This is a genomic window from Rhodococcus sp. ACS1, from assembly GCF_002300155.1.
Classification (GTDB): Bacteria; Actinomycetota; Actinomycetes; order Mycobacteriales; family Mycobacteriaceae; genus Rhodococcus_F; species Rhodococcus_F koreensis.
The window spans coordinates 173,015-230,685 of the sequence record NZ_NSDZ01000013.1; the positions used below are offsets into that span (position 1 = coordinate 173,015).

The following is a 57,671-nucleotide window of genomic DNA, read 5'->3' on the forward strand; positions in this document are numbered from 1 at the left end:
GATGAACTTCTTAGGGTCGTCCGGCCTGCAGGTCTCGGCGCTCGGTTTCGGCACGATGATGTTCGGGGCAGCGATTCCTACTTCGGGAAATTCGGAGCACAGGGCGTGAAGGCAGCCACCGATCTCGTTCACAGAGCCCTCGACACCGGCGCCAATCTGTTTGACACTGCGGACTTCTACTCTGCTGGGTTGTCCGAGGAGATATCGGGAAAAGCGACCGGCGAAACGAAACACTCGTATCGACAAAACTCAGATACCCGATGGGCTCTGGACCCAACGACGGTGGTCTGTCGCGCCACCGTGTCATAGAGGCGTGTGAGGCACCCCGGTATCGCTTGGCAATCGACCACATCGACATCCTTCACCTCCACGAGATCGACCCGGCGAGGCCCCTGGAGGAAACGATATGCGCCCTGGACGGCGAAGGTCGCGCGGCTTCGGCAACACTGTGCCGGTGAACGATGAGGACTTGTTCCGGATCCTCGATGTGGTCACCGACATCGCGGACGACCGACGATGTTCGGTGTCTCAGGTCGCGATCAACTGGGTTGTGCCCCGACCCACGGTCCCTGCGATGCGAGACCAACGATCTCGCACAGCGGGCCGCTTTCCGGTCGACTGTTGAGCGACACATTGGCGGACCCACAGAAAGTCCCCATCCACTTATGTTTCAGCACATGTTCTTGCCGGGCCGAATGGTAGAACATCTTCGGTATGAACCAGATCACACCAGGATGGAGCCGGCGTCGATCGGCCGGGCATTCAAACGTCAACGTCGGCAGGAGATCTCGCAGGAAGCAGATCCTCGGGATCTTCTCGGTACTGCTCGCGTTGATGCTTCTCGTGGCGTGCGGATCGAGAAGCGCGGCCAACGAGAACGAATTGGTTGTCGGCCACCTTGCCCACCTGACCGGAGCTGACGCCGGACCGTACGGCCTCCCCTATCGCAACGGTCTCGACATGGGCGTCGAAGCCGTCAATGCCAGCGGCGTACTGGGTGACGTCGAACTGGTTGTGAACACGAAAGACGTCGGTTCCGAAGTCCCGTCTGCTGTAACACAATACAGTCAGTTCAGGAACGAAGACATATCAGTGTTCGTCAGCCCGAGTTCTACGCCCATCCGGATGGCGCTCCAGCCCTATGTCGAATCCGACGACGTCATGCTCTTCAGTTCGACAGTCGGCAGCAAGGACGCCGAAGCGGTCCGCGGGGTCTACGTTCTCAACGACGGCAGCACCCCCGATACCAATTTCGGCATGCGTCTCGGCGGTCAGCAGCAAACCAACCGTGCGGTCGTCGTCACTGATGGCGACAACCCCGCATTCAAGTCTCTCGCCACATCGTTCAAGACCGGTTACGAAGAAGCGGGCGGTCAGATCGCCGATCAAGTGTCGATCTCCGCTTCAGACAGCGACTTTGCGCCGGTTGTCACCAAGATCAGGGCGAGCCGGCCCAACTTGGTTCTCATCTCGTCTCTCTCGGAAACCGCCGGCAACCTGATCACCCAGATGGCCCAGTCAGGTGGCTTCGATGACGTTCTCTTCGCAGGGGTGACGTCCTGGCAGAAGCAGGTCTTCCAGACTGCGGGCCCTGCGGCAACCGGGTCGGAATACGCCGTCTACTGGGCCGCCGATCCCGAGGGAGACTTCGAGAAGAGCTTTACCGCAAAATATGGCGAAACCCCCAACTCTTTCGCAGCATCCGGGTACCAAGCCGCGTGGCTGATCGCCGCGGCTGCGTCACTGGCGACCGAGAACGGAGATCCCCTCGACGGCAAGACACTGTCCGAGTACATGCCCGAGGTGGCAAAAACCGACATCATCGCTCAACACGGTATCTATCCGGAGTGGCAACTACGCGAGAACGGCACGGCGAGCTTTGCAGGTGCAGCAGTGGAGTTCGCCAGCGATGGAACATCCGATGTGGTCAAGTGACGAACACTCATAGAACTGGGAACTGAGATGAGTTTTCTTCTACAGCAGATCATCAACGGACTTGCTCTCGGCGCGGTCTTCGCATTGTATGCACTGGGTTTCAGTATGGTTTTCGCCAACATGAAAGTTTTTCATGTTGCACATGCCGCCATCTTCACATGGGGAGCGGTGTTCGCCTGGGAGCTCACCGAGAGTTACGGGTGGCCCGTATTCATCGCGATGCCGGTAGTCGCCCTGTTCGGCGGCTTACTCAACACCCTGACGTACTACTTCGCCATTCGACATCTCCAAGGCCGTAAGAACGCGGACATGTACATCTTCGTCTCGAGCCTCGGGGCGGGCATCGTCCTGACCGAACTGGCGATCCTGTTCCTCGACAAGAAAGTGGTGCGCCTGCCCTTCGGCCTCGTCCCCACCTACAACCTGACCATCGGACCGCTCACGGTCTCGAGCATGCAAATGTTGATGCTGGGCACTGTCGCCGTCATGTTCTTCGCCCTCCGTTGGCTGCTGGGATCGACGCAGTTCGGTCGTGAAGTCAATGCAGTTGCGACAGATCGGGAAGCTGCGGGTGTACTCGGCACAAACGTAGAGCGAGTGAGCGTTTCCGTGTTCTTCCTGTCCGGAGCACTCGCGGGAATCGGCGCCACGTTGGTGGCGGCGGCGTTCAACATCGTCGACGCGAATCTCGGTCACAACTACCTCGTCATCGCAATGGCCATCTTGGTGATCGGTGGCATCGGGAGCGTCTCTGGGGCGTTGATCGGCGGCCTGATCGTCGGCCTGGTCTCCGCAATCACAACCGGTTACATCTCGTCGTCTTATCGCGACGTGGTGGTCTTCGGATTGATGCTGGTGTTTCTCGTCCTCAGGCCGGACGGAATATTTCAGTCAGCCAAAGTTGTCAATCGGGCATGAAGAACTGAAGGGTGATCATGAACTTTTTTTCGAACTTTGGTGCGTACGACTTCTTGATCCGCGATTCACTGGTGTTGATACTCGTGGGAGCGAGCATCTACATACTCTTCAATGCCGGATATTTCGCTGTGCCGCAAATCGGTTTCATGGCGATCGGCGCCTACACATCGGCTCTTGTCTCCAAGGACCTGGATTTTCCGCTACTGCTGTCTCTCATTTCAGCCGTGATCATGGGTGCTGTGTTCGGAGGGGTCCTGGGTGTGGTGCTGGCCAGATTGAACGGCGTGTATCTGGCGATCGCCACAGTGGGGTTCAGCGAGATGATCCGAGTCACTCTCCGGAATCTGGAATTCACCGGCGGGCCGACCGGAATCGTCGGGGTCGATCGGTCACTGACCGATCTACACATCATTGTGATCCTCGTGGCCGCATTCGGCATCCTGGCATTGGTGGCCAACACCCGCCACGGTAGAGCCATGACTGCCATCCGCGAGGACTCACTGATGGCGGCACATCAAGGGATCAGCACCGGCAAGTACCGGTTCGCCCTGTTCGTCGGGTCAGGTTCGCTCGCCGGTCTCGCGGGCGGGATGCAAGTGCACGTGACCGGATTCGTCGAACCCTCGGCATTCTCGTTCGATCTGCTCAGCGACATTCTCGCGGCAACGGTGGTCGGCGGAATCACGGTGGTAGCCGGCCCCATTGTCGGCGGCGCCCTCCTCTTCGGCCTGGCTGAAGGCCTGAGGGACCTGCAAGAGTATCGGCACCTCATCAACGGGGCGTTGATCGTCATCATCGTCGCATTTGTTCCATCGGGCCTGTATCTCCTTGTCAAAAACGGAGTAGTCGACATGGCCCGGCGGCTCGGTCTGGTGACAAGCCGCTGGTCCGATTCGGTCGATGATGAGGCCTTGGCGAGGTTCGAGACCCGATCACACCCTGAAATCCCCACGGTGTCGCCATCGGATCTGCCCACACCAGATTCCAAAGGTCCACCGATACTCAGTGTCTCAGGACTGGCCAAGAGCTTCGGAGGGGTCAAAGCGGTGCGCGGTGTCGACTTCGCCGTGAAGCGAGGCGAGATACTGGGAATAATTGGACCGAACGGTTCCGGCAAGACGACAGTGCTCAATCTGCTGTCGGGTGTCTACATACCCGACTCCGGACATGGAACGCTGCTGGCGGCGGATCTCGATGAGTTGTGGGGAAAGCCGAGTCTCGTCATGCGCGCGGGGCTGTCCCGTACATTCCAGAACATTCGCCTGATCGACGGCGCTTCGGTGGCGGCCAATGTTCGAATCGGTGCCTATCGGGGAGATGCCGACGGGGACCTGCTGACACGCCTCGGTCTGGGTGTATTGCGGCCGACTGTCGCGGCAAGCGGCAGGTCGGACGATGCCGTCGAACGGGCGATGGCCCGCGTGGGTATCACCGATGTCGCCGATCTCGACGTTAATTTTCTGCCCTACGGACTCAAGCGCAAGGTCGAGATCGCCCGGGCGTTGGTCGCGCAGCCTGAGGTCCTGCTCCTCGATGAACCAACGGCGGGAATGTCACCAACCGAACGCGATGAGATCTTCGACCTCGTTCAATCGATTCGCGCAGAGGGAACGAGTGTGGTTGTCGTGGAACACGACGTGGGTTCCATGACAAAGCACTGCGACCGGCTGGTTGTCCTCAATTTCGGTCAGGTCTTGGCAATCGGACCGGCCGCCGATGTTATCAAGGAGGAGGCAGTAATCGATGCATACATCGGACGCGTTACTCGCGCTTGACAATCTGTCCGTCACGTACGGACATGTCAGAGCTGTCGACGGTGTCAGCTTGACCGTTGGCCACGGTGAGGTGGTGGCCCTACTGGGAGCGAACGGGGCCGGCAAGTCGAGCTTGCTTCGCGCCATCAGCGGCACCGGCGGAGAGCGAAACGGATCAGTACTGCTTCAGGGCGAATCCCTTCTGGACGGAGCGCGGTATCGTGTCGCGCGCCGTGGGGTCGCACACGCCATGGAGGGGCGCCGAATCATCGGTCCGCTGACCGTGGCCGACAACCTGCTCCTGGCGGCGCACGCGTCACAACGGAACGAACGCCGCGCGGTGCCCGGCCGACTCGACGAGGTGTTTTCATACTTCCCCAAGCTCTATGAGCGACGCGCTCAACATGCAGGCCTGCTCAGCGGAGGGGAACAGCAGATGCTGGCGATCGGCCGGGCCATCGTGTCCCGACCCGATCTGTTGCTGCTCGACGAGCCGAGCATGGGACTGGCGCCGATTGTCATCGAGGAGATCTACGAGCTCCTGCGCAGCCGCGAAGGCACGCTGGCGTCCTGTGGAATCCTCCTGTCGGAGCAGAGCGCTGCGCTGGCACTCGGTGTCTCGGAGCGGGCGTACGTCCTGGCACGTGGTCGCATCGTGTTCGACGGACGTGCGGACGAGCTCGACAAAGAAAAAGTCGCTGCGGCCTATTTGAACAACTGACCGGTTATCCGACCCGACCCGGCGTCAGCGTTGTGATGTCCACCAACATCTCGGACGCAGATTGTGCCAACAGGCATACCTGGGCCGATGCCGCTACTCCTACAGTGGGGTGACGCACGTCTCACGAGAACTCGAGGTGTTGTTGCATACCCCTCGCCAGATCTCGAACAGCTCGAGCAACACATAGGGGAATCCACTTACGGACAACACTGCCGCGCGGGTGCCACGCACGGTTATTCGAATTGAGAGAAGGAACAGAAAACAATGAACAACGTCGCCGTAGACGTACCGACCGTCGATTTCGATTTCTATGATCCATCGTTCACCAATGACCCCTATCCGGTGATCGAGGCGATCCGGGGCACCGGGCGAATGGTCCGCCACGAGACCGCCGGCCACTTCATCCTCACCAGCTATCGCGACTGTGCGCGCGCAATGGGGCAGGGTGACCTGTTCGCCGCGGATGTCGCCAACATCGAGACGTTGTTCGGCGGACCGCCGTTCGCCGGTATGGAGGGCAAGCGCCACTCCGATTTCAAGAGCATCTGGGCGCGCGACCTGCGGCGTAAGACGGTGGCCGAGCACCAGGAGATGATCGGCCAGATCGTCGCCACCGCGACCGCCGACCTCATCGAGCGCGTCCGATCCGGCGAGGTCGTGGATGCGGTCGCGGCTTTCACGCGGAGCATCCCGACCATCGTGATCGCAACACTGATGAACTTGCCGAAGGAAAGGGTGCCCGAATTCATCGCGTGGACCGATCAGATGGGCGGGATCATGGAAGGCCGCGACGATCCGTCACCGCGCGCACGCGAGTTGGTGGCCACGGGACTCGAGGCCACCGGTGAGATGAACCGCTTCGTCGGGACCATCGTCGAAGATCGAAAGAAGCATCCCGGCGACGATCTCGTCAGCAGGATTGTTCATACCGAGGTCCCAGTCACCTTAGCAGAGACCATCTCCGCGAACACCCAGTTGGTCTTCGCCGGCAACGAAACGACATCCAAGCTCATGGGCCTGTCGCTCGTGGCCTTGGCGGCACACCCCGAGCAGCGCGACGAGTTGCGTAGAGATCGCAGTCTCATCCCTCAGGCCATCGAAGAGATCCACCGTTGGACCAGCGTCAAGACCTGGAGTATCCGATTCCTCAAGGCAGATGCCGAAATCGGTGGTGAAGTTCTCCCAAAAGGCACCACCCTCATGGCAATGCAGGGCGCGGCCAACCGGGACCCCGAACGGTGGGAAAACCCGGGCGTCCTGGATATCCACCGTGCGGCCAAAGCGCATCTGGGATTCGGAACCGGCCCGCACACCTGCATGGGCTTGAACTTGGCACGACTCGAGGTGGCAACCGTTCTCAACAGACTTCTCGATGAGATCCCGGAATGGGAAGTCAACAATGTGGACTACGGTCGCAATTCGATGATTCGTGGACCCGTCGAGATACCTGTATCACTGTCCTGAAACACCGCCATGACTGGATCAATCAGCCAAGCCACCCATCCAGTCGTTCATGAGATCAGCAAGGAAACAGGTGAATCATGTATGTTGCCGTAGAAATCGATAAATGCACCGCCTGCGGTGCCTGTGTCCTGGAAGCACCAGACGTCTTCGATCAAGATGACGAAGGAATTGTCATCGTACTCGACCGCAATCCCCCGGAAGACCTCCGGGAACAAACCGAAGACGCGGCAGACGCCTGCCCGTCGGCAGTCATCGAAGTCCGCGACTGATGACCTCCGTAGATCTTCCACACACGCCCCCCGAATCGGTGGTGGTGATCGGCGCATCCGCCGCCGGTCTGGCCACGGTGACGAAGCTGCGACGGGACGGTTACGAGGGCAAGGTGACGCTGCTCGGCGAGGAGGCGCATGCCCCATACGACCGTCCCCCGCTGTCCAAGAAATTTCTGACCGGCGCGTGGGAACCGGAGAAGCTCGCCCTGGCCAGCTCGGATCAGCTGACCGATCTGAACACCGATATACGGTTGTCGACCAGGGTGGCGGCTATGGACATCAAGCGCGGCCTGGTGGTGGACGACACCGGGCTGGAGTACCCCTACGAGGCGGCAGTGATCGCCACGGGGGTGCGGCCGCGGCCGTTACCGGCTGTTTCCACGGGGACACCCCACGTCCTCCGGACCATCTCCGACGCGCGCCGTCTCAAGGACTGCCTCCGAGCCGGCAAGCGCCTGCTCATAGTCGGTGCCGGGTTCCTCGGACTCGAAGCGGCCGGCACTGCCGTGAGATTGGGTGCGCACGTGACTGTCGTGGAGACGGCCCTGTTCCCCCTGTCGAGCCGCCTCGGCATAACGACTTCCAATCGCCTGCTCGCTTTACACGGCACCAACGGAATTGATTTGCGTCTCGGCGTGGCGGTCGAAGATGCCAGGATCGCAAATTCGAACGTCTGGACGGTGGACCTGAGCGACGGTGAGACCATCGAGGCAGACGAGGTCCTGGTCGCCATCGGGTCGATTCCGGTGACCGAATGGTTGGACGGTAGCGGCGTCGACATCGACAACGGTGTCGTGTGCGACTCCAGTTGCCAGGCGGTGCCTGGCGTCTGGGCGGCAGGCGATGTCGCCCGCTGGTGGGACGTTCGGCACGAGAAGCACATCCGAACAGAACATCGCACGAACGCGACAGAACAGGCCCAGTTCGTCGCGTCCGCGATCCTGGGTAAGAAGCGTTCTTACGTTCCTGTCCCGTTCTTCTGGACGGATCAGTACGACGTTCGCATCCAGGTGGCCGGGCACATACCCGAAGGAGCCGTCGAGGAGGTGTTGGAGTCCGGATCTCACGAGGATTCGACGATCAGCCTGTTCCACAAGGATGGGACCCTGACCGGAGTCCTCGGCTGGAACGCGCCCCGCGAAGTGAGTAAGTATCGCCGAGAATTACTGGCGCAGAACAAGGTTTGGGAGAGTTAGCTGTGTTCGAGGTGATCTGCCCGGCTTGCGGCGGCTTATCCGAGGGAAAGACGATCGAGTTGCTGTATCAGGCGGCACGCGCCCATACCGTCGACGATCATGGCTACGACGTCCCCCGGGACCATGTCGTCACCGATTCCTACGAAGTCCACAGCTGAACTGAGAGCCCGACGTTGCCCACCTGCGCACCCACCAGCGGCTTTCGCTGGTGGGTTTTCGTCGTCTCGCGGCCCCTGTTCGGCGGCGTCCACTTCGCCGCCGGCATGCCATGGTCGTGCGAGTGGAGCAGGTCACTGATGCTCGCACCTGTGATTGGCGTCTCGCACAGGTAAGGGTCTACGTTGTGGCAAAGTCGAACGTAATCGCACCAGGTTGTTGATTCCAACATGGATATCGGGAGAGGGCGACGGCATCATATTTTCATGAGTACATCGCCCTGGGGAATGTCTTTCGATCACGTGAGCGTATCTGTCGGCGATCCGGAGGCATCACGAAAGTTCTATTGCGACGTCTTGGGATTCAACCAAACCCCCCGCCCGGATTTCGGTTTCGACGGCGTCTGGTTGGAAATGTCAGGAACGCCGATACATCTCACGACCGGCGGTTCCACGCCCGGCGCCAGCCGCGCACTGCGACCGAACGAACCGCATTTCGCTGTGACCATTTCTGTCGAGCCCGCCGTTTTTCTGGAGCACCTCGAGAAAAACGGCGTTCAGGGATACGAACTGCAGGATTCACCGGCCGCCCGGTGGCAATACTTCGTGGCGGATCCGGACGGCAACATGATCGAATTCTGCATCTACAATTGACGAATGGATTAATATATCATGAATGAACCCGTGATCTCGGAACTGAACGATCTGTACGCGGTGCCCGAGGGCACCCTCGACCACCTGCGCACCCACAGCTGGGCACGACTGCCCGGACTGCTGTCGGCCGAGGCAGTCGAAACGATCCGCCAGCAGGTCGACAAGTACGCGGCTCCGGTACAACCGTCGGAAACCGAGAAGTGGATGACCTCGGACGAGTACGCCAAGGTTCTGCGCAGTCACGACGGCATGGCATGGACCGACGATTGGTTCCGGGACCTCGCCCTCATGCCTCGACTGTCCACCCTGGCCCTCCAGCTCCTGGATCGCCAGGAGGGTCTGTTCATCCACGACATGACGTTCACCAAGCCCGGAAATGAGGGCGGCCCGACGCCATTTCACCAGGACTACCCGTTTTGGCCGTTCGATCGGCAGGGAGCGTTCACGATCTGGATCGCACTCACCGACCTGACACCAGACATGGGCACTCTGCAGTTCATGCCTGGCTCGCATCACGAAGGTCCCCTTGGCAGGTTCAGTCGGGCTCCCGGCGATGACATCAGGAACACCTACACACATCTGGAAGAGAAGTACGGATTCGAAGGTGGAACAGCGCTCAACGCCGGCGACGCCACCGTGCACTACGACCTCACCGTGCACGGCGCCAGCCAGAACCTGACTCCTGGTCCTCGGGCTGCGTACACGCTGCGTTATATGCCAACTGATGTCGTGTACACCGGAGCACCGCACCGACATTTCGACGCCTTCAACCTCACACCAGGAGAACTGTTCGCGGATTCGCCGCATGTACCTCACATCAGCTACTCCAACTGACACACCACGAGGGACAACTATGACGATTCCACTGAAAGAAATCACCGGACAGAGTTTCACCTGTGCGCTCTCGATCACCTCTGGAAGCCCGATCGCGGTCGAGATCGCCTCGAGCATCGGTTTCGGCGCTCTGGTCGTAGACGCACAACATGGGCCGGTCAGCCCGTACTCGCACGAGATGGCCTCGATGATCCGGGCAGCTGGCGCAACGAGCACCCCGGTTTTCGTCCGCCTTCCCGAATCGACGCCCGGTTGCATCAACCGCGCACTGAACGACGGTGTGGCCGGGGTGATCGTTCCGCACATCTCGACTCCGGAAGACGCTCGAGCCGTGGCTGATGCGTCGCGCTACCCACCTGTCGGCGTTCGTGGCGCAGCGCCCGTCGTCAGGGCTGCCGGTTACGGCACGCGGGACTGGGACGAGTATCAACACGAATCGACCCACCAGCGCATGGTGCTGTGCCTGCTCAGCAGCAGGAGTGCGGTTCTCAACGCCGAAGCAATCGTGAAGACACCCGGCATCGATGGGATCGTCCTCGACATTGCCACTCTGGCCCGCGAGGCGGACGACGACTCGGCAACCCCATCGGTCATCCCGGATGCGGTCGCCGCAGCCGAGCTGGCCGGCCGCCACGGAGCGACGTGCGGTGCAGTGGTCCGAGACGAACGTGGCGCCAAGCAATGGAAGTCCGTCGGTTGCAATCTTGTTGTCGTGGAGAGTGATACAAGCGTTGCTCTCCAGGCGATGACAAACGCGCTCAATGTCTTGAAAGGTGCGGTTACAGTATGAACAACCTGCGCAGGAAGCTCAAGGCCGGAGAGGTCGTCTACTCGTGCTACGGGATGCTGGCCGAGCCCGTGTGGGTGGACCTCGTCGGTGCCGCCGGGTTCGACATGATGGTACTCGATTGCGAAGAGGTGGCCGGAGACAACTACGGCGCCGCCATCGAGAACATGGTCCGCGCGGCCGATGCGGCACAGATGTCGAGCTGCATTCGCGTGGTGGAGAACATCCCGGGTGCCATCAATCGCGCTCTCAACACGGGAACCGAGGGAATCTTCATTCCCCACGTTCGGTCCGCGGACGAGGCTCGCGCCGCAGTGGCAGCAGCGCGGTACGCACCCGTCGGTTGCCGCGGAGCGGCCCCTGTCGTCCGAGGTGCCGGATACGGTGTGCGGAAATGGGATGAATATTACGCGGCTGCCGAGGAAGCACTGGTCTTCATCATGGTCGAGGACAAAGAGGGCGTCTCGAACATCGAGGAGATAGTCAAGGTCCCCGGGATCGACGGCATCATGGTCGGAACATGGGATCTTGCTGTCGAACTCGGCCGGGCTCAGATCGGTCCCACACATCCAGAAGTGACCGCGCACGTGGATCACGTGATCGATGTGACCGTGGGTGCCGGACTTGTCATGGCTGCGCAGGCCTGGTCACCCGAAGCGACTGCGAAGTACGCGGCACGCGGCTGTCAGCTCCTGTTCGTCAGCCTGGATTCCTTGTTCTTGATCGACGGGATCACCAAGGTGCGGAACATCGCGAACGAACTCGAATCCGCCGAGGCTGACGCGTGAGTCCCGAAGACACCGGCCCCACGGAGCACAAAGCCAGTGTGCTCCGTGGGGCCCTCATCGGCTGTGGTTACATCTCTCCCCGACACATTCGAGCCTGGGAGGCGTCGACAAGCGCGGAACTGATCGCAGTGTGTGACACCAACACAGACCGGGTGAACGCCGCAGCGAGGGCGGCAAACGTGTCCCGCACGTTCACATCCGTCGATGATCTGCTGAACGACCTGGGCGACGAACTGGACTTCATCGACATCTGTGTTCCACCGGAGCTCCACCTCCAGTTGGTCGATCAGGTGAGCGCCAGGGGTATCAACATCCTCTGCCAGAAGCCACTGGCCGCCACCTTGGCGGACTCCCTGGCCATTGCCGAGATCGCGGAACAGCGGAAGATCGTTTTCGCGATCAACGAAATGTGGAAATGGATACCCGCCTACGCGTTGGTCTGGGACTACCTCAAACGCGGGGACCTGGGCGACATCCAGTTCGTGAAGTTTGCCGGTCACTCGAATCTGCTACTTCCCCGTCGTGATTCGGCGATCTTCGATGAGGTCGCCGACCGGCCCAGCAGCGCGAACCGTGACGCTTTGATGCCGCGGTTCTCTGCCATGCCGCAGCTGATCGTCCTCGAATACGGCGTGCACATCCTCGACATGTTCCGCGAGTGGTTCGGGGAGCCGAAAGAGCTACGGGCCACCGTTGGCCGGGTGAATCCGGATCTGGTCGGCGATGATTCGGCGTTCATCCAGCTGAAGTATGACTTTCCTGTCGAGATGTCCTTGGACTGGAGCGTGCCCGGTCCCGAGACCCCGGACAACATCGACGGCGAGTCCTTGGTGATTCGCGGCAGCTGCGGAGTGCTCACCGTTTTTGCGGGCAAGTGGGTCGAGTGGCATCCGACCGGCGAGGCTGTACAGCGTTTTCCATTCCCTCAGGACACCCGGGACGCAGGGTTTGCACAAAGCCACCAAGACTTCGCGAATGCTGTGGCGGCCGGCACCGAACCAGCATCTTCGGTGACGGGCAATCTCGCCACGCAAGGCCTCGTATTGTCCTGCTATGCAAGTGATTCAGCTGACGCCTGGATACCGGCGCCGGCAGCCGCCGTGTACGGCACCGCGACAAACTGACACCTGCTGCACGATCCGGGTGGAAGGTCCCACACATGGGACCTTCCACCCTCTTGCATATGCGCAGTCACCCGAATGGTCTCGATCACAACGGATGTGGTCCGGTGACCATTTCAGAAGGCACGCTCGCCGGCCTGCTCGCCGGCCTGTTCGCCGGCGTGCGGGCGATGAAGGCGGCGATCCCGGCCAGCAGTGCAAGCGCCGCAGCACACAGGAACGCGACGCGGCATCCGATCACGATCTCGGCGCCACCGACAGCCTGGGAAAGGGCGGCCAGGGTTCCGACGGCCATCCCTCCGCCGACTTGGCACCCGGCGTTGAACACCGACCCGATGAGACCGACCTCGTCGACGGATGCGCCCGCCAGCACCTCGACGTTCAACGCAACGAAAGCGGTTGACTGCCCTGCAACCACGACGCTCAGCAGTATGACTATCAACCATGGATGGCAGAGCGAAGGCAGCGCGAGGAGCCCCGTTGCAACGGCGCATACGAACGAACCGGACAATATGAGCCTCGCGGGGCGCGCGACCCGCGGCAGGAGCACTCCGGCAATCCGGGATCCAGCCGTGGCTCCGAGCGCCAACGGCGCCATGAAAAGGGCTGCGGCAGTGCCACTGAGACCCAGCACATCCTGCAGCAGCAGAGCCGCGAAATAGTAGGCACTGACCCAGGCGCCGTAGATGAGCGCCGTCGAGACTATGTTCAGCGCAAACCCGGGCCGGGTCCACAGCTCGAGGGGCATGATCGGGGACTGTGACCGTCCTTGGCTCCACAGGAAAAGGCCCAGAAAACACAGTCCGGTGCCCCCGGCGATGACCGTGGAGAGGTGCGCTCCCTGCCCGGACGAACCGACGGTCACTGCGTACGCGACCAGCATCAAACCTGCTGCGCTCGAAACGCTGGACCACAAACTCACCGGAAGCGCCTTGCGTTGGGTCCTTCTGACAGCGACGGTAGTAGAAACGGCGAGCACCGCGGACACCAGCCCGAGTGCGACGAACAGCCAGCGCCATCCGATCGTGTCCGCCGCGAGACCACCGCAGGCCAGACCCAGCCCGAAACCGACGGCTCCCGACGCCGCAAATGTCGCGAGAGCCCGCGATCGCCCTGACAACTCTTGGTGAGTGGTGGCAATGATGGCGAGCGCGGCCGGCACCGTGAGCGCCGCACCCAGTCCCTGGCCTATCCGAGCACCGATCAGGACGGTCGTCGTGGGTGAACACGCAGCCACAGCAGCCGACAGGGTTGCGACGTAGAAACCGAGTGTGACAATGCGTGCGCCACCGAAGACATCGGCCAAGCGGCCCCCGAGAAGGACGAAGCCCGCGAACGCGAGCGCGTAACCGGAGACGACCCAGGCCTGTTCGACTTGTCCAAACCCCAAGTCGGCAGAGAGGCGGGGAATCATCAAGGGGCCGATACCCATGTTGAGTGCACTCAGGAACTGGGCCGCGCACGCCAAGAACACGGCGAGTTTGCGCGGATCCAACTGTCCGCGTCGTAAACCGAACACGTCGGTGTTCCCCTTTCGCCGATGGTGTACGAGACGTGCGACCGTGTGCGCCGATGCAGATCGACAAACGGCTGCGAGGTGAACCAACTGGATGAACATCTCGGTTTGCTATTTGCACTCACAGCTGTTGCAATGCGCGATGATTGACTATTGAGTACAACTTCGCACCCGACCTTACTGCCACGTGGGTTGAAATGACACGCACCCGGTCCGCTACCACACGTCGGTGCCGGCCGGCGATCCTCGAGTACAACTCCGGCCGCCACAATTGTGCCCTCACACATGGAATTACCCGGCACCGTTGTGACACCGTTCACATACGACCGCTGGTTCCATGACCCCGGACGATTAGCGAGGATGAATATGACAACACAGATTCAGACGAAGTTCGACGTGCCGCACAACACAGAGCTGTACATCGGGGGGCGGTGGGAGACCTCCACGTCGACCTCGGTGGTCGATGTCGTCTCTCCGTACTCAGAAGAGGTTCTGTGCTCGCTTCCCGAGCCGTCGATCGAAGATGCTGATCTCGCTGTTCAGTGCGCACATACGGCTTTCGACAGCGGCCCCTGGACGTCCATGTCGCTCGATGAGCGCATCAAGCATGTTCTGTCGCTCCGTAGAGCGATCGAAGCCCGCCTTCCGGATTTAGCCCAGGCGTGGGCGTTGGAAGCCGCGATGCCGCTGGCAACCGGCACGGCCTTCGGCGAGGCCGCACTACCGTTCATCGACGACGCGATCGAGGTGGCGAGGTCAGTCAAGTTCACGGAGCGTCGAGCGACCACAGACGGCGGCGAGGTCGAAGTTCGTCGTGAGCCCGTGGGAACGATGCTGGCCATCCTGACCTACAACGGACCACTGACCGAGTTCACGTTCACGGTCATACCCGCTCTGTTGGTCGGGAATCCGGTCATCGTCAAGCTCCCTCCCGAGAATCGGATGCTGGGACATTTCCTGGCCAGCGCTGTGGAGGAAGCCGGGTTGCCCGACGGCCTGGTGAGCATTCTGACTGCCGGGACCGAAGTCAGCAAACACCTGGTAGCACACGAAGGAATCGACCTGGTCCACTTCACCGGTGGAACCGAGATCGGTATCGACGTCGCGACGGTCTGTGCTCAACGGCTGGCGAGAGCCACTCTCGAATTGGGTGGCAAGTCTGCTGCGATAGTGGCCGACGACATGCCGCTCGACGAAGTTGTTCCGTTGCTACTCGGGGGCATGACGACGTATCAGGGTCAGCAGTGCGTGGCACTGACTCGAATCCTCGTCTCGGATTCGCGTCATGACGAGTTGGTCGAACGATTGGTCGAACGACTCAAATCGCTGTCGATCGGCGATCCCCTCGACCGCGAGGTCGCATTCGGCCCCATGCCGAGTGCCCGAATCCGCGATCGTTCCGAGGCTTTCATCGAGCGGGCGGTCAAGGAGGGAGCGGCGATCGCCACCGGTGGGCGCCGACCAGAAGCATTCAACCGTGGCTTCTTCCTGGAGCCCACCCTGCTGACCAATGTCACGGAGACGATGGAGGTTGCACAAACCGAGATCTTCGGGCCGGTCTATTCGGTGATGCGTTACAAGGACATCGACGACGCCGTGCGAATCACGAACGGGACCCAGTACGGATTGCTCTCCGCGATCTACACCCACGACGATGCCCTGGCTTGGGATGTTGCCGGGCGCGCGAAAGTCGGTGCATTCGGAATCAACGGCAGCTTCCCCTGCCTCACTGCCCCTTACGGCGGTGTGAAGAAGTCCGGCTACGGCCGCGTCGCAGGAATCGAGGGGATGCTCGAGCTCACCAACGTCAAGCAGATCATCATTCCCAAGGGTCTGTGATCACGAACTGGTCACGCGGCTGAACCCCTCAGTGCGCACCTGAGCACCTGTCATCTGCTCGGAGCCAAGCGCGGCCAGACAAGATCCACGACAGTTCAGTGAGGTCACCTTTCCCACGGAGAAGGTGGCCTCACGCTGCTGCATGGCCTTACACGGCCGTCAGTCTCAAGTAATTCGTTATCGAAACCAGTCATCGCGATGGCGCCAGTCCCACCTTATCGAGGAGTACCACGTGAAGAGATCGTCCCCGAAGTCGCGCCGGCAGAACTTGCCGGCTCTGTTGAGGTTGTCGGGTTGTGCCGCAGTGCTTTCACTGGTTGTCGGCGCTTCGGGCTGCACCTCTGGCAGTAGCAGCTCATCGACCGATCACGCCGCCGACGGCCCGCAATCGGCCCAGGTCAAGACTGCGTGCGAGCGTGCCGCGGCCGGTACAGCTGAAGTCCAGTTCAAGGCGCCGGGCGGCCCGGTCGACGGTACGGCCCTCAAGGGCAAGTCGATCTACATCATCCCCATCATCAACACCGGAACAGTCTCCGAATATACCAAGCAGATGGAAGAGGCCGCCGGCCTGCTCGGTGCCTCGGTGGTCACGATCGACGCCAAAGGCAGCATTCCCAACGCGGTGTCCGCGTTCAATCAGGCGATCGCCCGAGGTGCCGATGTGATCGTGAACGTCGCGGTACAGCCCGAACTGGTCAAGGCACAGATGCTCAATGCACAGTCACAGGGCATCAAGGTCATCGACGTCATGAACGGTCAGCCGGACTCGGAAAAACCAGAGGGTGTCGACGGACGGGTCTCCTGGGACACCATGAAGGCCGGCAAATGGCGTATGGACCAAGCCATCTGCGATACCAACGGCACGCTGAAAGCGGGATTCATCTCGTCTGACGACCTTCCGATGACAAAGTTTCTGCGTGCGGGCATGCAAGCCGAATACGACGAACTGTGCACAGATGATTGCTCGCTGGTGACGACCAATGTGTCATCCTCCAACTGGGCAACCGGCCTGGCGCAGGCGACCACCAGCCTTGTGCAAAAGAACCCGGATCTGAACTACTTGCTACCGGCATGGGGCGGCATGGTCGTGCAGATTCTGCCAACCATGACTCGCATCGATCCCGGCAACAAGATCCAGCTCAGCTCCAACGACCTGGAGCCGGCGCTGCTCAAGCCTTTGGCGGCTGGGGACAACAAGGCAGACGTGGGTACCTCGGTAGGCGCTCTGGCCTGGCCGACGCTCGATCAGGCACTACGGCTCGTCAGCGGCCAGAAAGCCGTCATCGAAGAGGGCCCGGCGAGGATGGTGACGTCCGAGATGGCCGAATCGATGGGTCTCAGCTCCGACAAGAGCACACTCGACAATCAGACGCTCATCTTCGGTGATCTTGTGACCGGTGACGGGTACAAAGCGCTCTGGGGCCTCACCGACTCGTGAACAGCACGCGGCGCCGAGGCGGTTTCAAACCCCTCGGCGCCCGCATGGTGCCGCAACCGGCAGCGGAGGTCGGCCCGCTGCCGCTTGTCTCACCCGATCTCAGCTCTTGACCGAAGTCCTCTGAACGGTCTTGATGTTGGCGACCTCGAGCAGACCCTCGACACCCCCGACCCGACCGTAACCCGACTGCTTCATCCCGCCGTACGGCGCGAGAAGGCACACCGTGCTGGAATTGACCTGCAGCGATCCCACGGCGACGAACGACTTCATCGGCAACCTCATCGCTTGTGGTGAACACCGAACCGGCCAAACCGAAATCGGAATCGCTGCAATGACGATCGCCTCGTCGAAGGTGTCATACGGCATCACACCGGCCACAACCGGCTCGTGGCGGACCTCGACCTGACCGCCGAGGACATCCCGGACCTCGAACTCGGCGATCTTCTTCGAGGTGTTCACGACGTCGTCACCGACCATGTCCGCCCAGGCGCTGAACCCCTGCGCGGTGGTGATCACCATTCCAGCTTCGAGGGCCTGTACGCAGTCGATGTCATCCATCCGGGCTGCGAATGCCTTCAGGAACTTGGACACATGGTCACACCGTTCGGCGATCGTCAGCCGCGGCCAGATTCCCTCGTCGAATGCTTTGCGTGCTTTGGCCACCGCGAGGTCGGCACCTTACAGCTGGGGCAGTGAGTGTTGTCTACCGACATTTCATATCCTTTGTTGTAGTGATTCGGCACCATGATGAGGTGATCCCGCATGATCGAAAGGCCAAGGGGTGGCGCTTGCACATCGAGGAGGTTCGAAGCGCGGCCTCAGACCGGCGTGCGGTCAGTCCCGCATCGATCGGAACGCGGTGCGGACTTCGTCGACGAAGGTAGCCGGTTGCTCCAATGCGGCGAAATGACCGCCCTTCTCGACCACGGAATAGTGACGAAGATCTGGGAAGCGTGTCTTGGCCCATCGCTCGGACAGCGCAAATGAGTCCTTGGGGAACAACGTGTAACCGACGGGAACCTCGACGGCGGCGAAGTCGAGAAAAATCGCCTTCAGGCTCTCCCAGTACAGTCGGGCCGACGATGTGGCAGAGTTGGTTAACCAGTAAAGAGAAATGTTGTCCAACAGTACATCCCAACTCAGAACGTTCCGCGGATCGCCGTCGCAATCGGTCCAGTTGTGGAACTTTTCCAGGATCCACGCGGCTTGACCGCTCGGGGAATCCGCAAGGCCGTAGCCGAGCGTCTGTGGCTTGGTGGACTGCTGTGTGGAGTAGCCGGCTTCATTGTCCGCGTAATACTGGAAACGACCGAGATAGTCTTCTTCCTCGGGTGTCAGATCTCCCAGAGCGATCAGGACGTCCGGCGACCCGACGCCGAGGTTCAGGTGAATGCCGGCGACGCGCTCGGGTGCCACCTGCCCGAGTTTGATGGAGATGAAGGCGCCCCAGTCGCCACCCTGTGCCCCGAACCGTTCATAGCCGAGCCTGACCATCAACTCGACCCATGCATCGGCGATCTGTTCCACACCCCAGCCGGTGCCGGTGGGCCTCCCGCTGAATCCGTAACCCGGAAGCGACGGGCAGACCACGTGAAATGCATTGGCAGCATCCCCACCGAATGCGGTCGGGTTCGTCAGTGGTTCGATTACATCGAGGAACTCCACGATCGATCCCGGCCATCCGTGCGTCATGATCAGAGGCATCGCATCAGGATGCGGTGACCGCACGTGCAGCGCGTGGATATCGGTACCGTGGATGTTGGTGGTGATCTGCGCGAACCTGTTTAGCCGCTTGGTGACGCGCTCGAGATCGTAGTCGTTCGACCAGTATTCGCACAGCTCCTTCATATAGGGCAGGGGCACTCCCTGCGACCAGTCGGTGGCGGTGCCTTCATCGGGCCAGCGTATGCGCGTCAGCCGCGACAGGAGGTCGGACTTCGCGTCGTCGCCAAATGCCGCTTTGAATTCTGAGACCAGTGCAGCTTGTTCCGTCACTATGGCGTCTCCACTTTCATAAAGGCCGACATTCACCTGACGCCGGGTCCGACTGTGATCTGTAACGCATGTTATGCGTCCGGGTGACCCAGCTCCCGAGGAGAATTCCCAAGTTTTGGGCGATTGGGTATGGTCAGAACCAACGCGGCCTGCGGCGAACTCTCAACCATAGCGAGACCACGTGTTGAGAACCACCAGCGTTTTCGTACCGGTGACGCGTCCGTTGGTGCGCAGAAGGTTGACCACACGCTGCAGGTCGTGGATGTTCGCTGCTCTGATCCGGGCGATGGCGTCGGGATCGCCGGCCAGGGTCAACACCTCCGTGACCTCCGGGATTCCCTCGGCGAACGCGAGGATCATCTCGAGTTCCAGGTCGCCCGCCACCCGCAGCTGCACGACCGCCTCGAGCTCGCTGTCCACCTTGTTCGTATCAATTCGCGCCGTGTAACCACTGATGATCCCGGTTTCCTCGAGACGCTCGATACGTCGCTTCACCGGAGCGACCGTCAGGTCGACTCTCTTGGCGATGTCGCGCACAGTCCTGCGGCCGTCTTCGCGCAGGAGTTGCAGAATTTCCCTGTCTATCTCATCGGGCATACTTCAATAGTGACAGCAAATAGCACTGTTGCGCAACAATATTCGCACTGCGGTTCGAGCTACGATCTCCCGTGCGCGCGACCGCGATACCTCAACTGGCATACGCAGGACCCCATCGCCGGGGCACCCGGTGATCAGTGAACCGTCATCAGTGATCGTCGAGGATCATCTTGGCGGCGATATGCGCCATGGCCATCGTCGGCTGCCGTTGCAATTGCCGGACACCATCCGCGGGAAAACGGAGGCGTCGACAACCCGCAACCCGTCGACGCCACGCACCCTCAGCCGTGAGTAGATCACGTCTTCGACATCAGGACCGCGGCATCGAAGACAACAGCTTGTTGTATCCCAGACCCGGATTCAGCTTGGCCCGGAGCGTGATTCCGCGATGGTCCAGCATCTTCTCGCCGACGTTCGGACTCTCGACACGCATCTCGACACCGGCATTCGCCAACGCTTGCCGCTGCCGATGCCCGACCGCTCCAGCGCGGTCGGCATCTCGAGTTGCCCCCATGGCGAGGATGACTTCCTTGCCGGCACGGTACTCGACAACCGAATTGTTGCGCGTCCCTTTCACACCGAGCACACGATCTCCACTGAAGATCAGGTTGCCCACGATGGTCTTGGCGAGCACGGTGAGATTCTTACGATTCAGCACCGGCTTCAGAAAGGCGCGAGCAGCACTGACACGCAGGCCGTTCTTGATGGTGGAGGGGGTACGTAACCCATCCGCTCGTCGTCGCTCGAGTTGGTGTCCAGACTCCGCCCACCCGATCCGCCCACCCGAGGCCATCATCGCATCGCAGACCGGTTCTTTCTTTCTGGCGACCGAAACGCCCAGCGGACCACCAAGCCGCGGAACTCCGAGGCACCGAGCTGATGATCCTCGATGGTCTTGAACGCGTCCGGAAATGCCGCCCAGTTCCAGCCCGGTTGCCGGCTTCTTCGATCGCGTCGTAGCCCGGGGCCCAACCGCGGTTGTAGCTCATGCCGTTGATCGAACTCGATCCACCGATCTTCCGTACCCGGGCCCAGCTGTCCACCGCACCGGTCGGACCGAAGGGGCGTGTCTCGAAATGCTTTGCGACGCGACCGCTCTGCATGGTGAAGAAGAAACCCTTCGGGATGAGGACAAGCAGACTCCTGTCCGATCCTCCCGCATCGAGGAGCAGCACCTTGTTCTTGGGATCTTTGGAGAGTCGATCGGCCAGGACGCATCCCGCCGAACCCGCCCCCACGATGGGGTAGTCGCATTTCGTGCCACTCGAGCTTTCTGAACTAAAGCGTACCGTTAGCGTTGTTGCGATCCGCGCGTCAGCATGGTCGGGGGCGTCATATACGGTCCTCCGGGTGACGCAGATTACCTATCTGGTTAACGCTAGCCATGATCCCAGCCCGTCACATCGGAACGCACCACAAATACCGACACCTGAACGCGGTGCACCCACAATCAGGTCGCTCGCCGGTCGCGATCGCTCAGCATCTGCAGAAAACGCATCTCGGGCTCCTTTTCCAGCAGGTCCGGTAGTACGGAGAGGAGGACCTGGATGTTGTCCCGGGCCATGTGATGTTCGAACCCCTCGGCGCCCCGATAGGACTCGTAGAACACCAACACATCCGGCGCCGATCGGTCACGATGCAGGTGGTAGTCGACATTGGCCGGTTCTGCCCGTACGGCGTCTATCTGTTGGAGGAACAACTCCGTGACCTCGTCGACACGGCCCCTCTTGCAGGTGAGGACCACCACGAGAGCGTATGGCCCCACCTCCCCCGGCTCGGCCGGTGGCGGGCCGCTCACCGTCTCAGCCATTGATGCCCCAGAGCGCTTTGTACCCGTCGCCGGTCACCAGGTCACCGAAGATCAACGTCTGGTTCTCCACTGAACTGTTGTCGGCGTTCAGTCCGAGCGACTCGGCCATTTCGGACGTCACCATACGGACGGGACCTTCCTCGACGACTGCCGGTTGGCCGCTCACGAGCCGCAGCGCCTGATCGAGTGTGGGCCAGGTCAGTCCACCGACGGACGTTCCGAGGTCGGCCTTGATCTCGCCTGATTTGAGGGGTGCGAACAACGAAGACTCCAGGTCGAACGAACTCAGCTGGATCTTGTTGTTCGGATCGATGCGATTCATCGTGGGCAGGACCTGCACGACCATTGCACCGAATGCCGGCATCAGGTAATTCAGATCCGGGTTCTTCTGCACCATGTTGGTTGCAGCCGGGGCCGTACCGGTCGCCCAATTCGCAGACGAAACATTTGTTTGTACCATCGAGCAATCATCGGTGCAGAGCTCGCCGAACTCTGCCTGCAAGCCCTCCAGCAACAGCTTGCCGGCGGGGATGTCGTCCGACGAGATGTAGCCCAATTTCAGCTTGCCGTTGGTGTCACAGATCGCTTGATCCATCCTCCACTTGCCACCCTGGACATAGTCCCAGGAGACCCGCCCGTCGACACCCTCCGGCGCCTTCGCGTCCGGCTGTCCGTTCAGCAGGTCGATGACCTTGATGCCCTGCGACTGCGCCTTGAGCATCTGTGCCTTGACCAGTTCGGGCTGTACCGCGACGTTCACGATCACGTCGGCACCTCGGGCGATCGCCTGATTGAACGCGGACACCGCGTTGGGAATACTGCCTTTGGCGTCGATCGTGACCACCGAGGCACCGAGCAGGCCGGCGGCCTGCTCCATCTGCGCCGTGTACTCGGTGACCGAACCGGAGTTCAAGATGGGGATGATGTAGATCGACTTGCCCTTGAGGGCCGTACCGTCGACCGGGCCACCCGGCGCCTTGAACTGAACCTCCGCGGTACCGGCCGCGGCCCGCTCGCAGGCGGTCTTGACTTGAGCCGACTGCGGGCCGTCCGCAGCGTCATCGGTCGACGAACTATTACTGCCCGACGTGCAACCCGAGAAACCGACCACCAGTAAAAGTGCTGCGGCACAACCCGACAACTTCAATAGCGCGGGCGAAAACTTCTGTCGTGATCTAGATAGAACGATCTTCATTTCTTGCTCCTCGATAAGGATCGAACATGACTGGCGTCAGCCCTTATGGCGGCCATCTGATGCGACACTGTCGACGCTGCGATCGGTGGCGCTTCTCGCGCGCCTGTGTCAGGCGTGGGTCAGGTCGCCGGGTTCTGCCGCCACGACCGAATCGCGCAGGCACGCTTCGGCAATCCGATCTTCGGTCAGGTCGGCCCCATGTAGCTCGGCCGCCACCGCACCATTGCGAAACACGAGTACCCGGTGGCACAGAGCCGCAAGGTCGGCGCCATCCGCCGAGGCAAGCAGGACACCCGATCCTCGTTCAGCGTGATCGACGATGAGGTCGAACAACTGACGCCGCGAACCCACGTCGACACCTTGAGTCGGTTCGTGGAGCAACAACACCAACGGTGCCATCTCCAGCCACTTCGCCATCAGGAGTTTCTGCTGATTCCCACCGCTCAACACCGACAGCGGGCGCCCGGCCGGCCCGGCCGGGCGGACGTCGTACCTGACCAGCACCTCATTGGCAAACGCCCGCTCGCGGCGGCCGTCGATGAAGGGGCCTTGGCGACGCCCGTGCAGGTTCGGCAAAGTCAAGTTCTCGGTCAGGGAAGCGCTTGCCACACCCGCCTGGCCAATTCGTTCTGACGGGACCAGGGCCAGGCCGGCACTTACCGCATCGCTCGGTCGCCGCACCGCCAGTGGCGCGTCCTTCAGCAGCAGCTCGCCGGCAGACTCGGTGGCCCCGAAGATCCCGTACGGCAGATCTTCGAATCCGGCGCCGATAAGTCCTGTCACACCGACAATCTCGCCTTCGTGGACCACCATGTCGACGTTCTCCGCAGCCCCACAACTGTAGCCGCGCAACTCGAGAAGCGAGCGTCCTCTCGATTGCTTCACCACCGGGTACTGATTTCCGAGAGCTCGGCCGAGCAACAACTCGATCAGGGAGTCGTGATCCAACCCCTCTGCCATGCGTGTCTCGATCAACGCGCCGTCACGCAGGATCGTGACCCTGTCGGCGTATTCGAGCACCTCTTCGAGCCGGTGCGTCACGATCACGATCGCGACACCCCGACTTCGTGCGGCGTGTACCGCCTGCATCATCCGTTTGACGTCGGACATCGGAAGGTGCGCAGTCGGTTCGTCGAGGATCAGGACGCGTGTCGCCGCATCGTCGCCCGCGCGGTCCTTCATCGCCCGCGCGATCGCGAGCACGGCACGCTGAGCCGGATTCAGGTTCTCGACGCGAACATCCAAATCGACGTCGAGATCGAACGCGCGCAGCACTTCTCGCGCGTCGCGCCTCGCGGCCGACCAGCGCACCAGCCCCAGTCGGTTACGCGGATAACCGTCCACGAACAGGTTGTCCAGAACAGTCAAGTCCAGCGCGAGGCCCAGATCCTGATGCACGACCCGGACGCCGAGCTTCTCTGGCTGACCGGGAGTCAGCGGTAGTCCGACTTCCTGACCGTCGATCGTCAGCGTGGCGCCGTGATCCGGGTGATGGTAGGCCGCAAGAATTTTGATGATCGTACTCTTGCCTGAACCGTTCTGACCACACAGCGCATGAATCTCGCCGCCCAACAGGTCCAGATCGACGTTTCTCAGAGCAAGCGTTTCATCGAACGTCTTGGACATGTTCCGAACAGCCAATCGCACTGTCCCACTGAGCTCTTTCGCCCGTGGGTCGCCCGCGGTCATGTGTCCGACCCCGCGGTTGTGCGACCACTGCGAGTTGCGAGACGAGTGACGGCCACACCGACGATGAGCGCTCCACCGTTGAAGACGTCCTGAACCCACGACCCGGCACCAAGCAATTGCAGGCCGGTGATGCCCACGATGAGCGCGTAGAGGGCAATCACGGTGCCCCACGCATTGGGTCGCCCCGGCTTGATCGTGGTCGCGCCGAGGAACACACCGGCGAAGGCCGGCAGGAGGTACGAGCTGCCGATTGTGGGGTCCGACGCACCGAGCTGGCCGGCGAGCACCAGCCCGGCGAGGCCGGCGATGGTGCCTGACGCGATGAATGCTCCGGCGCGTAGCCGCTGGACTCGCACACCGGCGAGCCGGCCTGCCTCGCGTCCGGCACCGACGAACAGCATGCGACGTCCCGCCGGCATGTGTTCGTAGATCAGCCACAGTAGGACCGTCAGACCGAGTCCGTAATAGACAGGCAACGGGAGGCCGAGGAGTTGTGAAGTAGACGCAGTGACAAGTGGTTCCGGAAGACCGGGGATGACCGCAGAATCGCTGAGGAGGGTCGCCAGGCCCGTGAGAACCGTACCTGTACCGATGGTTGCGATGAACGAATTGATACCGAGACCCACGACGAGCAGGGCATTGATCGCACCGATGATCGTTCCGGCCAGGATGCAGACGATCAACGCCGTGATGAACGGCCACTCTTTCAGCACGGTCAGGTAACCGATGAGAACCGTCGTGAACCCGAGAGTATTGGCCACCGAGACGTCGAATTCGCCGGCCAGAACCGGTACCGTGAGCCCGAGCGTCACGATCATGAAGATCGCCTGCGAGCTCAGGATGTTCTGGAAGTTTGACACCGTCGGGAATGTGTCCGGCGCCAGCAGACTGAACACCACAAGCTCGATGACGAGCATTCCGAGGAGGCCGAACTTCGCCAAGAAGTTCCCTGTCGAAAACCGTGCTGTACGACCGTGATCGGATCCATCGACCCCGCCGCCGGCCTGATGGGTGCGCGCTTGAATAGATTGGCCAATCTTACCCGCCTGGGCCGTCGTCGACGCCATCTCAGTACTCCTTGCAGATCGCGTTTGCGGCCCCGTACGCCATGGCCATCGACAGGCCACGGCCGATGTTCGACCATAGCGCTTCCCCAATCGAAAGCATCTCCACCTCAGGTACCTTCAGTCGCGCGCCCGCGACGTACTCATTCCATGTGAGCCGCGGGGCCGCGGGTGTGATTACAGTCATATTGATACCTCCGTGTGACGCAAATTGCTTTGCGCTAAAGCTAGCTGCGTCCACGACTGCCTACATTAGGCACGTTCACAAATCCCGACGAAACAAGTGTGAGCACGCACATTCGTCAACCACGTTTTCCTCGGGCGTCTAGATAGGAGGGAGAGGTGAATTGATGAATTTCGTCGATCGTGTCATGTGCCCGCGGCCTTGGGCGGAAGCCATTCGAGCATCGCTTGAAATCCGCCAACGACCTCCGATTGCGCGTGTCGCCGCGAGCAGGTCGGCCAACCCCTCGGCCGAGAGCCGCTGCCCCCGGCGGCTCGCCGCGGTCGGTCCAGACCGGGGCACCGTCACCTCCTTCGAGATACACGGCTGCCCTCGAGCTGCCATTCCTTCTCTGCACCCCACAGCCCCGCGTTCACCGCCCGCAGCCGAGCCAGTCCGTCGGCAGAGGCTTCGCCGGCGTCGACCAGGCGTCCCGTAGCGCCGTGTTGGCGGGCGGTGCCCTTGCGAACCCATGTCCGCAGCGTCTCGCCACTAATGCCCAGGTCCGCGGCGACCGCCGCATAGGTGCGCTTGCCATCGGCCGCGCGGTACAGCGCGACCGCGTCTTTCCGGAATTCCTCCGGGTATGGAGACTGGCGTCCACTTCGATTTGCTCGCGGCGGATCGCGAAGTCGTCCACTAATCCCGACATCGGGATTACTCGACTTATCCCGACCACGGAATTATCCCGACATGGGTATCGGGGTGGTGACCGGATGTGTTGTTCGGGTGGGGTTCTGGGGTGTGTGGGCGTGACGTGTCGTCGGGATAATTACAGGCTTTCGAGGAATGCGAGCAGGTTGTCGGGTGGACGGTAGCGGCCCGGTTTGGAGGTGTGCGGGGTTGTTCGTGCCAGGGCGCGTTCCTTGATGCTCATGTCGGCATGGAGGTATGCGTTGGTGGAGCGGATGTCCGCGTGTCCCATCCAGAGGGCGATGACCGCGACATCGACGCCTGCCCGAAGCAGGGTCATGGCGCAGGTGTGACGGAGCACGTGGGGGGTGAGTCGTTTGGCCATCAGGGAGGGGCAACGCCGGGCGGCGGTGGTCTTGTGGAGGGCGAGACGCGCTTCGACCGCGTCGTCACTGAGCCGGCGACCGGTCCGAGTCGGAAAGGCGGGGTCCGTGCGGGTGCCGCCTCGCTCTCGGAGCCATGCTCGCAGGATCGCCGCCGTGGCGGAGGCCAGGGGGACACATCGTTGTTTACGTCCCTTGCCGGTGCACCGGACGTGCGGGTGACGATCGAGTTCGATGTCGCCGCGGGTCAGTGCGGTCAGCTCGGACAGTCGCAGGCCGGTCTGGACGGCCAGGGTCAGCAGGGCACGGTCGCGTCGGCCCTCCCACCGGTGCGGGTCGGGGGCGGTGAGCACGGCCTCGACCTCGTCGGGTTCGAGGAATGATACGTCGGCCTTGTCGTGACGTTTCTGGGGAATCGCCAGGACCCGGGCGATGAGCGCGGCGTGCTCGGGGTGGCGAAGAGCGGCGTAGCGGAACAGCGACCGTAGTGCGGCGAGTCGGGCGTTGCGGCTGCGGGCACTGTTGTGCCGGTCGGTTTCGAGGTGGTCCAAGAACGCGGAGATCACCTCGGTATCGAGATCGGCCCAGTCGAGCGTGGCGGGGGCCTTGCCGGTGCGGTCCTGCACGAAGGTCAGCAGGAGCCGGAAGGTGGTGCGGTAGGAGCGGATGGTGGCGGGGCTGGCCTGACGCTGCTTGATCATCCGTTCGGTGAAGAACCGTTGCATGGTGGGGGCCAACGCGGTCATCTGTTTGTCCCCCTTGCCTTCTCCATGCGGGTGGCCGCGAGGTCCAAGAGTTCGGGTGCCGCGGACAGATACCAGTAGGTGTAGGTCGGGGTGAGATGGCCGAGGTAGGTGGACAGTCTCGGCAGCAGGGCACCGACGTCCTCACCGGCCCGATACCAGCGCACCAGCGTCGCGACGGCGAACGAGTGCCGCAGATCGTGGATCCGCGGAGGCCGGGGTACGTCGGCGCCGACACCAGAACCGGCGATCAGTGCACGAAACGTGGCCCCGAAGTCCGTGTAGATGATCGGTGTCTTTTTGGCGGAGACGAAGAACGTCGAGCGACCGGGCGTGGGCACGTGCCGGTCGCGAATCTCCCGGTAGGTGGCCAGGGCATCGACGGTGGTGGGGTGCAGGGGCAGCTCCCGGGACTTGCCGAATTTGGTGTTGCGCACGATCAAAACTCCCTCGGCCCAGTCGATGTCGCCGCGTTCGAGGGCGATCACCTCGCCGATCCGCATGCCGGTGGCCGCCAGCAGTCCGATCATGGTGGCGAAGGTGGCGGCCCGCAGCGGTGTCGGGACGAGGCGGGGTACCTGCGCCATCAGCGCCTCGACGTCGTTGGCGGAGTAGATGAACGGGGGCCGCCGGTGCTGCCGGAAGACGATCAAACCCACCGGGGGGATCTCGGTGGCGGGGTCGATGCCGGACATGTGGCGGGCGAAGCCGCGCACCACGGTCATCCGCCGCGCCCACACCGAACTGCTGGGATCGGCATCGGGACGTTGCACCCACTGCAGGGCCACGTCGACGGTGATCGTCGTGACGCCGGCCGCGTCGAGGTAGGCGACGAAGCGGGGAAGCAGTCGGGCGGCCTCATCGAGCCGGTGTCCCAGGGCTCGGCGCAGCCGCAGGTACTGTTCGGCCTGCTCGGCGAGCGCGCTCATCGCCGTGTCCCGGGCCAGGGCTGGGCGACCGTGCGTAACACGGCCCGATCGATCTTGGCGTAGCCGGAGGTGGTCCCCAGATCCGACTGACGCAGCACCTGGGCGATCTCGATCAAATCGGCACCCTGGCGCAGCAGCTCGGTCGCCAGCGCGTGCCGGAGCCGGTGACCACCGACCCGTGCCAGGCCGGCTCGCCGACACGCACGGTAGACGATCCCGGTGATCGTGCTCGGGTGCATGGGCCGTGGAGGCGCGTAGATGGTGAGCAGCAACTGCGGACACCCGCACACCGGGCGCCCGTCGGTGAGGTAGTCGACGAGGGCCTGACCGACGTCGACGGGGAGCGGGAGACGATCGCGGCGGCGGGCCTTGCCCCGCACCACGATCTCCCCGACCCGCCAGTCGACGTCGCCGAGCCGGAGGGCGGCCACCTCCCCGGAGCGCAGACCCAGCCGCGCCAGCAGCATCAAGATGGCCCGGTCACGCCGTCCACTCGCGATGCTGCGATCGCATCCGGCCAACAGGTTGTCCACGTCGGCGGCGCTCATCGTCGCGGGCAATCGGGCACCGCGCCAGCTCGCCACCGGCGGCATGGCGCCACCCAGGTCCGTCTCGAGGATCCCGTCCAGATACAGAAAGCGCAGCAGCGCCCGCAGATCGGCGGCCTCTCGCTTGGCCGACTCGACCGTCAGCCGCGAACCGGCCTCGAGCATCCAGTCCGCGACCTCCGTGCCGGTCAGATTCCCGATACCGATCTCGTCTCCGGTGCGCGATGCCCGACCCGCCAGAAATCGGCGCGCGAACCGCTCGTAGCGTCGAATCGTGGTCGGGGCCAGTCCCCGCACAACAATCAGATGGTGGCGATAGCGGACCAACATCTCATCACGACTCGTCGGCGTCGCCAGCGTCTCGAGCGGTACCACCTGCAGCTCCCGCAGATACTCCAACAGGCGCGCCACGGTCGCCACCGTCGGCACCCGCCGACGACCACTCGCCCGCCGCGATGCCAAGAATCCTTCCACCAGAGCAATACTCAGGTCCTCGACCACAAGACCCTCGCCGGTCAGCCACCGATCGAGCTGTCCCATCAACACCAGGTGGTGCCGGATGGCGCCGGGTCGGTGCCCGAGTCTGCGCAACTCCTCCTCGAAGCCCTCCGCGAACGGCACCAGCGGTCCCGCACCACGCATCCAAGAAATCGTGCCCATCGGACACCTCCTCCGTCGGTGGAGCAACCTGCCCCACCGACAGAGCCTGGAACACGCGGGATTATCCCGACCCGAATTCATCCGGAGATGCTCCTCACCTGCATCAATCTCGCCGCTTCGATACCCGTATCGGGATAATTCCGGGGTCGGGATAAGTCGATGCCCAGGACTCGGGCGTCGCTAATCTTCGAGTCCGGTATCGCCCGCACAGCTCGGAGCAGGGCGTCAAGGTCGACGGGGATCCGCGAGGCGAGGCGGGCCCCGGCCCAGCCGGGCACGGCCAACCCGATCGCGGAGATCACCGCCTCCAGGACGGGAGTTCGTCGGTGGTATCGCAGAAGAATCGGCGGACCCGGATTTCGATCGTGACCGGGTGCCCACCGATCGCGGTATCCGACAGCCGCCGCCGGTAGCGGGAATGCACCCGGGCGGACACGCCGTCACAACGCGGGCACCGACCCCCTCGTCTGTCGGTTCCGCTGGGACACGGATGGTCGAACCCACCCTCCGAACGCCGGCAACGACGGCACCCGACCAGATGGGGTAACAATGCCCGCACACTGTCGAAATCACACGCCGATGATTTTCACCCGCCGCAGTTCAGCACACCGTGACGACACGCCCAGAATCTTCACGCAAAGTGCGCCAGATCCCTTTCTCATGGCCACGGACAACCGCCATCCAGGTGGCCGCTCTCGCCAGCCGCGACACGCCGAACAGCACCATCGCAGACACGCACACGGAGGGCACAGTTGCGGATCAAACTCAGGTCAGAGATCAACCGTCACGGGACCCTGAGCCCCAAGCAATGGGGGCGGCGATGGCGGCTAATCGCCATCGCCGCCCGTAGCTTCTACCCCTGCCAAAGCCTGACACGGATAGGGTCAGCTCACCTCGTATGCTGCATCATCAATATGCTCGCGTGACACATCATACGAATGTTCATCGAGGGTGTGTGCGCGCGCCTCCAGGTAAAGATCCTCTCCATCCTGCGCTTCGGAGATCGCACCGCACGCTGGACATATCACCTCAAGCAACTAACTCTCCTGTCACTACTGCGCCGGCGAGCTCACTGGCAGATGCACCGGTCCCCGAATCATCGCGTTCAGACCGTAGTCCACATCGCGTACTTCCCAGTCCGGCACTTCGTCCAGAAAACGATTCAGGACAGTCTCGATCTCCAGGCGTGCGAGGTTCATACCAAGACATGCATGAGGGCCGACTCCGAAGCCCAGATGTGACTGTGACGCCCGATGAATGTCGAATACCGACGGGTCATCCCAGCGTTCAGGATCGCGGTTACCCAGGCCCTGCAGCGCCATCACCGTCGCTCCCTGCGGAAGGACCACACCTGCAAGTTCTGCTTCCTCTGCCTTCACAAAGCGAATGTTCCAGAGCTTCACGCTTGTCCAGCGATGAACTTCCTCAATCGCCTGCGGAATCAGGCTCCGGTCCTTACGGATCTCCTCTTTTTGCTCTGGGTGAAGCGCGAGTGCCACGAGGCAGTGTCCCATTAGCTTGGAAGTGGTTTCGTTGCCGGCGAAGATCAGCTGCGTATTCGCCGCGACCCTTTCCGCTTCTGACATTTTCACCTCGGTCAGGACCATCTTGCTCACAAGATCGTCACCGGGGTTCCGTCGCCGCTCCTCGATGACGGTCGCAACGTACTCGTTCATCCTGGCGGTTGCCGCCATACCTGTCTCGATAAGTTCGCGACCTCGCGCCGTCGGGTCATCCCGCCCCTCCATGATCCCGCCCATGTCGTCGGTCCAAGTGATGAATTCCGGAACGTTCGCGCTAGGGACTGCCATCAACTCGGCGATGACACGAGTGGGGATGGGACGAGTGATCCGAGGAACTACATCGACGACCTCCCCCGCTTTCAGCTGCTCGAACACGGAGTCGGTTTGCGCGGTGACGATCTCCCTGATAAAGCCCTCATAGTCCGAAAGGCGCTTGCGCATGAAGTCGCGGGACCAGATACCCCTGAAGTCCGAGTGTTGCTTTCCTTCCATCGCGGTAAAGGGCGGACCGCCGAAAAGCTTGCCGATCTGCTCGTGGTCCGAAGCAAACAACCGGCCCTGCCCCATCGCGCGTGCACAGTCGCGGTAGCTGGTGATGAGATAGCTGCCGAGCCTTTCATGCCGAACGATTCGCCCGGCGTCCCGAACCTTCTCGAGAACCGGGTACGGATCCTTCACAAAGGCGGGATCATAAAAGTCGACGTCAATGGTCGGAAGGTCGTTCAACGTCATCATGCTAGTCATGGTTTCGAACCCCTACTCTAATCCGTTCCTGCCTGGCATCTAGCAAACGTCACATTTCGCTGTCAGCGGGTTGCCGTCTTTCCCGGCGAGCAGCATCGCGATTCTGCGACCACTACCACATCACTCTGGACGCGCATGACACCAAGCGCAATATACTTCCTCACAATTTCAACCCTCTTGCTCGTCGTCGACACAAGGATTTAGCTCTTCGGACCGAATCGGGATACCGATCGCGCACGTCGTGATGTTCCATCCAACCGGTTGGGACACCTCAGCCGGCCGCGCCGTGCGGTCCGGATAGGAATTCCCCTGCGCCGCAGCGGCCTCGCGAGGCACCCGCCAACGCTGGAGATTGGAACGGGGCATCAGCCGCCACCGAACGGTGTCATCTGACGACTCGTTCGCACAGGTGAAATACCAATCAATCTCGGGTTAGCTCAGGCTCATCATTTCTTGCGCGGAAGGTGCCTGTGGTCACGGCCTCCACTCCAATGGTGCGAGCGGCCCAGTATCGCGCGAGCACAGATCCGGTAAATACATGAATCGCTCCGGACACTGCACTTGGCAACACAGCGATCGGATCGAAATACGTTTGCGCCAGGACAATAGCGACACCACCGTTCTGCATGCCGGTTTCCAAAGTGATTGCACGAGTGGCTTTTTCAGTTCGGCGCGTGAATCGACTGATGAGGTACCCAAGAGTGAAGCCGCCTAGATTGTGCATTAGTACTGCTGCGATGATGATGAAGCCGCTCGACAAAAAGGCTGCGTGTCCAGCAGCGAAATTGGCACTACAGATGAAGACCAACGCAATACCAGAAACCGGCCCCACGAATGGGATGATGTACCCGCACACTTTAGGTAAGAATATCTTCATCAACAAACCGACAATTACGGGCGCCACAACCATCTTCGCGATATCGAGTGCCATTGACGGCGCGGAAATAGACACGAGCTTGCCGATGAGAATCTGTACAAGAAGCGGTGTCAACAGAATCGAAGCGAATGTCGACACCAGTCCCAGTGATACCGCGACTGGCAGGTCACCTTTTGCCAGGTAGACCATCACATTAGATGCCGATCCGCTTGCCACACACCCCAGAAGAACCAGGCCGGTTGTAAGCCCTGGCCCAAGATTCAACAGCCAGGCCACCCCGTACGCGAGTAGCGGCATCACGGTATAGTGACAGGCGGTTCCGATAAGAATTGAAACCGGCTTCTTGGCAATACCCGTGATATCTTTCGGCGTGAGGGTGATCCCCATCAGCAGCATCAGGAACATCACCACATAAAGGGAGTACGGCGAACCTCCAGCGAGGCTATCGGGTTTCCATAGTCCAATCCCTAGTCCCACCAGTATCCAAAACGGTAGATACTTGGTGATGATATTTCCTACTGATCCGACTGCGTTCATGGTCGTGTATCTCTTCCGGGATGCTGTTTCTCAAGAAAGCCGGCTCACGGGACGGTGCGCCTGCAAGGGAGGCATGATTTTCACTTTGCAATGGGAACTACGGGTTTAATCCGAATTATTGACGCGCTCGACGTTGTACGTTGTCGCATTTAGTCCGCCGTCGACCGGGAGGTCGATTCCCGTGATAAATCCGCTTTCGTCTGATATCAGCCACTTCACTGCTTGCCCAATGTCACGCGGCTTCCCCATATGGCCCATTGGTAGCCGGGCGACATATGCATCCCAATCCATTCCCGCAAAATCCGGGTTCACCACGCTCATCGGTGTTTCGATCGGCCCGGGACAGACTGTATTTACTCTGATGCCACGTGCGCCTAGTTCCACAGCTGCGACTTTCGTCAGGCCACGTACGGCGAATTTCGATGAAGCATAACCCGCAAAGTTGGCGCCGGCTTTCAGCCCGCGTATCGAGGAGATATTGACCACCGAACCAGTTTCCGGCCCGGGCATGGCGTCTCTAGCCCGCAGGAATGCCTGTATCCCGAGCAACGGCCCATAGACGTTAACTTGCATCATCCGGTCGAACGATGAGACTGCGATCTTGTCGACCGGATCCATCAGCAGCAAACCGGCGTTGTTGACGAGAGCGTCGGGCCGAAGGCCGGTGCTTACCAGCCACTCAGTAAGAGCATCCCACTGATCCGGTACGGCGACATCGAGCGCACGCCCATGTGCAGCGTCGCCGAGAGACTCGGCCGCTTCCATCACGTCGTCTTCGAGGCGGTCTGTCAGAACTACCGTCGCACCGGCTTCGATACAGGTACGGCCGGTTTCCAAGCCCATGCCGCGGGCTGCACCAGTGATGATCACGGTCTTGTCCTTGAGCATTGCCATAAGGTGTCCTTTAGTTTGGTCTGGGAGCTGAACATACAAGGATGAGAGCGACGCCCTCAGGTGCACGCGCCTCTTCGAAGTTAGAGACTCCGGGGGCTGCAGACACCTGACCAACTACAACTCGGTCTGTGACAGCCATCACATTAGCCTGCCCCCTGTGCGCAGTAATCACCATGTGGTTTGTCACAATTTCGACCGACCTATCAGGTCCGTGCCCAAACAGAGCGGGATATTACGAGGTGACTGATTCTGCTGGATTCCGCTCGAGGCTCGGGACCTGTCGCCAAGCGATCGCCCGTCGACCAGCCACCGGGTAAGGCGAAAGCCTCTCAATCGTGCGAGCTGATTCGGAAAGCGCACGATCGCGGAGATCTTCTTTCTCACAACAAAAGCGCAGTGCCGCTGACATACGTGCCGACGCGTCCGAGCGTGGCCACAAAGGTGGATTGCACACCATCAGGCTTGAGCCGCGAGCCGCTGCGCGCGTCGTCCGGGACTCTCTATTCCAACCAAAACTCTGCCGTCATGTCCACGGCGCCGGTCCTCAGAGTGAATACGATTGTGCCACTGCGGGTACGGAAGTTTCGGCTCCGACACTGCATCAAGTCGGCGAATCTCTTCCGTGGTCAATTCCCAATTGACTGCGCCGAGGTTATCCATCAGCTGCTCCTTGGTCCGCGCACCGACGATCACGCTGCTCACCGTAGGTCGAGAGACTACCCAGTTGAGAGAAACCTGGGCTACTGAGCAACCCCGATCATTAGCAATCTCGGTAGCAACATCGACGATGTCGAGTATCACATCATCGTTCACCGGAACGGTATCGCCGAACCCGCGTGAGCGCCTGGTGTTTTCTGGGTTCTGCTCACCGCGCCGGAACTTTCCGGAGAGCAGGCCGCCCGACAAGGGACTCCAGATGGTATGGCCTACTCCAGCGTCAAGAGCGCTCGGAACCAGATCGCTCTCGATGTCGCGACACGCAAGCGAGTAATGGACTTGGTGGCAAGCGAATCGTTCCCATCCTTTTGCAGCAGAGATTCCAGCCGCTTTAGTCACCATCCAGGCCGGGAAGTTCGATAATCCGAGATAGCGAACTTTGCCGGCTCGCACGAGGTCATCTAGTGCGCGCATAGTCTCTTCAAGGGGTGTCGCCGGGTCGATGTTGTGCAGGTACAAGATATCGATATGCTCGGTTCCGAGTCGTCGAAGGCTTGCTTCGCATCCTTGGATAACGTGGTGTCGTGAGAGCCCAGCGTCGTTTGGTCCAGACGCCATGGGATATCGAAGCTTGGTAGCGATAAGCACCTCCGAACGCCGGCTGCCAAGTGCCTGTCCAAGTGTCTCCTCGGACTGGCCAGAGGAGTAGAAATCTGCAGTGTCAAAGAGGTTGACTCCCGCATCGATCGCAGCTTGCGCGATATCGGTCGCCTCCGCTAGTTGTTGCACCCCAATCTTACCGAAGTAGGGATCGGTGCCACCAAACGTCATGGTCCCGAAGCTGAGAGCGGAAACTTGCAAACCCGATGAGCCTAAAAAGTTCATTCGCATGATTACTGGACGACCATTCTCTGCGTAGAAGTACCTATACACCAACGATAATTCGACGGTGATTGTCCGAGAATTATCGTCGGTTCGCTAAAATAACCGACTCGTACTGCGTTTATCCCCGCGACGCTTTTTAGCAACTGCTGACGGTATCGGCTTACCTCACGTGGGGCGTTCCATCCGAGCACTGCAGATAAATCATCTCCTTCGTGGAACAGAATCGCAGAGAGTCCTGCTGATGCGATTCCAGGTCAACCGGTGTCCCTGATACTTCGGGAGGAATGGGACCTGCAACCTGGATTCGCACACCAAAATGATCCGTCCAGAAGAACGGCACGGGGCCGGTACGGCTCAGGATTGCCCTGACAGCTCCGGCAACCGCACGTGCTCGCTCCGTTGCGTTTGTTCGGTGCTCGAGCCGGACATGGCTCAAGCGACGGTCGTCCCACCAACACGCCACGTCTTGGGCCCCGAGGGCCCTGACCGTGGCGACGGTCTCGAGGTCGAGGAAGCCGCCGCCGATGACGACGGAGCCGGGGACCCTCCCGAGGAGCCCTACGCAGCCTGTCCGCGTCGCCAAGGGTACGCAGGACATGCGGTTCCCCACCTCTCACAGCGTGACCACCATACTGGCACAGTCAATGGCCGGTAACCTCGATTACAGCGGACGGGCAAGCGTCGGCGGCGTCCTCCACCGATTCTGTCAAATCTGGAGACAAGCCGCCCTGGAGCAGAATAACGATGCCGTCGCCGTCCTTGAGCGAACACTTCCGGGCACTCCAGGACACAGGCTCCGCAGGCTGTGCACTTGTCGAGATCAGCGGTCACCGTGAGGTCGTCACTTGCCAACCTTTCCATTCTCGATGAGATTGTCATTGTCTTACGCCGGCCTTCCGTCCAGGGTGTGGATTGGTCCATGTGATCGTCATATGGCTCGAACCCTCACTTCGCCTTCATTGGTGCTGATCGCACTGTGCGACTACGGCTCATGGCTGGCTGCATCTATCGGTCTGATCGACGGTCGTGCGTCACTGCGGCTGTGACACTGTGATCGGCACCACCCCAGTTTGGCTACCGCGGTTACAGTCCGCCATATGTATCCTCACAATTCACGGTCGTCAGCCGTAGCGTATGCACAACGTTTCGTGGGTTCATCGCAGAGTGTGGTACATGCGAGGCGGACAGCGAAGTAGAAAGTTATCGACTCGGGAAGTTCCGAATTGGCAGCAGGGTCTCAGCTATATAGCTGTCAGATAATAAAGTGTCGTTTTGTGAATCCAGTCGGGTCGATGCGCTATGGCGACGTGAGCGAGGTCGACAAGCAGTTGCGGGAGCTGTTCGAGGTATTGCTTCCGCATCTGGACGAGCGACAGCGGCGATTGGCGTTGGCGACGAAGGCCCGGTCGCTCGACCAGGGCTGGGTGCGGGCGGTAGCCTGGCGGACGGTGTCAGCGAGACCGCGGTCCACAGGGGGCGTATGCGAGTTGGAGGCCGGCGAGCAGCCGGCGCCGACGGGTCGGGTCCGCCGTCCGGGTGGGGGCCGCAAGGGTGCGGACTCGTTGAATCCGCTGCTGGTGCCTGCGTTGTTGGCGCTGGTCGAGCCGGATGAGCGAGGAGACCCGGAGTCTGCGTTGCGGTGGACGACCAAGTCGCAGCGACACCTCGCCGAGGAGCTGACCCGGCACGGCCATCGGTGTCCGCATCGACGGCGGGACGATTGTTGCGGGACAACGGATTCAGTTTGCAGGCCAACGCCAAGACCTTGGAGCGCGAGCAGCACCCGGACCGGGACGTGCAGTTCCGCTACATCAACGAGCAGGTCAAAACGCACCAGGACGCGGGCGAACCGGTGATCAGCGTCGATTCGAAGAAGAAGGAACAACTCGGGCCAGCTGCCCACCCCGGGGCGGAGTGCCGACCGCAGGGCGATTCGGTGAGGGTGGACGATCACAGGAACTTCACGGGACCGAACTCGGAACGGGCCATCCCGTACGGCGTCTACGACTTGACCACCGACGCAGGGTTGGTCAATGTCGGCGTCGACCACGATGCCGCCGCGTTCGCGGTTGCCTCCATCCGTCGCTGGTGGCAGGCCCGCGGCGCCCCGACTACCCCCACGCGCGCCGGCTGCTGATCGCCGCCGACGTCGGCGGCTCCAACAGCTACCGGTACCGGGTGTGGAAGGCCGAATTTGCGGCACTGGCATCCGAGACCGGGTTGGCGAGCACGATCTGTCATTTCCCGCCCGCCACCTCGAAGTGGAACAAGATCGAGCACCGGCCGTTCTCTCAGATCACCATGAACTGGCGGGGACGGCCGCTGACCAGCCACGAGGTCATGGTCAAGACCATTGCCTCCACCCGCACCCGCAGCGGGCTGCGCGTGGACGCCGAGCGGCCGTGTCGTCTCCGCCACCGAAGCTGCCGAGGACCGAACACACCTCGACGGTGTCACCCTCTCCGGCGTGAAGCTGTGCAATGACACCGGCATAGGGTGATGGGAGTTCAACCAACGACTTGGCTGTCTCTACCTCCCCATGGGGTCGTTGATCGCGACTGTGTCACCGACTTTTACATGCCACGTGACAATCTCCGCTTCGGTCAGTCCTTCTCCGACGTCGGGCAGCACAAACTGATCTGTTGCGGACATGGAGATCCGGCATTGGCTCCGTGCCTTCTGCATCAGGGCACTGGAACCGTCGGGAGCGAGCAGGTGCAGGGGCGTCACAGTCACTTCTCTGGGCTCGACGATCGTAGTAGGCTCGTAAACGAGATCCGTCATCATGCATCTCTCGACAGCTAGGGTGTTCATGCACGTGCACGCACGGCAGCAGTGCGTTGGGCTCCCCCGCGGGAGATGCGCGCCTGCGGGCGGGCTGCGGATATTGCACTCGCCACCACCTCGATGATGTTGTGGGGCCGCAGCATCGAGATGAAGTTGACACATCGATCGGGCGAGGCATTGAGGTGCAGCATCGTCCCGGCCTCGTCGATGTCCAGGACCTCCGCGTCGAACCTGGTGACCAACGACCAAATCTGTTTGAGGTCAGCGGCATCGGGATTCAACCGCACATAGACAGACTGTCGCCGTGGGCAATCCTGTTCGAGCACTACCACCCGCTGGACATCGATGAGCCGGTTAAGGCGCTTGGTCAAAAACTCCAACCGCTCATCCGACTTTGTTCGAACCGAGAGATGGATCCACCAGAATCCGTCGTCTTCCGAGCGATTGAACTGCATACCGACCATCTCGATGTCGTGAGGCAGCAAAAGGCCGGCGATGCGTGCAGGAAGATCCCTGCTGAATAAGGCGACCACAACCACTTGGTGCTCTTGCATTTGCACCCCTCCAAGATGCCGACGGATAAGTCCGCGAGTTCCACGGAAGTTATGTGGGCCACCCCACCAGCGCAACGTTCACGCAACCTTTGAGGTCAGCCCGGTAGCGCCCTGAACGTGCCCCGCGGCCGGTCACCCTACGGCTAGTCCCACGGTTCACGCCGCCTCTGTGACCCGCGGGCAAGAGCGGGAGCCTCTTGTGGTCGACGTTTGCCGTCGCTTCTGGTCGGTTAACGGCTGATTCGGGGCACATGTGGCGAGTCAGCGAACAATTCTCCGGGGGTCAGGCCAAATGCGTCGAAATGCCGGTGTGGTGCACCGGTGTATACAACATCTGTTGGCATGTAGCGCAGAGTGTAGGCGGCCCGTGGATCGGGCGTGCTGTTCTGATTTGCCCCGTGAACGGTCAGATCGTAGTGGACTGTTGCATCACCGGCTTTGAGCGCAGTTCCGCCTGCGAAACCGTACTTCTCTTCGAGGCCAGGGTAGGTCTTGCGGATATCGTCACCGGGAGCACGACTAAACCGCCCCAGAGGACCTTCCGCATGAGATCCCGGCATGAACTGCAGAATTCCCATGTCGGGAGTCAGATCGCTCAATGCGATCCAGATGGTGAAGGCGCCCTGACGATCGAAGGGCCAAAATGGGAAGTCCTGATGGAAGGGCGTCGGGCCCCCCTCGTTGCCAGGCTTAGTAAAGGTCATATCATGGATGAACAGGCCTTCGGATCGGTCCAGCAAGTCCAGTGCCAGATTTGACAGACGCGGCGACAGCGCTAGCTCTCGGAACCAGTCGTCGGTCCAGGCCATGCCGTCGTGGCTTCGCAGCACTCTCGCGTACTCATCCGATGTCATCCACTTTTCAGTCTCTGACGGTTGGACGGGTGCCGCGTACTTTTCGACCTGGTCATGGATTGTCGCGACGGCAGCAGCGCTGAGCAGACCGGGCAGCGGGGCCCAACTCTGGGTGCGCAGGTGTTCAACAGTTCCCGCAGGAAGCTCGTAGTTTTCGGCGAGTTCCGCGATTTTTGTCGAGGTATCGGACGATAGGACTTCAGTCATGATTTCACTCCATTCCGTAGGCGTGGGGGACTAGTTGTTTCATCTTCACTTGGGTTCGGAGAACCGATGTACAAACCACGGAAAGCGCCGACAAGCGCCGCGCGCTTCACAGGAACTACGACACACATCTTGCCGCTGAAGAAGTGCCGCGGCCATGTTCGGGTCTACAAGATAGACGCCGGATGTTCAAGATTTTCACAACTTCATGAACTCGGCTGAAGGGATCGAAATGCGCCCTTCGTACAGGTCTCGTGCATGCGGGTCACGACCCCGCTAAGCAACGGGCTCGCAAGCGCCGGCTCGCAAAGTCCGTGCCTATCCCCATGTCCAAGACGTCCGGTTCAAATCACACCGGCAGGCAACTGGCATCTTGAAATGCGGAATCGTGTGTGATCACAGCGTGGTTGGCGCCCATGGGACTTTCCGCCTGAGATGCGGGCACCAATTGGTATGCGGCGGCGGCCACGGTAGCCGCTCGCCCTCGGTCGGACAGAGGTCCAACCGAGTGCTCGCGGTAAATCCCGCAGGATCGGATCCGGTACCGCGGCCGGGTGGGGGACGGTGGTACGGACGGTCTTGCGCAGGTGCACGCCGACGATCCCGTCCTCGCGCCTCATCCCTTCCCCGCATGTCCCCCACCACTGCCGCACCGCTCAGTGCGTGGGTTGCCCGTACCTGAATTCGAGCATCCCCGTCGAGGCGAGGTAGGCGGCGCGTTGGTCGATGGACACAACCGGTGCGTGCCGTCCACCTCCTTCTTCTCGGGAATCCGGTTCCAGCCGGCGGCGAGTTCGAACTTGCCGCGCCAGCCCCGTCCAAAGGTGGGTCCGGGCCCGCGGTCGCCACCAGCAAACCCTTTCCCATACGGGCGCGCTCCCGCTTGAGCTGGTCGAGGACCGCGGCACCTGTGCGGCCCCGGGAGCACGCCGAGATGCTTCGCGGACCACTCCAGCGGCCGTCCCAGCTCACGCGCAGCACAAAGGTCATCGGTGCGGAGTTCGTTCCCAGCCGCCGGGGGCAACGGGACCGCGCCGCTTCCAGTATGTCGTCGTCGAACCACGCTCGACATCGACTCTCGCGCACCGGGAACCGTCAGCTCAATTCCGCAGTCCACTGCATCGCGCGTCTTCAAGCGATGACCGCAGCTGTACCACCTTCTGTTACCGCCGCCGGTGCTTGACAGAGGACTAAGTGACAGTTCCACCGACCGGAAACGCGGTCTATAGCCGGTGCGAGAGGTCAGGGGTCGAGCGTTGTCGACGTTCCCGCCGCGGTAATCGATCACGTTCGCGGCGTGTTGGAGTTGGGCGAGGATGTCACGGTCGCGGATGAGTCAAATCGCATGCTGTGACGTACCGGAAGTTCGTGCGAGACCGCCTAGGGGCGGTGTACGAGTCAGCCGCGGCGCGGTCGGTGGCCGCCACCGCGATCCGAAAGGCGGTGCACTCGAAAGACAATCCGACGGATCTGATCAACGTGGCGTTTGAGGAGCTGGTGCGTGGATGTGTCGAACTCTTCTGCACGCGACGTGCACCCTCTGATTCTTGTGCAGGCGAGTTCGTGTTCGCGGGATGCCTCGAACTCGCCTGCACAACCGCCAATTCTGTTCGTACTCATCTGCAACGGCGGGTGGAGATTCTGGGATGGCTGACCGGCACAAGTGTGACAGCGTGGGGTTCGGGCAGCGCCGACACAGCGTGTTCACACGACTTCGGACATTGGCACCCGCCCTGGCCACCATCGATCCTCACGTCCTCGGCTTCTTCGACCACGTGCGCTTGGCGAACGTTGCCTGAAACTCGTCTCTCGCTAGAGGATCACTCTTCCGAGGAACACTAAGCATCACGTCTTGGCGCGTCGTCCGTGAAGACGTCACGTCCCGAGGCGCGAAGAACGTCCTTCGCGCGTTCGACCGTCGGGACGTCCACGATGACACCACGCGCGACCACCTGGCCCTGTCCCGCATCGAGTGCGCGCTGATAGGCGTGCACGATGGCGAGGGCGTGATCGATCTCAGCCTCCGTGACGCCGAACTCATCCATAACGACTTCGACGTCCTGGAGGGTCAGGCATAACTTGGAGGTGAATCCCATTCGCTTTGCGAGCCGGCACTCGTCACGCAGAAAGTCCGTGTCGCCGACGAATAGCGAGGCCGTATCGATTGGAGCGGTGAGACTATGTGCGGCGGACGCTTCAACCAGCTGGGCACGCACGTGATTCTCAAACTCTCCGATGCCTGTGTACTGCGTGTTCGTGTCGCGGGTGAGGTCACCGATACCGGCGACCAGGGCGAGCGGAGGCTCGCCTTGACTACAGATCCGATCGAGGTTACGCAGCCCACGAGCGGTCTCGACCAGCGCAACCAGCCCGACATCCGCTCCGGAGTCCTGCAACGCGGTGCGCACGCGCGCTAGCTGGTCAGGACTCTCGACCTTCGGGACCATGACTATCGAGGCTGTTGCAGCCGCGACGCGGACGTCCTCCGCCCATCCTGCATGGTCCTCGTGGTTGATTCTCACCCACGTCCGTTCTCGCGGCACGTCCACGTCCAGAATCTGCTTGCGACGTGCAGGCTTCTCGGACTCAGGGACAGTGTCCTCGAGGTCGAAGAGCAGAATTGATGCTGCGGAGGCGACTGCCTCGGACCGGCGCGGAACTTGGGACCCCGCCGTGGGTGCAGCCTCGTGTGGCGCGGCAAAGAGCACTGAGCGGAAGGCGGACGGTGTGACAGGCAAGAGTGTCTCCTCGGATCATGTTAGGGCAAGAGTTGCGGAGTCGAGCGAGGCGTGGACAGGTCCCGACCAGTTCGGCGCCCTCGCCGCACCGGAAGGCCTGACCTGAGCCTGTCTAACACCTCATAGCGAGCCTGCCCGGGAGAGCCTGCGCAGTAAAGGTGAGACCCCATAAATATCGAACTCGCCACTGTGTTGAAACACATCGGGGAGCCCTCGTCTGATGCCCTGACCCTGTGTGTCATTCCCGTAGGGGTGGGGGTCTGTCAAGCCTGTTTCCGGTTGTTTCGACCCGGTTGCGCGCAGCGCCGAGTGAGGGGCCAGGGTCAAGACGCAGCTCCCGCAGCGGAGCGTAGGACGAACGGTCTTGACGGTGGACCCGTTCGGTGCAGGCTTGGCAGGGGATCCAAGACAAGTCGCTGGGGTAAGGGCGCTGCCGGTCATTCCTTCGCCCAGCAAATTGGGGCATGGAGTACTACGACGGGCTATATCCGGGTCGATCAGGGTCGCGACCACGCCTAAACCCAAAGGACGACGAGACCCGGCGGGCGCGGAAGGCGAACAGCAACTCGACTCGCTCGCCGGTGCGACGGTCGTGAAACTGCGGTTGGGAGGGGCGCATCGCGAGACAGGTATCGAGGGCCTGGCCGAGGATCGGATCGACCGGCTTGGTGAACGCGGTGCCGGTCTTGTGCGCCGGAACATCGAGCAGACAGACCGCATCGCGGGCCAGAACCCGATCGGAGGCGCCGACGATGGGGGTGTCGTCGTGCTGCCACCGGATGCAGCCGACCCGCAGGCGGGCGATCTCGTCGCTGCGCAGTCCGGAGAACAACCAGGACAGTGTGATCGCGTGGACCAGTTCGAACGGGTAGAAGTTCCCGGATTGTGTCTCGGGGAGATCGGCGTGCGACAGATTCAGTCCCGCCCAGAGCAGCTTCGCCCAGATCTCGTCGGCGATCACCCGGGGGTTCGGACCGAGCAGCGCGGTGATGCTGCGTGGAGTGGCCAGTGCGCGCCCAGGATCGAAACGTCGGGGCAGCCATTCCCATTCCTGACAGTCGGCGAAGAACCTCCGGATCGCCGAGAGGTGACCGTCCTTGGTCGACGCCTGAAGTGGCTTGCCGATGCGCTTTTCGAGTCCGGTGGTGCGGTGCACGTAGTCGCCGACGTTCATCCGGTCCAGCGCGGCGACCCAGGTCGCGCAGGTCTGCCGGGTCCACGCCGTCGGATCGGCGGCGTCGGGATGCTCGGCTGCGATCCAGCGGCCGACCTTGAGCAGGCGGGACCGGACGTTGCCGCGTGCCCGCGGCGTCAATGTCGAGGTCGCGTACCAGCGGTCGACCCACTGCTGCCAGATCTGCGCCCCGCCGGCCGCCCGAGCAGTGCCACGACCTGTCGTCGCGGACGGCGGGTCACAGAACCCGAGGGCGCCCACCGCCCGCTGCACTGCATGCAGAGTGTTGAGCCGTGCGCCGCCGAGCAGTCCGTCACGGCGGACCCGATCGAACAGGTCGGTGCCAAGGTCCTCGAGGTGCGGGCTGTGGTTGAGCAGGAACAGCTGGCAGGCCACCATCGGTAGCAGTGTGTCGTCGCCGTGTCCGAGCCGATAACCCCACTCGGCGAGCACCTTACGAAGCCGGGCGATCTCGCCGTTGACTCGGTCGCGCCCGAAGATCCGCCGCGACAGGGTCAGTCGTTGGAAGCTGCCGAGCCGGTGGAACTCAGTGAAGGTACCGAGCAGGTAGGCGTGCGCCGCGAGGTAGGGGCGGACCTCGTCGCCGGCCCAGGAGGGTGCGTTCCGGTGGAACTCGGCCTGGTCACGGCCGAGCAGATGGATCCATTCCTCCGCGGTCCAACCCCAGAACGTCCGCCGGACTTCGGCGCATCGCACCAGCAGCACCGCGACCGCATCGGCCATGGCGCGCCGCCGATGGGCGGTGGCCGGGGAATCGAGTCCTGCGTTGACCGTTTCCAGCGGTCGCAGCAGTCGTCCGATCACGCGCCAGCCCGGCGCGTTCGGATCGTGATACTGCAGCCGTCGCAGGTTTCGTATGCCGAGTTCGCCGATGGCCCTGACCTCGTCGTCTCGGACCTCGATAATGGTGTCGAAGTGATGCGCGACGAGCGATGAGCACCAACGTGATTCGGAGTCCGGGTTGACGTTGCCCGACAGCGGCGCGGTCACTGTGGTGTTCCTGGAGTCGCGGCGTCCATGCCGGTGAGCATTGCGATGCGCCAGGCGTGGATGTGGTCCATGCCGCGGCCGAGCTTGCCGGCCAGATCCCTTCCGGACAGGTGGATATATCGCAGCGTCGAGTCCGTATGGCGATGCCCGGCGAAGGTCGCGATCGTGTGCAGTTCCCAGCCCATCCGGGCCAGATCGGTCAGACACAGATGCCGAGTGGTGTGCGTGGAGAACCGCGGAACATCGGCGGCCAGGGCAATCCGTCGTACCACCTTCGACCATGTCCACAGGCTCAACGGCTGGGCGTGATTGCGGCGGGACTCCGACAGGAACAGCGGTCCGCGTGCCCTGCTCAGGCTCGCCCGGTGCGCGAGATAGTTCGACAGCAGCACCCCGGTCGGAGCCGAATACAGCCGCGACCCGCTCGAGCCGGTTCTTCGTCGTCTCCGCCCTGATCCGCAGGGTGCGGTGGGCCGGGTCGAGATCGTCGGTACGCAGCGCGCACAGCTCCTCACGGCGCAGCGCGGCATCGTAGGCCAGGGCCAGCATCAGGCGGTTGCGGACCGGCTCCTCGGCGGCGACGGTCAGGATGTCCGCCCACTGCCGCTCGGTGGGAATCCACGGCAGCTTCGTCAACCGGGGCACCAACCCCCGCTGATGCCCGCCGCCCCGTCGGCCGGGCGTGAAAAGGCCCCGGCCAACGGGATTGGACTCGCGCAGGCCCTCTTCCATGAGGTGGTCGTAGAACAGCCGCACCGGCACCAGCCGCTGCGCAATGGTGGCATTCGCCAGACCGGAACCGGAATCGAGCGCCACCACGTTCGCGCCACGGCGGCTGGGCCGGTCGGTCAACTCCCGCACGTAGACGCCGACATGCGCCCGGCTCGCCGTGAGCGGGTCGACACCCACCCGCTCGCACATCTCCAGGTACTCGGCAAGCCCCCGGGCGTAGGCGTCGATCGTCCGAGGCGCCCTCCCGAGATCGGTCCACACCCACAGCCATCCGGCCGCCTGCACATGCCGGCTCAACACCGGCCACGTCTCCTCCAACACCATCCTGCCGTTCAAGCCATCTCCTCAGTTCCGTGGTCAACACCGAGGAGACATGATCATCCCCCGGCCAGATTCCACGTAACTTTTAAAATGCTCAAGCGGCAGATGTACGGACGCGCCAACCTCGACCTACTCCGCAAACGCGTCCTCCACGCCGTATAGCCAAGTCCCACAGAGGAATCACGAAGAATGCGCCAGATCCAGTTTCAATGAGCGCCATCACGACTCACGCCACCGCCGCGGATCCTCGAACTCACCACGGCCGACTGGCCTATACCCGCGGCCACCACTAATGACACGCCGTGTCACCGGCTCCCGTAGGTAACCCCCACAATCCGCGTCACCTGCGCATACTCGAACTGCGAAACTCAGGATTCGTTAGGCACTCCCCGGCAGCGCGTGCGCTTGCCCGACCGGTGGACATCCTTGCGAACGGACCTGCGGTCCCGCCGGAGAGGACGTCCGCCAATCGGGGTCAATCCCCACTGCGAATTGCACCCTCTCGGAGTGAACTGCCTGTTGAGGCAGTCACACCTCGGCTGCAAATACGACTATCGCTCAGCGAGGATGAGAGCCGCGGCGTGCCATGCGAAAGCCATGGTTGGAACGTTGCAGTTGCCGGACGGCATTGTCGGAAACACCGAGGCGTCAACGACACGCAATCCCTCGATTCCGCGAACCTTCAAACGTGCGTCTACGACGTCGTCGTCATTCGGACCCATCGCACAGGTTCCCAACGAGTGATATCCGGTCGAGCCCTCGGTAACGATGTAATGCTCGATATCGTCAATCGAGTTCACGTCCGGCCCTGGAACGGTCTCAGCCTCGATGATGTCCGATAGTGAGCTGCTCTCCAACAGTTCACGAACCTTGAGAAAGGCACGAACCGTGGTGTCCCGGTCGTACTGAGTTGATAGATAGTTCGGGTCAATTCGCGGTGCGGACGATGGAGTGGGGCCTGTCAAATGGACGGATCCGACACTGGTCGGCCGCAGAGCATACGTCAGGAACATGACGCCCGGCTGTTGCTCGGGTTGCAGACGAGAGTGTTGCACCTCGCCCTCGCCTTGTTGCATGACAGACATCGGCGAGAGGAACATCTGCGCGTCGGGCCTCGGCGCCTCGGGCCGCGTCTTGAAATACGCGGCAAGCTCGTAAGCTGGGCGCGACACGATGCCGGTTCGTTCGACTAGATAGCGCGCGCCAGTGAAGCCACGACGCGGCAGGCTTGAGACCTGCTTGTTGAATCCGACGTTCCGCGTGAGCCGGGCCTGCAACCCGACGGCACGGTGCTCGCGTAGCCCCTCACCAACGTTTGGGGACTCTAGGCGCACCTTCACCCCAGCAGCCCTGAGGGCATCGCCACGACCAATCCCCGCTCGTTCGAGGGTCAGTGGCGACTCAAACGAACCCATGCTGAGTATGACCTCACGCTTAGCGCGATACTCCTGGATCCCGCCCTTCTTCGACCGAGCCTTGACCCCGACCACACGCATTCCCTCGAACACCAGCTCCGTTAGCTCCGTGTGAACCAGCACCGTCAGGTTCTTGCGCTTGCGCGCTGGCCGGAGGAAGCCACGGGAGGCACTTACACGCGTACCGTTCCTCGTTGATGCCGGCGCGTAGCCGATCCGTTCCTGGTCACTGGCATTGACATCCTGAACCTTGGCCCAACCGAGGTTGGCGCCAGCCTCCTTGAGAATCTCCCCGGCCTCGTGTCCCTTGCGCGGCACCTGGACGCCCAAGGGACCGCCGCTGCCACGGGTGTCGGACTCGCCGAGCGAGTGGTCCTCCAGCGCGCGATAGATCGGCAGGATTGTGTCCCACCCCCAGCCAGGATTTCCCAAAGCCTCGATGCCGTCGAAGTCTTCGGCCCAACCGCGGTTGTAGTGCACGCCGTTGATCGAACTCGAGCCTCCGAGCACCCGGCCGCGGGCCCACTTCTCGGTCTGGCCGTTCGGACCGAATGGGGTGGTCTCGTACTGCTTGTACAGTTTACTCGGGGCGTAGTAGAACCCCTTTGGGATGTAGATCATGGGATGCCGGTCCTTGCCCCCCGCCTCGATGAGAAGCACCGAGTTTGCCGGGTCTTCCGACAGGCGGTTAGCGAGGACTGAGCCCGCGGATCCAGCGCCGACGATGATGTAGTCGTGGCTCATACCGCGACCTCCGAAGTCTCGGACGTCGGCGCGCCGGGAAGGATCACCTTGATGTTGGAGAGCTCGAGCATGCCCTCAATTCCCCCCACGCGGCCATAGCCCGATTCCTTCATTCCGCCGTACGGCGCGGCAAGCGATGGGAAGGTGCCATCGATGCCGAACTGTCCCACCCTGACGCGCCGAGCCACGTCGTGGGCCAGATCCGAGTCAGTGGTGAAGATCGTGCCGTAGAGCCCATACTTCGAATCATTCGCGATCCGGACGGCATCATCGATGTCGTCGTAGGGGATCACGCAAAATACCGGCCCGAATACCTCTTCCTGAGCCACCTCCATCGAGTTGTCCACGCCCGTTAAGAGCGTCGGCAACAGGTAGTACCCGTCGGATAGCCCGTGCGGGACGTCGCCGCCGTAGGCGATCGTCGCTCCATCGGTGACGGCGCGCCCGATGAAGGCCCGGGTCCGGTCGCGGACCCGCTCAGCTGCGAGCGGACCGTACTCGGTGGCCGGGTCGAGAGGATCGCCCACAGTCAGTTTCCCGAACGCCTCGACCAGCTTCTCGACCAGCACGTCGTGACGACTCCGCGACACCAGGATGCGTGTGCTCGCGATGCACATTTGTCCCTGATTGCCCACGGCACCACCCACCAGGGTGGGCAGCACCACGTCGAGATCTGCATCATCGGCCACAATCGCCGCGGTCTTGCCCCCCAGCTCGAGCGTAACCCGGGCGATCCTCTGGGCCGCGACTGCGGCCACCTCTGCACCGATCTTTGTGCCTCCAGTGAAGTGCACCGCGTCGACGGCACTGTGGGCCACCAAGTAGCGGCTTACGTCTGCGTCACCCGCGAAGATGCTCAGGGCACCTTCGGGGAAGCCCGCTTCGGCGGCGGCCTCAGCGATGACCTGACCGACGAGGTGGTTCTCCGGGGGCAGTTTCAAAATCACAGGGTTACCCATCAGCAGCGCCGGTGCTACAGACATTCCCAGTCCTGTAACCGCACCGTTGTAGGTGCCAATGATCAGGGTCAGACCGATGGCCTCCCGATGCACCTCGACCGTCCCTGTCAAAATTTCGCGCTGCTCGACGAACGGCACGGTCTTGACAAGCTCCAGATCGTCATCGATCAACGCGATTCCCAGGTCGGTCATACCGCTGGCGAGTCGGATTGGCATGCCCGTCTCGCGAGAGTTGTTGACGTTGAGATCCTCTGTCCGGTCCGCGAGCGCCGCACGCCATCGCGCAACGAACTCGCTGCGCTCCTCCGAGGCAAGGTCCGACCAACCGCCATCCTGCACGAGCCTGACGGCCAGATCGATAGCCAGCTTCGCATCGTCGATTGCGGCGTCTGGCAGGTCGATCAGCTGCTGGCCGGAATGCGGGTCGAGTACCGTGAAGACCTTGTCGCTGCTCGGTGTCCGCCACCGACTTGCAAGGAATAGCTCGGAGGTATGGGGCAGGGAGACAGCTGTACCAGTCATAGGTGATACTCCTTCTGTTGTCGTAGGATCTGTAACTCGGGGTCACTTGGTCGCCCGCAGCGCCTTGTAGTCCGGACCATCGACGACGTCTTCGCCGAAGATGAGCTTCTGCGTTGCATCGGGGGAGGAATCTGACGCGAGTCCCGGCCTCGTCGCCAGGTCGGTCGTGACCATGCGCCTCGACAGGCGGCGAACATCGCCCCCGCGTCTGCGCTAACTTCTCCCGACACGAGCGGTCCGACCAGCTGTTTAGTCGATGCCCCAGGGTTTCTTGTATTCGTCACCAGTGACCAGGTCACCGAAGATCAGTGTCTGGTTTTCGATCACGCTGTTGTCCGCGCCGAGACCCAAATGACTGGGCCATCTCGTTGCATCTCGCCGGCCATCAACGGCTCAATCAGGGACGTCTCCAAATCGAACGCACCCACCTGGATGTTGCCACGGGGATCGATACGGTTCATGGTTGGCAACACCGGCACGACCATGCCACCAAATGCCGGCATCAGGTAGTTCAGTTCGGATTCTGCTGAACGAGGCTTGTCGCGGCCGAGGCAAACCGGTCGCCCAGTTGGCGGAGGAGACATTGGCCGTCACGATCGAGCAATCGTCGGTGCAGAGTTCATCGAACTGTAAATCGACGTACCCTCGCGCGCAGTACCTTCGACTTCTTCTCCCGGCGCCTTGAACTGCACCTCAGCAGTACCGGCCTCGGCACGGTCACAGGCGGTTCGGACCTGAGGCGACCGGGGACCGTCTACCACCCCATCCGAGGATGACCCTCCACCCCACGAGACCGACGGTCAGCACATCAGCAGCATTACAACCCGACAACTTCTTCATCCCTGGCGAAAATCGACGTCGCGACGTCGGATCCGCCACGTTAATGGTCCTCGAGGATCATGCGGGAGGCGATATGGGCCATGGCCATGGTCGGGCCGTTGCAGTTACCCGACACCATCCGCGGGAAAACCGAAGCATCGACCACACGTAGACCCTCGACGCCACGCACGCGCAACCGCGAGTCAACGACATCCTCGTCGCTCGGGCCCATCGCACAGGTACCGAGCGTGTGATACCCCGCTCCCCCGTTCACGACTGCTTGGTAAAGATATTCCTGTTCAGTACTCACATTCTTGCCGGGTGCCTCCTCTGCGATGACCATGTCGGCCAACGGCCCGGTGGCAAGGAGCTCTCGAATCTTCGGCAAGATTTTGGTCGTCACATTTTGGTCATACTCACTGGTCAGGTAATTCGGATCAATGATTGGGGCAGCGTCCTCATCGGGGCCCGAAATATGGACCGAGCCCTCACTGGTCGGCCGCAACGCCATACCGATGAACATCAGACCGGGCTCCTTGGCCACGTGGACCTTCCCATCAGTCACATTACCGGCCGCAGTCGACTGCGGCGCGATCAAGCCTTGGAAGTCGGGCCGGTCGAGCTCGGGCGACGATTTCGCGTACGCGATAACGTCATAGCCACCGACCGCCATCGGCCCATTCCGCTGGACAAGGTACTTGGCTCCAGTCAGAGCCTGCCGTGGCATCGATGACAACAACTTGTTGTACCCAAGGCCCTTCCTCAGCTTCGCCTGTAGTGTTATGCCACGGTGCTCCAGCATCTTCTCCCCGACGTTCGGACTCTCAACGCGCATCTCCACACCGGCGTTGGCCAAGGCCTTTCCGCTGCCGATGCCCGATCGTTCCAACGCCATCGGGGTCTCTAATGCGCCCATAGCGAGGATGACTTCCTTGATCGCCCGGAACTCGGCCACCGATCCATTGCGCTTCGCCTTCACACCGACAACACGATTTCCGTCGAAGAGCAACTGGCCCACGGTGGACTTTTCAAGCACCGTCAGGTTCGTCCGATTTCGCACCGGCTTGAGGAACGCACGAGCGGCACTCACACGCAGGCCATTCTTGATGGTGGAGGGCACGTAACCGATCCGCTCATTGTCGCTCGAATTGGCATCCAAGCTGCGTTCCCAACCCATCGCCATACCCGATTCCATCATCGCTTCACACACGGGTTCGCGCTTGGTGGCCACCGATACGCCAAGTGGGCCGCCCGCGCCGCGTAATTCGGACGCACCGAGCTGGTGATCTTCGATCGTCTTGAACGCATCGAGGAACGCCGTCCAGTTCCAGCCAGGGTTCCCTGCCGCCTCGATCGCGTCGTAGTCTGGTGCCCAACCGCGGTTGTAGATCATGCCGTTGATCGAACTCGACCCACCAATCATCCGACCGCGTGCCCAACTGTCTACGGCTCCGGTCGGACCGAACGGACGCGTCTCGAAGTGCTTCGAGTACCGGTCATCCTGCATCGTGAAAAAGAACCCCTTCGGGATCAGTACAAGCGGATTCTTATCCGACCCACCCGCCTCGAGCAACAACACCTTGTTGTTCGGGTTCTCCGACAACCGATTAGCCAGGACACACCCAGCCGAACCCGCTCCTACGATGATGTAGTCATATTTCATGGACTAGAGCCTTTCTGAATCAAACCATAAACGCGGTGGACGTCTCAGGGCCCGAAGCCCGGCATCCGGAGCAGCCAGCGGCTGCACAATCGAAGTAGAGCGGGCCAGTACAAGGCCTCACACGCCCGCCGTCGACATTCCCGTCATTGCTACCGGCCCGTCGACGGCGCCGCGCTGTCTCGCCTACTGACCTGTGGGGATAATGATCTGCTTGACGTTGGTGAGTTCAAGCAATCCCTCCGCACCGCCCACTCGCCCATAGCCGGATGCCTTGACGCCGCCGTAGGGGGCTGTCAGGCATGGGGAGGTCCCATTGATAGCGAAGGCACCGACCTGCACCCGCCCCGCGACATCCCAGGCCAAGGCATCGTCGTTGGTAAAGATCGCGGAAAGAAGGCCGTACTGCGTGTTGTTCGTGATACGTACAGCATCGTCAATGTCCTGGTACCGCAGGACGGAAAATACCGGGCCAAAGATTTCGGTTTGAGCGACTTCCATCTCCTCGGTCACGTTCGTCAGTAGCGTGGGTTCCAAGTAGAAGCCACCGTCGAAAGCGGCCGGGCGACGTCCTCCGGTAGCGACCACAGCTCCCTGTTCCACTGCACGCTTGATGAAACCTTCCGATCGATCCCGGATTCGTGCACTCGGCATGGGTCCGTATGAAATCTCGGGGTCCAGTGGGTCGCCGATCTCAATTGCTTCCAGCCCTTCGATGAGCCGCTCGACCAGCTCGTCGTGACGCTCGTCCGACACCAGAATCCGAGTCAAGGCCACGCACTGCTGGCCTTGGTAGGTGGCCATGCCGCCGAGCAGCAGTGGAACTGCCTGGTCGAGCGGAATGTCGTCGGCTACGATCGCGGCCGACTTGCCACCCAGCTCGAGCGTGACTCTCGCCAAGCGCTGTGCGGACACGGCTGCCACGTCGGCACCGATCTCGGTGCCTCCGGTGAAGTGGACAAGAGCGATATCCTTGTGTGCAACAAGATGTTTACTGACTTCGGTTCCAGCAGTCATGACTGATACCAGACCCTCCGGCAGGCCCGCCTCCTCGACGGCGCTCGCCAAGAAATGCCCAATCATACGGTTCTCGGGAGGCAGCTTGACGATCACGGGATTCCCGACAAGTAGTGCTGGAATGGCTGTGAAGGCGAACTCGATCAGCGGTCCGTTGTAGGTCAGAATCCCCAGCATGATTCCTACCGGCTCATGGCGGATCTCTACCTCACCGAGCGCGGTCGTCCGCCGCTCGCGGAGATTTACTGTTTTCGCGATGTTGATCGCGTCGTCGATAAGAACCATGATTGCCTCGCCAAAGGCCGACCCCGTCGATACCGGCATCCCTGCTTCCAAAGCCCACACCCGGGTAATGTCCGGCAAACGAGTTTCGATCGCCTTGCGCAGCAGGAGTATGCTCTCAATTCGCTCATCGATCGACATCCTGGGCCATGGTCCGCTTTCGAACGCCGAGCGGGCCCGTGCTACCGCAAGGTCGGCATCCGCGACGGACGGTTCCGGCAGCGCGCTCAGCACTTTCCCGTCGAACGGATTGAGGACGTCCACCGTTTCGTTCGATTGGGGGTCTTCCCACCGTCCCCCGATAAAGAGCTGGTTCGGGTGCGGAATCTCGATGTCGAACAAGCCTTTTGCGCTCACGCTCGGTTCCTATCTGTCACGTTGTTCTATCGCTCGCTTCCTGTGAACGGTGTCACAGAGGATGCGTGCTGTCGCTGTGATCACACACAAATTTCGCAGTACAAACTGTGAGTTGCCTTCGTGCGATCTCGAGCTCAACCTTTGGACGGTAGGGAAGAGGCACGGGAATTTACGAACGGTTGCTTAGCTTGATTTTTAACCTGGGCAGGCGGCCCCGACGGGTTTTCTACCTTTGGTTTCGGCGCGTTTGCCCACGTGGTGATGCGGTGCGCGGTGGGTGTTTTTCGATCCGGGTGGGCGTCCGGGTCCGGGTCGACTGGGTTTCGGTGCACTGGCCGGAACAGGCATCGTCGCGCGGGTGCGCGAAAACCCTCGACGAACCCGCGCCGGCGTCAATCGTGTTGGTGGGACTTGCCGTTCCCACGGGCGGCGTAAGTCCTCGGCCAGAGGACGGGCGAGCCGGAGTTGGCCGTAGGCCACCAGCACGATCCAGGTCCAGCGGTCGGCCGCCTCGGGACTGCGGAGCCGAGGTGCGGTCCACCCCAACGTCTGCTTGAAGAAGCGGAAGGTGTGCTCGAGATCGAAGCGCCGCAGAAACAGCTGCCACAACCGGTCGAGATCGTCGGCACTGACGCCCGGGTCCGAGCACCACAGCCACACCGGGGTGGGATGCCGGTCCCCAGGAAGGTGGTCGACGGTCAACCGAATCACCGTGCCTTCCACGATCGGTGGCGGCCCCGGGTGCTGAGCCCACGAGCCACGATGAACGAGTCGAGGGTGCAACCGATTCCACGCCGAAGCGGAGGCTGTGCCGTATCGGTCCGTCTCGGTGCTCGAGGTGGTCTCGGGTGCAGGCCACGTAATCGGGTCGGCGAATCGAAACTCGGGGCCGTGCCGGGGTGGGCGCCCAGTACGGCCCGGTGGCGGCGCCGGGAAGCACAGCACCCGGTCCGAACGCATCCGACCCAACACCTGCACCGGGAGATCGGCGAGCACGAACGCCAACCGCGCCAACTCGTATCCGGCGTCGAACACCAGCAGAATGTCCGGGTCGCCGTCGCGGTGGTGCCCGGCCTCGCGCAACCGCGTGATCACTTCACGCACCTGGGTCGCCGTCACAGCGGTTTCGTCATCGTCGGGGCGCAAGCGGACCGCGTCGAGCACCGACGTCCACGAGGTACGCCCGGTCTCGAGTGCGGCGACGAACGAGTACGGCCACCCCGGGATCAGCTGCGCCTGATTCTTCCCGCGACCGTAGACGTGGCAGAACCCGCGCTGCGGACTCGTCGGTGCATCCGGGCGCAACCAGGCACTGACATCGACGGCCAGAACGATCCGGCCGCCACGATCACACGGGATCGTCAGCCCGCCGAGGGCGCGCCGCAGCCGAGTGAAATCTACTCTGCCGCAGTTGATTGCGTCGTACAGGGCGCCGTGACCGCGCCGATGCTCGGCGGCCAGTGACAACTCGACCAGGGTGCGAACCGCGGTGCCGGAACACAGCAGCGCATCGGTCAACTCGAACAAGGCATCACCTCGGGTCGGCAGACACCGGTAGAACTCTTCGCGGAACGACACCAGGTCGACACGCGGATCGGGGACCGATTCTTCCCCGACCGCCCACCGATCGGGCACACTGATACTCACGGCCACCGCCTGTTTTCGTCTCGAAAGTTCTGTGGAAGGAACCTCAAGATGATCAGGTGGTGGTCGCCTCATGCCGCGGCGACACGCCGAACAACACCAGCACCAACTGCCCCACGCGATGGCCGAGGGTCGGGTGGCCCCGGGGAATCTCACCCCGGGGCTCCCACAGCACCGTGCTTAACCTGGATGCACCGATCTGGACGAGTCCGTGGGTGGGTCGTAACGGCGAAATGCCCTGTCGTAGTGGAAGAATTGAACTTCTCACAGAAACAATTCGGCCACGACGAAGGGCATCTCGTAGATGCAACTATCTCATACCCGACCCGTCGCGGCGGCGAGGTTCGACGACCCGAATCTGGTGGCGACCGCGGGACTGGTCCCGGTGATGGCATTGGCGCAGGCCAGCGGCCTGCTCACCCTCGCCGATCAGCAGCTGAGCGTGCCGACCGACAAGGGCGCCAACCCGGGCCGCAAGGTCGCCTCGCTGGTCGGGGGGATGGTCGGCGGTGCCGACAGCATCGCCGACCTGGCGATCTTGCGGCACGGCGCGATGGGAACGATATTCGACCGGCCCTACGCGCCGTCGACGCTGGGATCGTTCCTCCGCCAGTTCAGCTTCGGGCACGTCCGGCAACTCGACGCCGTGGCCTCGCGGTTCCTGAGCAACCTCGCCGAGAAGACCCCGCTGGTCACCGGCATCGACACCGGACGGGTGCTGGTCGATATCGACGACACGATCATCGAGGTCCACGGCCACGGCAACCAAGGCTCCGGATACGGCTACTCCGGCGTGCGCGGGCTCAACGCCCTCATCGCCACCGTCACCACCGAGACCGCTGCGCCGGTGATCCTCACCCAACGCCTGCGCCGAGGAGCCTGCGGCTCCCCGCGCGGCGCCGCCCGCATGGTCGCCGACGCCCTGGCCACCGTCGACCGGCTGCGTTCCCAGGCCCGCGGGGCGCACATTGGCTGTTCGAGCGGTGACGGCGCGTCGAAACCCCTGATTCGGTGCGGTTCGGCGTTCTACGGCCATCCCACCATTGGTGCCGCGATTCGCGCCGGTGCCGATGTGTCGGTCACCGTGCGCCTGACCTCCACCATCAAACGTGCGATCGCATCCATCGACGCCGACGAGTCCGCGTGGACGCCGATCGAGTACACCGACGCCGTCTACGACGAGGGCACCGACACCTGGATCTCGCGGGCGGAGGTCGCGGAGATACCGTTCACCGCGTTCGCCTCGCAGAAGAAGGCCCACCGGATCCCCGGGCGGCTGGTGGTGCGCCGCATCCCCGACCTGCGACCGCCCAAGGACCAGGGCCAGGGCACGTTGTTCGACCTCTGGCGGTTCCACGCATTCTTCACCGCCACCGACCCCGACGACCTCGATACCGTCGACGCCGACAAAACCCACCGTCAGCACGCGATCGTCGAGCAGGTGCACGCGGACCTGAAGAACTCCGCACTCGCGCATCTGCCGTCGAACTCGTTCTCGGCGAACGCCGCCTGGCTGGTCTGCGCGGTGATGGCGTTCAATCTCACCCGCGCCGCCGGCACCCTCACGGCTGACCCGAAGCTGACGAAAGCGACCACCGGCACCCTCCGGCGCACCCTCGTCTCGGTCCCCGCACGCATCGCTTCCTCCGCAAGACGGTTGACGCTGCACCTACCCACGCACTGGCCGTGGGAAACAGCGTGGCACAACTTGTTTGACAGCACCTTCGGTCGAAATCAGCCGATCATCACCTAACACCGGTCACACATGCCCACCCTCGATGCGAAAGACTCAGTGGAACAACCCGACACACCAGGTCGGACGATCACCCACGCCCACACCCCACCCGCTGCCACAAAACGGAATTCACAGCGACAACATCAACGAATCGGTGCATTCGG

Annotated in this window: 49 protein-coding genes and 5 pseudogenes; 18 read left to right on the top strand and 36 right to left on the bottom strand. The window is 62.0% G+C overall.

Features of this window, described 5'->3' with window-relative positions; genetic code table 11:
• The first annotated feature begins 105 nt into the window (after positions 1 to 105).
• From CJ179_RS54310 to CJ179_RS47090, 5 genes and pseudogenes are all read left to right on the top strand, one after another.
• Positions 106 to 458, top strand: a pseudogene (locus CJ179_RS54310) (aldo/keto reductase).
• Between the two features lie 256 nt (positions 459 to 714).
• Positions 715 to 1,935 (top strand): ABC transporter substrate-binding protein, encoded by a 1,221-nt coding sequence (locus CJ179_RS47075; protein ID WP_095866051.1) that lies wholly within the window; start codon positions 715 to 717, stop codon positions 1,933 to 1,935.
• A 27-nt stretch (positions 1,936 to 1,962) separates the two neighbouring features.
• Positions 1,963 to 2,853: a branched-chain amino acid ABC transporter permease gene (locus CJ179_RS47080; protein ID WP_095866052.1), complete on the top strand. Its 891-nt coding sequence runs from the start codon at positions 1,963 to 1,965 to the stop codon at positions 2,851 to 2,853.
• A 17-nt stretch (positions 2,854 to 2,870) separates the two neighbouring features.
• Entirely contained in the window at positions 2,871 to 4,628 is a 1,758-nt protein-coding gene (locus tag CJ179_RS47085; protein ID WP_257016289.1) for an ATP-binding cassette domain-containing protein, read from the top strand.
• A complete protein-coding gene (locus CJ179_RS47090) occupies positions 4,597 to 5,328 on the top strand; it encodes an ABC transporter ATP-binding protein (protein WP_095866054.1) in 732 nt (243 codons plus the stop codon). The genes CJ179_RS47085 and CJ179_RS47090 overlap by 32 nt, the downstream gene beginning before the upstream one ends.
• 99 nt (positions 5,329 to 5,427) lie before the next feature.
• Here CJ179_RS47090 and CJ179_RS52405 read toward each other — a convergent pair whose 3' ends face one another.
• The gene (locus CJ179_RS52405; RefSeq protein WP_218834936.1) at positions 5,428 to 5,913 is read right to left on the bottom strand and encodes a hypothetical protein; all 486 of its coding nucleotides are present in this window, start codon (positions 5,911 to 5,913) and stop codon (positions 5,428 to 5,430) included.
• Positions 5,914 to 5,919: 6 nt separating this feature from the next.
• Between CJ179_RS52405 and CJ179_RS47095 the strand changes: the two genes are divergently transcribed.
• The 9 genes from CJ179_RS47095 (at position 5,920) to CJ179_RS47130 (ending at position 12,602) form a co-directional block, all read left to right on the top strand.
• Positions 5,920 to 6,792: a cytochrome P450 gene (locus CJ179_RS47095; protein WP_218834937.1), complete on the top strand. Its 873-nt coding sequence runs from the start codon at positions 5,920 to 5,922 to the stop codon at positions 6,790 to 6,792.
• Between the two features lie 77 nt (positions 6,793 to 6,869).
• Positions 6,870 to 7,061 carry a ferredoxin gene (locus CJ179_RS47100; protein ID WP_095866056.1) on the top strand — a complete coding sequence of 64 codons (192 nt, stop codon included), beginning with the start codon at positions 6,870 to 6,872 and terminating at the stop codon, positions 7,059 to 7,061.
• Entirely contained in the window at positions 7,061 to 8,260 is a 1,200-nt protein-coding gene (locus CJ179_RS47105; protein WP_095866057.1) for an NAD(P)/FAD-dependent oxidoreductase, read from the top strand. The genes CJ179_RS47100 and CJ179_RS47105 overlap by 1 nt, the downstream gene beginning before the upstream one ends.
• A gap of 2 nt (positions 8,261 to 8,262) precedes the next feature.
• A complete protein-coding gene (locus CJ179_RS51920; protein WP_179377922.1) occupies positions 8,263 to 8,418 on the top strand; it encodes a hypothetical protein in 156 nt (51 codons plus the stop codon).
• 264 nt (positions 8,419 to 8,682) lie between these two features.
• The gene (locus tag CJ179_RS47110) at positions 8,683 to 9,069 is read left to right on the top strand and encodes a VOC family protein (RefSeq protein WP_179377923.1); all 387 of its coding nucleotides are present in this window, start codon (positions 8,683 to 8,685) and stop codon (positions 9,067 to 9,069) included.
• 18 nt (positions 9,070 to 9,087) lie between these two features.
• Entirely contained in the window at positions 9,088 to 9,903 is an 816-nt protein-coding gene (locus CJ179_RS47115) for a phytanoyl-CoA dioxygenase family protein (protein ID WP_095866059.1), read from the top strand.
• Positions 9,904 to 9,922: 19 nt separating this feature from the next.
• Positions 9,923 to 10,693, top strand: a complete 771-nt coding sequence (locus tag CJ179_RS47120; protein ID WP_179377924.1) for an HpcH/HpaI aldolase/citrate lyase family protein — start codon at positions 9,923 to 9,925, stop codon at positions 10,691 to 10,693.
• Positions 10,690 to 11,478: an HpcH/HpaI aldolase/citrate lyase family protein gene (locus CJ179_RS47125; protein WP_095866061.1), complete on the top strand. Its 789-nt coding sequence runs from the start codon at positions 10,690 to 10,692 to the stop codon at positions 11,476 to 11,478. Before CJ179_RS47120 ends, CJ179_RS47125 begins: the two co-directional genes overlap by 4 nt.
• A gap of 38 nt (positions 11,479 to 11,516) precedes the next feature.
• Positions 11,517 to 12,602, top strand: coding sequence for a Gfo/Idh/MocA family protein (locus CJ179_RS47130; protein ID WP_257016290.1), 1,086 nt, complete (start codon positions 11,517 to 11,519; stop codon positions 12,600 to 12,602).
• Between the two features lie 85 nt (positions 12,603 to 12,687).
• Here CJ179_RS47130 and CJ179_RS47135 read toward each other — a convergent pair whose 3' ends face one another.
• A complete protein-coding gene (locus tag CJ179_RS47135; RefSeq protein ID WP_179377925.1) occupies positions 12,688 to 14,118 on the bottom strand; it encodes an MFS transporter in 1,431 nt (476 codons plus the stop codon).
• Positions 14,119 to 14,481: 363 nt separating this feature from the next.
• Here CJ179_RS47135 and CJ179_RS47140 point away from each other — a divergent pair, with 363 nt between their 5' ends.
• Together CJ179_RS47140 and CJ179_RS47145 are read left to right on the top strand one after the other, a co-directional pair.
• Positions 14,482 to 15,954, top strand: coding sequence for an aldehyde dehydrogenase family protein (locus tag CJ179_RS47140; RefSeq protein ID WP_095866064.1), 1,473 nt, complete (start codon positions 14,482 to 14,484; stop codon positions 15,952 to 15,954).
• A 232-nt stretch (positions 15,955 to 16,186) separates the two neighbouring features.
• A complete protein-coding gene (locus tag CJ179_RS47145) occupies positions 16,187 to 17,392 on the top strand; it encodes a substrate-binding domain-containing protein (protein WP_179377926.1) in 1,206 nt (401 codons plus the stop codon).
• A gap of 99 nt (positions 17,393 to 17,491) precedes the next feature.
• Here the strand turns inward: CJ179_RS47145 and CJ179_RS47150 are convergent, their stop codons facing one another.
• The 19 genes and pseudogenes from CJ179_RS47150 to CJ179_RS54320 form a co-directional block, all read right to left on the bottom strand.
• Positions 17,492 to 18,055, bottom strand: a complete 564-nt coding sequence (locus CJ179_RS47150; RefSeq protein WP_095866066.1) for an aldehyde dehydrogenase family protein — start codon at positions 18,053 to 18,055, stop codon at positions 17,492 to 17,494.
• A 171-nt stretch (positions 18,056 to 18,226) separates the two neighbouring features.
• The gene (locus tag CJ179_RS47155) at positions 18,227 to 19,387 is read right to left on the bottom strand and encodes an epoxide hydrolase family protein (RefSeq protein ID WP_373560196.1); all 1,161 of its coding nucleotides are present in this window, start codon (positions 19,385 to 19,387) and stop codon (positions 18,227 to 18,229) included.
• A gap of 162 nt (positions 19,388 to 19,549) precedes the next feature.
• Positions 19,550 to 19,984 (bottom strand): Lrp/AsnC family transcriptional regulator, encoded by a 435-nt coding sequence (locus CJ179_RS47160; protein WP_095866067.1) that lies wholly within the window; start codon positions 19,982 to 19,984, stop codon positions 19,550 to 19,552.
• Positions 19,985 to 20,149: 165 nt separating this feature from the next.
• Complete coding sequence (locus tag CJ179_RS53530) at positions 20,150 to 20,284, bottom strand: GMC oxidoreductase (RefSeq protein WP_306454279.1); 135 nt, start codon at positions 20,282 to 20,284, stop codon at positions 20,150 to 20,152.
• A 10-nt stretch (positions 20,285 to 20,294) separates the two neighbouring features.
• Positions 20,295 to 20,618, bottom strand: a complete 324-nt coding sequence (locus CJ179_RS54315; protein ID WP_179377927.1) for a hypothetical protein — start codon at positions 20,616 to 20,618, stop codon at positions 20,295 to 20,297.
• An 816-nt stretch (positions 20,619 to 21,434) separates the two neighbouring features.
• Positions 21,435 to 21,794, bottom strand: a complete 360-nt coding sequence (locus CJ179_RS47180) for a putative quinol monooxygenase (protein ID WP_095866071.1) — start codon at positions 21,792 to 21,794, stop codon at positions 21,435 to 21,437.
• On the bottom strand, positions 21,787 to 22,989 hold the full coding sequence (locus tag CJ179_RS47185; RefSeq protein WP_095866072.1) for a substrate-binding domain-containing protein: 1,203 nt from the start codon (positions 22,987 to 22,989) through the stop codon (positions 21,787 to 21,789). The genes CJ179_RS47180 and CJ179_RS47185 overlap by 8 nt, the downstream gene beginning before the upstream one ends.
• A 108-nt stretch (positions 22,990 to 23,097) precedes the next feature.
• The gene (locus CJ179_RS47190; RefSeq protein WP_179377928.1) at positions 23,098 to 24,615 is read right to left on the bottom strand and encodes a sugar ABC transporter ATP-binding protein; all 1,518 of its coding nucleotides are present in this window, start codon (positions 24,613 to 24,615) and stop codon (positions 23,098 to 23,100) included.
• A 59-nt stretch (positions 24,616 to 24,674) separates the two neighbouring features.
• Positions 24,675 to 25,619 carry an ABC transporter permease gene (locus tag CJ179_RS47195; protein ID WP_179377929.1) on the bottom strand — a complete coding sequence of 315 codons (945 nt, stop codon included), beginning with the start codon at positions 25,617 to 25,619 and terminating at the stop codon, positions 24,675 to 24,677.
• A gap of 657 nt (positions 25,620 to 26,276) precedes the next feature.
• Positions 26,277 to 26,609 (bottom strand): annotated as a pseudogene (locus CJ179_RS47205) (transposase); the annotation flags it as partial.
• A gap of 128 nt (positions 26,610 to 26,737) precedes the next feature.
• On the bottom strand, positions 26,738 to 27,727 hold the full coding sequence (locus tag CJ179_RS47215; RefSeq protein ID WP_095866076.1) for a tyrosine-type recombinase/integrase: 990 nt from the start codon (positions 27,725 to 27,727) through the stop codon (positions 26,738 to 26,740).
• Entirely contained in the window at positions 27,724 to 28,653 is a 930-nt protein-coding gene (locus CJ179_RS47220; RefSeq protein WP_095866077.1) for a tyrosine-type recombinase/integrase, read from the bottom strand. Before CJ179_RS47220 ends, CJ179_RS47215 begins: the two co-directional genes overlap by 4 nt.
• Positions 28,650 to 29,861, bottom strand: a complete 1,212-nt coding sequence (locus CJ179_RS47225) for a tyrosine-type recombinase/integrase (protein WP_179377930.1) — start codon at positions 29,859 to 29,861, stop codon at positions 28,650 to 28,652. The genes CJ179_RS47220 and CJ179_RS47225 overlap by 4 nt, the downstream gene beginning before the upstream one ends.
• Before the next feature lie 298 nt (positions 29,862 to 30,159).
• Positions 30,160 to 30,420 (bottom strand): transposase family protein, encoded by a 261-nt coding sequence (locus CJ179_RS53885; RefSeq protein WP_095866080.1) that lies wholly within the window; start codon positions 30,418 to 30,420, stop codon positions 30,160 to 30,162.
• Between the two features lie 493 nt (positions 30,421 to 30,913).
• A complete protein-coding gene (locus CJ179_RS47240) occupies positions 30,914 to 32,119 on the bottom strand; it encodes a cytochrome P450 (protein ID WP_218834938.1) in 1,206 nt (401 codons plus the stop codon).
• 430 nt (positions 32,120 to 32,549) lie between these two features.
• Entirely contained in the window at positions 32,550 to 33,542 is a 993-nt protein-coding gene (locus CJ179_RS47245; protein WP_095866082.1) for a bile acid:sodium symporter family protein, read from the bottom strand.
• A gap of 105 nt (positions 33,543 to 33,647) precedes the next feature.
• A complete protein-coding gene (locus tag CJ179_RS47250) occupies positions 33,648 to 34,436 on the bottom strand; it encodes an SDR family NAD(P)-dependent oxidoreductase (RefSeq protein ID WP_095866083.1) in 789 nt (262 codons plus the stop codon).
• Between the two features lie 456 nt (positions 34,437 to 34,892).
• Positions 34,893 to 35,984 carry an aldo/keto reductase gene (locus tag CJ179_RS47255; RefSeq protein WP_095866149.1) on the bottom strand — a complete coding sequence of 364 codons (1,092 nt, stop codon included), beginning with the start codon at positions 35,982 to 35,984 and terminating at the stop codon, positions 34,893 to 34,895.
• A 552-nt stretch (positions 35,985 to 36,536) separates the two neighbouring features.
• The gene (locus CJ179_RS54320) at positions 36,537 to 36,899 is read right to left on the bottom strand and encodes a ferredoxin (protein WP_095866084.1); all 363 of its coding nucleotides are present in this window, start codon (positions 36,897 to 36,899) and stop codon (positions 36,537 to 36,539) included.
• A gap of 371 nt (positions 36,900 to 37,270) precedes the next feature.
• On the opposite strand from CJ179_RS54320, the pseudogene CJ179_RS47265 reads away from it, so the two are divergent.
• A pseudogene (locus CJ179_RS47265) lies at positions 37,271 to 38,375 on the top strand (ISAzo13 family transposase); the annotation flags it as partial.
• On the opposite strand, the gene CJ179_RS54325 reads toward CJ179_RS47265, so the two are convergent.
• From CJ179_RS54325 to CJ179_RS47325, 15 genes and pseudogenes are all read right to left on the bottom strand, one after another.
• On the bottom strand, positions 38,323 to 38,493 hold the full coding sequence (locus tag CJ179_RS54325) for a hypothetical protein (RefSeq protein WP_373560197.1): 171 nt from the start codon (positions 38,491 to 38,493) through the stop codon (positions 38,323 to 38,325). The pseudogene CJ179_RS47265 and the gene CJ179_RS54325 sit on opposite strands and share 53 nt — an antisense overlap.
• Before the next feature lie 295 nt (positions 38,494 to 38,788).
• On the bottom strand, positions 38,789 to 39,319 hold the full coding sequence (locus tag CJ179_RS47275) for a hypothetical protein (protein WP_143549063.1): 531 nt from the start codon (positions 39,317 to 39,319) through the stop codon (positions 38,789 to 38,791).
• 230 nt (positions 39,320 to 39,549) lie between these two features.
• Positions 39,550 to 40,380, bottom strand: coding sequence for a phytanoyl-CoA dioxygenase family protein (locus CJ179_RS47280; protein ID WP_095866086.1), 831 nt, complete (start codon positions 40,378 to 40,380; stop codon positions 39,550 to 39,552).
• 656 nt (positions 40,381 to 41,036) lie between these two features.
• Positions 41,037 to 41,395 (bottom strand): annotated as a pseudogene (locus tag CJ179_RS53540) (hypothetical protein); the annotation flags it as partial.
• 820 nt (positions 41,396 to 42,215) lie between these two features.
• On the bottom strand, positions 42,216 to 43,115 hold the full coding sequence (locus CJ179_RS47290; protein ID WP_095866087.1) for a CoA ester lyase: 900 nt from the start codon (positions 43,113 to 43,115) through the stop codon (positions 42,216 to 42,218).
• A gap of 472 nt (positions 43,116 to 43,587) precedes the next feature.
• The gene (locus tag CJ179_RS51940) at positions 43,588 to 45,300 is read right to left on the bottom strand and encodes a site-specific integrase (protein WP_179377932.1); all 1,713 of its coding nucleotides are present in this window, start codon (positions 45,298 to 45,300) and stop codon (positions 43,588 to 43,590) included.
• Positions 45,297 to 45,692, bottom strand: a complete 396-nt coding sequence (locus CJ179_RS53545; RefSeq protein WP_257016295.1) for a site-specific integrase — start codon at positions 45,690 to 45,692, stop codon at positions 45,297 to 45,299. The genes CJ179_RS51940 and CJ179_RS53545 overlap by 4 nt, the downstream gene beginning before the upstream one ends.
• A 79-nt stretch (positions 45,693 to 45,771) precedes the next feature.
• Positions 45,772 to 46,356: pseudogene (locus CJ179_RS53890) on the bottom strand (tyrosine-type recombinase/integrase); the annotation flags it as partial.
• Positions 46,357 to 46,904: 548 nt separating this feature from the next.
• Complete coding sequence (locus CJ179_RS47305) at positions 46,905 to 48,512, bottom strand: GMC family oxidoreductase (RefSeq protein ID WP_095866088.1); 1,608 nt, start codon at positions 48,510 to 48,512, stop codon at positions 46,905 to 46,907.
• The gene (locus CJ179_RS47310; protein ID WP_095866089.1) at positions 48,509 to 49,993 is read right to left on the bottom strand and encodes an aldehyde dehydrogenase family protein; all 1,485 of its coding nucleotides are present in this window, start codon (positions 49,991 to 49,993) and stop codon (positions 48,509 to 48,511) included. Before CJ179_RS47310 ends, CJ179_RS47305 begins: the two co-directional genes overlap by 4 nt.
• Positions 49,994 to 50,035: 42 nt before the next feature.
• Positions 50,036 to 50,167, bottom strand: coding sequence for a hypothetical protein (locus CJ179_RS53555; protein WP_257016268.1), 132 nt, complete (start codon positions 50,165 to 50,167; stop codon positions 50,036 to 50,038).
• A gap of 149 nt (positions 50,168 to 50,316) precedes the next feature.
• Positions 50,317 to 50,577: a hypothetical protein gene (locus tag CJ179_RS51145; protein WP_143549066.1), complete on the bottom strand. Its 261-nt coding sequence runs from the start codon at positions 50,575 to 50,577 to the stop codon at positions 50,317 to 50,319.
• Positions 50,578 to 50,873: 296 nt separating this feature from the next.
• Positions 50,874 to 52,475 (bottom strand): GMC family oxidoreductase, encoded by a 1,602-nt coding sequence (locus CJ179_RS47315; RefSeq protein WP_095866090.1) that lies wholly within the window; start codon positions 52,473 to 52,475, stop codon positions 50,874 to 50,876.
• 183 nt (positions 52,476 to 52,658) lie between these two features.
• The gene (locus tag CJ179_RS47320; RefSeq protein WP_257016270.1) at positions 52,659 to 54,128 is read right to left on the bottom strand and encodes an aldehyde dehydrogenase family protein; all 1,470 of its coding nucleotides are present in this window, start codon (positions 54,126 to 54,128) and stop codon (positions 52,659 to 52,661) included.
• Between the two features lie 195 nt (positions 54,129 to 54,323).
• Positions 54,324 to 55,775 (bottom strand): NF041680 family putative transposase, encoded by a 1,452-nt coding sequence (locus tag CJ179_RS47325; RefSeq protein ID WP_257016271.1) that lies wholly within the window; start codon positions 55,773 to 55,775, stop codon positions 54,324 to 54,326.
• A gap of 301 nt (positions 55,776 to 56,076) precedes the next feature.
• Between CJ179_RS47325 and CJ179_RS47330 the strand changes: the two genes are divergently transcribed.
• Entirely contained in the window at positions 56,077 to 57,525 is a 1,449-nt protein-coding gene (locus CJ179_RS47330; RefSeq protein WP_095866092.1) for an IS1380 family transposase, read from the top strand.
• Positions 57,526 to 57,671 lie beyond the last annotated feature (146 nt).

Bases quoted from the DNA above. Each gene is read 5' to 3' on its own strand.
- CJ179_RS47160 (WP_095866067.1), bottom strand. From the start codon at position 19,984: ATGCCCGATGAGATAGACAGGGAAATTCTGCAACTCCTGCGCGAAGAC.
- CJ179_RS47280 (WP_095866086.1), bottom strand. From the start codon at position 40,380: ATGACTGAAGTCCTATCGTCCGATACCTCGACAAAAATCGCGGAACTC.
- CJ179_RS47330 (WP_095866092.1), top strand. From the start codon at position 56,077: ATGCAACTATCTCATACCCGACCCGTCGCGGCGGCGAGGTTCGACGAC.
- CJ179_RS47245 (WP_095866082.1), bottom strand. From the start codon at position 33,542: ATGAACGCAGTCGGATCAGTAGGAAATATCATCACCAAGTATCTACCG.
- CJ179_RS47125 (WP_095866061.1), top strand. From the start codon at position 10,690: ATGAACAACCTGCGCAGGAAGCTCAAGGCCGGAGAGGTCGTCTACTCG.
- CJ179_RS47105 (WP_095866057.1), top strand. From the start codon at position 7,061: ATGACCTCCGTAGATCTTCCACACACGCCCCCCGAATCGGTGGTGGTG.
- CJ179_RS47090 (WP_095866054.1), top strand. From the start codon at position 4,597: ATGCATACATCGGACGCGTTACTCGCGCTTGACAATCTGTCCGTCACG.
- CJ179_RS47085 (WP_257016289.1), top strand. From the start codon at position 2,871: ATGAACTTTTTTTCGAACTTTGGTGCGTACGACTTCTTGATCCGCGAT.
- CJ179_RS47190 (WP_179377928.1), bottom strand. From the start codon at position 24,615: ATGTCCAAGACGTTCGATGAAACGCTTGCTCTGAGAAACGTCGATCTG.
- CJ179_RS47180 (WP_095866071.1), bottom strand. From the start codon at position 21,794: ATGGCTGAGACGGTGAGCGGCCCGCCACCGGCCGAGCCGGGGGAGGTG.
- CJ179_RS47140 (WP_095866064.1), top strand. From the start codon at position 14,482: ATGACAACACAGATTCAGACGAAGTTCGACGTGCCGCACAACACAGAG.
- CJ179_RS47240 (WP_218834938.1), bottom strand. From the start codon at position 32,119: ATGATGACGTTGAACGACCTTCCGACCATTGACGTCGACTTTTATGAT.
- CJ179_RS47215 (WP_095866076.1), bottom strand. From the start codon at position 27,727: ATGACCGCGTTGGCCCCCACCATGCAACGGTTCTTCACCGAACGGATG.
- CJ179_RS47185 (WP_095866072.1), bottom strand. From the start codon at position 22,989: ATGAAGATCGTTCTATCTAGATCACGACAGAAGTTTTCGCCCGCGCTA.
- CJ179_RS47120 (WP_179377924.1), top strand. From the start codon at position 9,923: ATGACGATTCCACTGAAAGAAATCACCGGACAGAGTTTCACCTGTGCG.
- CJ179_RS51145 (WP_143549066.1), bottom strand. From the start codon at position 50,577: ATGTCTCCTCCGCCAACTGGGCGACCGGTTTGCCTCGGCCGCGACAAG.
- CJ179_RS47305 (WP_095866088.1), bottom strand. From the start codon at position 48,512: ATGAGCCACGACTACATCATCGTCGGCGCTGGATCCGCGGGCTCAGTC.
- CJ179_RS47115 (WP_095866059.1), top strand. From the start codon at position 9,088: ATGAATGAACCCGTGATCTCGGAACTGAACGATCTGTACGCGGTGCCC.
- CJ179_RS47220 (WP_095866077.1), bottom strand. From the start codon at position 28,653: ATGAGCGCGCTCGCCGAGCAGGCCGAACAGTACCTGCGGCTGCGCCGA.
- CJ179_RS47255 (WP_095866149.1), bottom strand. From the start codon at position 35,984: ATGCGAATGAACTTTTTAGGCTCATCGGGTTTGCAAGTTTCCGCTCTC.
- CJ179_RS47110 (WP_179377923.1), top strand. From the start codon at position 8,683: ATGAGTACATCGCCCTGGGGAATGTCTTTCGATCACGTGAGCGTATCT.
- CJ179_RS47225 (WP_179377930.1), bottom strand. From the start codon at position 29,861: ATGGGCACGATTTCTTGGATGCGTGGTGCGGGACCGCTGGTGCCGTTC.
- CJ179_RS47310 (WP_095866089.1), bottom strand. From the start codon at position 49,993: ATGACTGGTACAGCTGTCTCCCTGCCCCATACCTCCGAGCTATTCCTT.
- CJ179_RS47080 (WP_095866052.1), top strand. From the start codon at position 1,963: ATGAGTTTTCTTCTACAGCAGATCATCAACGGACTTGCTCTCGGCGCG.
- CJ179_RS47315 (WP_095866090.1), bottom strand. From the start codon at position 52,475: ATGAAATATGACTACATCATCGTAGGAGCGGGTTCGGCTGGGTGTGTC.
- CJ179_RS54320 (WP_095866084.1), bottom strand. From the start codon at position 36,899: ATGGACCAATCCACACCCTGGACGGAAGGCCGGCGTAAGACAATGACA.
- CJ179_RS47075 (WP_095866051.1), top strand. From the start codon at position 715: ATGAACCAGATCACACCAGGATGGAGCCGGCGTCGATCGGCCGGGCAT.
- CJ179_RS47275 (WP_143549063.1), bottom strand. From the start codon at position 39,319: ATGCAAGAGCACCAAGTGGTTGTGGTCGCCTTATTCAGCAGGGATCTT.
- CJ179_RS47095 (WP_218834937.1), top strand. From the start codon at position 5,920: ATGATCGGCCAGATCGTCGCCACCGCGACCGCCGACCTCATCGAGCGC.
- CJ179_RS53555 (WP_257016268.1), bottom strand. From the start codon at position 50,167: ATGGTCACGACCGACCTGGCGACGAGGCCGGGACTCGCGTCAGATTCC.
- CJ179_RS47100 (WP_095866056.1), top strand. From the start codon at position 6,870: ATGTATGTTGCCGTAGAAATCGATAAATGCACCGCCTGCGGTGCCTGT.
- CJ179_RS47250 (WP_095866083.1), bottom strand. From the start codon at position 34,436: ATGGCAATGCTCAAGGACAAGACCGTGATCATCACTGGTGCAGCCCGC.